The sequence below is a fragment of the Lyngbya confervoides BDU141951 genome (genome assembly GCF_000817775.3).
GTDB lineage: Bacteria > Cyanobacteriota > Cyanobacteriia > Thermosynechococcales > Thermosynechococcaceae > Lyngbya > Lyngbya confervoides.
In genome coordinates this window covers 1-56,422 of sequence record NZ_JTHE03000088.1, presented here as the reverse complement: position 1 = coordinate 56,422, position 56,422 = coordinate 1, and the positions used below count along the sequence as shown (strand labels likewise).

Genomic DNA, 56,422 nt, shown 5'->3' with positions numbered 1-56,422 from the left:
TCCGTGGAGGCGCCCAGATGCGGTGTCAGGATGAGGTTTTCCTCCACCTCAAACAAATCTGATTCCTTGAGCGGCTCGTTGGCAAATACGTCAAGGGCTGCACCGGCAATTTTGCCTGCCTTTAAGGCCTCGGCCAGTGCGGATTCATCCACAATTCCGCCCCGCGCGCAGTTGATGATCCGAGCCGTTGGCTTCATTCTTGCCAGGGTTTCGGCGTTGATTAAATTGGTGGTTTCGGGGGTTTTGGGCAGGTGCAGGGTAATGTAATCCGACTCCGAAAACAACAGGTCCAAATCCACCAGGCGACAGCCGAGCTGGTCAGCCCGCTCCTGGGATAGAAAGGGGTCGTAGGCCAGAATCTTCATGCCCATAGCCTGAGCAACGTTGGCTACATGGGATCCGATTTTTCCCAGGCCAACAATGCCTAGATTTTTTTTGTAGACCTCCACGCCGGTGAATTTTTTACGATCCCAATGCCCGGCCTTCAGAGACTGGTTAGCCTGGGGAACATGGCGAGAGAGCGACATCATCAGGGCGATCGCATGTTCTGCTGCTGCAATGGTATTGCCCTCGGGGGAGTTGACCACCACGATCCCCTTTCGGGTGGCGGTGGGGACATCGACGTTATCCACGCCAACTCCGGCTCGCCCAATAATTTTCAGATTGGTCCCGGCCTCAATGACCTCCTGGGTAACTTGAGTCCCAGAGCGAATCATGAGCGCGTCGTATTCTGGAATAATCCGCAGCAACTCCTCTGGTGATAGCTTCGGGCGCTCATCAACCTGAGCAACTTGACCCAGTAAATCAATACCTGCTTGATCAATGGGATCAGAAACAAGAACCTTTGGCATGGTAGTAGATGGTAGCGAATGAGTTGTGCGAAGAAGATTGGGGCAATCCGAATCGTCGGGATGAACTACAAACAGATTAACTGGGTTTGGGGGGGCAGATCCCCTCAGGCGTGCGGTCGAACAGGTGTCCAGCCGTTGCAACCTCTTGCCCAGATGCTGGCTTTCCTTCAGAAGAGCCTTGGAGAAATCCAGCACCAATCCATTTGACGGTCCACCATTTTATCAAACGGACGGGAATTCCTAAAAGATCAGGGGCTGAAGTCGTCGAAATTCTTGGTTTGCTTCCATTGCGCTGGGGTATCCCCGCTCCTGGCCAAGGGATTCCTCCCTATCCTCGCCTGGTAATTTCATAGCTGAGGTGATCGTAGGCCAGTTCTGCATTGGGGAAAATTGCCCGGGCTTCGCTCAGGAGATCCTCGAGATGAATTGCGTTTCCAGGTGCGTAGCGCGGACTAAAGTGGGTCAAGAATAAGGACTGTGCCGAGGCCATCAGAGCCACTTGGGCTGCCATGGTAGAGGTGGAATGGAGGCGTTCGTACGCCAGGTCTGCATCGTGATGAGAGAAGGTTGATTCGTGAACCAGCACATCGACATTCTGGGCAAGGTTGACTGCAGCCTCGCAAAAAATGGTGTCGGTACAGTAGGCAAATTTCCGACCGACGATATTGGGACCACAGAGGTCTGAGCCATTAATGGTTCTGCCATCGGGAAGCTCTACCAGTTCTCCCCGCTTGAGGCGACCATAGATCGGGCCGGAGGGAATGCCCAACTTTTTTGCCCGCTGCACATCAAAGTGGCCGGTGCGGTCCTTTTCGGCAATGCGGTAGCCAAAGGTGGTGACTCGATGATCAAGGCGATCGCAGGAAACCGTAAAATCCGTATCCTGCAGCACCAGACCTGGGGCAACGGTATAGACCTGAATCGGGTAAGAAAAGTGGGTTTGGGAATATTTGCGACAGTGGTGCAGGTAGGCCTCCAGTCCGGGGGGGCCGTAGAGGTCAATCCCTTGCGTGTTTCCCGCAAGGCCACAGCTGGCCAGCAGCCCCATCAAGCCGAAAATATGGTCGCCATGCATATGGGTGATAAAAATGCGCGTGATCTGGCTGATCTTTAAATCGCTGCGCAGGAGCTGATGCTGGGTTCCCTCGCCACAGTCAAAGAGCCAAACTTCCGCGCGCTGGGGAAGCCGGAGGGCAACGCTGGAGACATTTCGCGATCGCGTGGGAACGCCAGAACTGGTGCCCAAAAATGTAATTTGCAAACCTACCTTCTCCTCAATCTTGCGTCCCTTTCGTTACTATATCCACCCAGGGGAATGCTCCGACATCGATCCCCCCTGAATCAATCTTTCCTGAATCGAGCTTCCCTGAGCGAGGCCCCGGTTGCGGGGGGCAACTTTTCTGCTTCCCTGGCGTCAAGGTGAGCGACCCAGTGATCTTTCGTCAGCTCGCCTTACCGCGATCGCCCTCCCCTAAAGATTTATCCCGAGGCAGCAGAGAAATGCTGTAAACTCTCATCAAATTTACTTCGATAAACTTGCCTCGATAAACTTGCTTCGATTTTTTCCTGGGGGTGAATCCTAGATTTGCTCCTATTCACATCCTCAAAGCCTAGCTGTTCTGTCCTATGACCTCTCAAACTGCTTTTCGTTGGTTTAGTGCCTCGACTGGTGCCCTGCGAGCCTTGCATCCGGCACGGGGCTCGTTTCCAAAGCTGCTGTTGGGAAGCATGGCCCTGCTGTTTCTGGGGGGCTCTCCCAGTTTAGCCCGAGAGGTTAGGGTGGCGATTCAGCAAAACGCTCAGTCCTTAACGGTGGGCAGTTCCACCCCGGCCAAGGTGTTGGATGGCACTGGACAGGTTCTTGGAACAATTAAGGGCCTGGAGGCTCTTCAGGCAGAGGCGGTGACCGGTGCTGTCAACCTGGCGGGAAAACGAGCCTGGCAGCTGGTGATTGTGCCCGAGGATGAGTCGGGATTAGTGTTTATCGGCGATCGCTGGTATCGCGGTCAGGCACGGCTGATCCGCACCTCAGATGGATTTGTCGCGGTGAATCAGGTGGACCTGGAGGACTATCTTGCCAGCGTGATTGGCAAGGAAATGTACGTGTCCTGGCCCTTGGAAGCGTTGAAGGCTCAGGCCGTTGCCTCTCGCTCCTACGCCATCTTCAAGATGCAAAAGCCCAAGAGTTCGCTGTTTGATCTGCTGAGCACCACCACCTCCCAGGTTTACGCCGGGATAGAAAGCGAGGCCCCCAGCACCCTTGAGGCCACCGCCCAAACGCGGGGGCAGGTGTTGACCTACCAGGGTAAGGTGATAGAGGCGGTGTTTCATTCCGCCTCTGGTGGCCACACCGAAAACTCTGAATATGTTTGGTCTAGCGCCGTTCCTTATTTGAAAGGTGTGCCAGATTTTGATCAAGAGGCTCCCGTCTTCCGATGGACCGCCAACTTTACCGCCGCCCAAATGCGTCAGCGCCTTCCCGGTGTGGGTAACGTCCGCGCCTTGGTGCCCATCCAATCCTCACCCACCGGACGTCTCAAGCAGGTTAAAATCGTTGGCGATGCTGGCTCCCAGGTGTTAAGTGGGACCCAACTGCGCAAAGCCCTGGGACTGAAAAGCACCCTCATTGAAGTGCAGCCCCAGTTTGGCCTAGTGGCCGGACAGGCCACCACCGTCCTCCCAACGCAGTTCCAAATCTCGGGACGCGGCTATGGCCACGGAATTGGCATGAGTCAGTGGGGAGCGCACGGCATGGCTCAACAGGGCAAAACCTATCAGGACATCGTTCAGTACTACTATCGAGGCACGCAGATCGTCACCCAGCCCTAGGGTTCAGTGCCTTAAGGTTCAGTTCCTGGGGACCCATGGCATTGAGCTTGCCACTCACCCTCAACGGGGCACCCTCAGGCATGGGGTGACTTCAGAGCCTCCACCACTGAAAGCACCACCTCATCGGGCACTTGATCGATCAAGGTGACCTGGCCAATGGCCCTGGGAAGCACAAATCGGACAGCCCCATCCTTGACCTTCTTATCAGAGCGCAGTAGCGAGAGGACTCGTTGACTGTCAAAATCCTGCGGCAGCTGGGTGGGAAGGCCACATTTTTGGATAAGCCGGTGCTGGCGATCGCAGCAGTCCTGGGACCACATCTGAAGGGCGACGGCGATTCTCCCCGCCGCAATCATCCCCAATCCCACCGCCTCGCCGTGGTTAAAAAGACGATAGCGAGTCATACTCTCGATGGTATGTCCAAGGGTATGGCCATAGTTGAGAATGGCCCGCAGCCCCGCTTCTTTCTCATCCTGGGTGACTACCTTTGCCTTGGCCGCACAGGATCGCTTCAGCAGGTCTGAGAGCAGCGAAGGCGGCACGTAGCGTAGCTGATCCAGACGCGGTGAGGCTTCCAAGGCTTGAAAGAGCTGCTCATCCCAGATGACTCCATATTTAATCACCTCCGCCATGGCTGCGCGGAACTCGCGTCCAGGAAGGGTTTGCAGGGTTTCTGGATCAATTAAAACCAGCATGGGTTGATGAAAAGCGCCAATGAGATTCTTTCCCTGAGGATGGTTGACACCGGTTTTGCCCCCAATGGCGGCGTCCACCATGGCCAGGAGCGAGGTGGGAACCTGGACCACTGAAATCCCTCGCAGCCATGTGGCCGCGGCAAAACCGGTCATATCGCCGATGACACCCCCTCCCAAGGCAAGAAGCGTTGAGGATCGCTCCAGCCGATGGGCCAGAGCACAGTCATAGATTTTTTGAATTGTCTTCAGGGTTTTATAGCGCTCCCCGGCGGGCAGAATACAGGAGAGGACCTCGTAGCCAGCCGCCTCTAAGGACCCCTGGAGGCGATCGCCGTAATGCTTCCAAATCTGGGGATTCGACACCACTAGAATTTTTTGCCCCAGGGTCTTGCGCAGCAGGTGGGAATTGCGCAGGTGTTGTCCTATTTCAGCGATGCCCTGCTCCTGAATCAAAATTTTGTAGGGCTGTTGCGGAAGAGGAACCGGAATTTCAGTCGCTGGCATCGTCAATTTGTCGAAAGTAAAGGACGTACAGAAAGAGTGATCAGAATCAAGAGTCATCAGAAAGAGTGATAGAAAGCACTCCCCTCCTTCACTACGATACTGGTTGTTTTCCCTTCCCACACGTCTCATTTGGAGTCATCGGTCCATTGCGCCGCCGCCCCCCCCCCTTGGCTCCCTCTACCCCTAGCCCAATCCACAGCGATCGCAGTGGCCACAGGGAAGTCTTGCCTCAAACCCAAAGGTCTGGAGGATAAACTGCCAGCGGCACTGACGGGTTTGGATGAAGCGGCGCATACTTTGGACCTCGCCCTCATCCTTGGAGAATCCCGCAGGCCCTTTTCCCGTGGGCCTGATCCGATAGTCTAGGGGGCCAGTCCAGATCACCTGGCCCAGACTGTGGAGCAAGGAAAGGGCCATTTCCGCTTGGGGATAGATCTCGGTCAGGGCCGGGATATGTCCTGACTGAGGCAGACGCTTTGCTAAACGAAGCGCGTGGCGGTAGTGATCCTGACGTTCCTGATGGAAATATTGACGCTGCTGGCGGTCATAGGGGTCAAGCCACCCCGTGGGCTCACTCACCAACATCCAGGCCTGGGCGGGCTGGGCGTCGCGCCCGGCGCGGCCAATCTCCTGCAAATATTCGCTCAAGCTCAGGGGAGGATGAAAGTGGCAAACCCAGCGCACATCGGGCTTATTGATTCCCATTCCAAAGGCCGAGGTGCAGATCACAAATTGGGTCTGCCCTGTGAGCCACTGCTGCTCAATCCGGCGACGAGTCTGGGCACTGAGACCGGCGTGGTAAGCCAGGCAGGGACAGCCTTGCCCGGTTAGCCATTGAGTCAACTCCTCGCCTTCACGGCGACTGCGGATATAAACCAGGCCCGAGGTTTCTCCCTGTGCGCGAATGAAATTCAAGAGCCGCTGCCTGCGGCTGCGATCTGACCAGGCAATTGAGATTTTTAAGGCTAAATTCGGTCGATAGGGGCTCTCTCGCACAATTCGGGGCGATCGCAGTCCCAATACCCGCTGAATTTCTTGTGCGGTTCCTGGATCTGCAGTTGCGGTAAATGCTCCGATTCCAAAGGAGGCCTTGGGCAAGGCGGGTCTGATGCTTCCCAACCGGCGATAAATGGGACGAAAGGTTGTTCCCCATTGCAAAAGACAATGGGCTTCATCAATGATGAGCAGGCTAATCTGGTTTGCCCAAGTGGGTAGTCGCGGCCAGAAGGATTGGCTCAGCAAGGTTTCTGGGGCCAGATATAGTAGCTTTAGCTGCCGCGCTTCGATCCGACGGATACAGTCTTGCCGATCTTGCTTTGAAATCTGGCTGTGCAGCAGCGCCGCCGGAATTTGTCGCTCACGCAGCTCGGCGACCTGATTCTCCATGAGCGACACCAAGGGCGATACCACAAGGGTCAGGCCGGCATGCAGGAGCGCTGGCACCTGGAAACAAATAGACTTCCCTGCACCCGTTGGCAAGATCACGAGCATATCGCGTCCTTGGGATAGGTCAGTCACAATAGCCTCTTGGGGAGGGCGGAAGCTATCATATCCCCAGTATTGCCGCAGCACTGCGATGGCTCTATCCGACGTCGGACGGTGCGTCATGAGTGGAAACTTTCAGCGCAGGAGTACGGTCTTTAGGAATACTTATCGCTGACTTTTTGAGGACAATAGGAAAGTGCCCTGAATGTTTTTACCTTTGTGGGTCAGATCTTCCCCCTCATCAAGATTTTGTGCCGAGGTTTTCCAAACCGTTGCCCCCACCGCCCCCTATCCGTTTTAGGGGTTGATCTCATCCCTGGATAAACACCATTCCTGATCCAACACTACTGAATCTACATCACCCGCGTTATGGTTCATACAACATCATCAGTTCATCGGTCCGCCCTGCGCACGGTTCTCATCTTAGCCGGCCTCCTCGGCAGCTGGGGCATAGTGGAATCCTTAGCGCTCAAGCCCTGGAGCACCGAGCCTTCCTATGCCCAGATTCGTCCCGCGGATACAAACTTTATCGCCCAAGCCGTGGAACAAGTGGGACCTGCGGTGGTGCGCATTAACGCAGCGCGGACGGTACAGACCCAGGTGCCCTCGATTTTTCGAGACCCGTTTTTCCGCCAGTTTTTTGGTTTAAATATTCCAGACTCACGCCCGCGAGTTGAGCAGGGGACCGGTTCAGGATTTATCCTGAGTCGAGACGGCATGATCTTAACCAACGCCCATGTGGTGGATAAGGCCAACCAGGTGACCGTGGTTCTCAAAGATGGGCGGAACCTGGAAGGCCGAGTCATGGGCCAAGATCCCTTGACCGATGTGGCCGTGATTAAGGTTGATGCCTCTAATCTGCCCACGGTGCAGTTTGGGGACTCCGAGGCCCTCAGACCCGGCGAATGGGCGATCGCCATTGGAAACCCCCTGGGCCTGGACAACACCGTGACGGCGGGAATTATTAGCGCCACGGGACGAACCAGCGGCGATATTGGCGTCACAGATAAGCGCGTTGGCTTCATTCAAACCGATGCCGCCATCAATCCTGGGAATTCCGGCGGTCCCCTGCTCAATCAATATGGTCAGGTGATTGGCATGAATACGGCCATCATTGGGGGGGCTCAGGGGTTAGGGTTTGCCATTCCCATCAACACGGCCCGCCGCATCGCGACCCAGATTATTCAAACGGGCCGAGTGGAGCATCCCTACTTGGGAATTCGAATGGCCACCCTCAGTCCCGAGCTGAAGCAAAGACTCAATCAAGACCGCAGCTCCCGCCTTCGCGTCCAAGATGAGACCGGCGTTTTGGTGTTTGAAGTGCTGCCCAACTCTCCCGCTGCCCGCGCAGGTATGCAGCCGGGAGACGTGATCAAAAAGATCAATGATCAAACCATTACCAAGGCCAATCAGGTTCAGCAACAGGTTGATCAAACGCCCATCGGTAGCACCCTCCGCCTAGAAGTCCGACGGGCCAATCAAACCGGATCAATCACCGTGAGAACGGCTGCCCTTCCCACCCAGGGATAGGTTTAGTCCTAGAAAACAAGGGATGCTTCCTGAAAATAATTTTATTTGGCAAGATTATATTCTTTGAGCAAGATCAGAAGAGACATTGAGGTTCTTCAGGGCTGAAGATAGATCTAGGAAATGAAATAGCCCCATTTCCTAAGCCAGACCCCTACTTTTTCCTCAGGTCTCTTGAGAGTTTTCATCGCAGAGTCTTAAGAAGCCACGAGAAGGTAGAATCTGGTACATACACCCGATGTAGGATATAGCTGTTGTCGCTTGTTGTTAGCGCTCAACAGCTTTTTTATGCCGATGGGAGCGCTTCTGGAAATGCCATAATTGAAGTGCATTCCGCCCAGTCGGGGTTTGAGTCGCTAAGTCACCGTGATTGAGTTTAAGTGCACGCCCTACGGAGTTGGACATAGGTCCGAAGGCGTTTGTTTGCTCATGGAAGTGGGAGCCTCTCGCTTCCTGCTCGATTGCGGTTTAAAAGATGCCTTTTCCCTATTGTTAGCCCTCCAAAAAATTCGCGATGCTCACTCGACTGGCCTGCCCCTAGACTTTATTATCTGCTCCCATGCCCACTGGGATCATGTGCAAAGTTTGTATCAGTTAAATCAGGTCTATCCCAAGATTCCCATTTACCTGACGGAGGCCACCGCGCACTTGCTGACGCTTCACTGGCCGGAACAAAACCTGACCCAACTGCAAGCGGCGTTTTGCATTGTTCCCTGGAAATTAACCCTTGAGGTTACGCCCGAGTTGTCCCTGGCGTTTCTGCCTGCAGGACATTTTCCCGGCGCTGCGGCAGCCTTTCTGACCTACCGGTCTGCCCTGGCCGGGGAAAGTGCCGCAAATGCCACGGCTTCGCTGCTTTACACTGGCGATAGCTGCCTGGCCAATACGCGAATGACCGATGCGCTACCGCTGCAGATCTATCGCACCTTCACCCCCGATATTTTAATTGTGTCCGGATGCCTGGGAACCGATTCCTACCCGAATCGGCGGCGTCAAGAGGCTCAGTTGCTCCAGCATATCAATACCGCCCTAGAGGATGGGCAATCCCTGCTCATTCCAAGGGTGCAGATGGGGATGATGCCGGAGTTGATTATGCTCTTGCGAACCCATCCCCAATTCGTGGGTAAAGATATTGACATCTGGATCCATGAAGCTGTGGCCCAAGAGTGCGATCACTATTTAAAAATTTTGCACCTGCTGCCCAAGCCTGTTAGTAACTTAGCCACCACCCAGCCCCTATTTTTCGACGAACAACGGTGTCCCAGATTGCGACGCTTCAGCGAGGCTTGCCTGGAACATCTGCTTCACGCCCCCGCCATTGTGCTGACCCCAGCGAAGGTGAATTTAGCACCCATGCTTGAGCGTGCTGAGGGGCTTTGGAATTTGCTGATCCTCGATCAACCCTGGCAGGAGGACTCGCTCTTGTCAGGGGAGGACCAGGCTACCCCGGAGGTCATGCTAGATGCCCGACTCGGCCCTAGGGGGGTAGCGCAACAGCTGCGACATTGGTTGGCCTCTGACCGGCTGAGGATGACCCCCTTTGTCTTAACCCAACATTCCGACCTGTCGGGAACGCTGCAGCTGATTCACAATCTCAAACCCCAACATGTGGTGTTTATTCATGGTTCTCCCGCTAAATTAGAGGACTTAACCAACTTAGATGGGTTGATCAATCGCTATCATCTACATCTTCCCTATCCGGATAAGCCCTTTGAACTTCTGCTTGGGCAAGATAAAATTCAGCTCGATCTCCAATCGTCAGAGCGTCAGCCCGATCAAGTGCTCCCCATTCCTGTGGAAATCCAGGATCAATCCGGAGAGATTTTTCTCAAGCTTCCCCAGACCCTGCGCGGAGACCCACACTGGGACAGGTTTACTGAAACGGGCCTGATGAGGGCTACTTGGCAGGGAGAAGATCTGTTACTTCAGCCCGTCTCCCAACAGAATCTGTTGGAGTTGCGACGACAACGGGTGAAGCAGCCTGGGGACTGCTGTTCTAACTGTCAGTTCTATCAAAATCAGCATTGTGCTAGCCCAGCCTCGCCATTAAGCGGTTTGGCGGTTGACCCCACGGGCCTTTGCCCGCAATATCAACCCTCGCCTGGAAATTCCTCGGCACGATAGCACTGGATCCAGGAATTCATTCAGGGGGCCTATTCTGCATTTGTGTCCGGTGAAGGGTTGGGAAAGCGCTCTACCTCTGGACAATCCTCTGAGACGAGTGGCTCAATATTCCCCCGCGGCACAGCGGCCAGCTTCCGCTGGATGGAGCCAATGCTCTCTAAGCGAATCATTTCTTCCCAGGCACAGAGCTCATCTTCTTCATCAGATTCATAGCGAACGGTGACCAAATCGCCCTCAATGTCCGTAATTTTGGCACGCTCTATCCATCGCTGCTGGTCCCTTAAAAATAGGCACACTTCCTGACCATCGCTGTAGAGCTGATAAATCTTGCGATGTAACATTGACGGATTCTCCCATGAAGTGTAAAAACAACTGCGACTGATGCAGTTTATTTTGCCCCGCTGTGCAATCACTGGCTACTCTAATCTAACGTAATTCAAATCCCTAGACGGTTTGAGTTTTGACAGTTTACCCGAAAGCGGTCCCTATTCAAAGGTCACCACGCTGCGAATGGATTCGCCCCGATGCATCAGGTCAAAGGCCTGATTAATCTCGTTGAGGGGAAAGCTATGGGTCACCAGGGGGTCGATCTCAATTTTTCCATTCATGTACCAATCCACAAGCTTTGGAACGTCCGTGCGCCCCTTGGCTCCGCCAAAGGCCGACCCCTTCCAGACCCGTCCGGTCACCAGCTGAAAGGGGCGAGTGCGAATCTCTTGACCGGCACCTGCCACGCCAATAATGATGCTCTCCCCCCAACCCTTGTGGCAGCATTCGAGGGCCTGACGCATGACCTCAACGTTGCCAATGCATTCAAAACTATAATCGGCACCGCCTTGGGTCAGCTCTACTAAGTAGGGGACTAAGTCTCCTGCAACTTCCTGGGGATTGACAAAGTCTGTCATGCCTAACTGCTCCGCTAGGGGGCGCTTCTCTGGATTTAAATCTACGCCCACAATGCGATTGGCTCCCACCAGGCGCGCAGCTTGAATCACATTCAGGCCAATTCCCCCCAGTCCAAACACGACCACATTGGCGCCGGGCTCCACTTTAGCCGTGTTGATAACGGCCCCAATGCCGGTGGTAACCCCACAGCCAATCAAGCACACCTTTTCAAAGGGGGCATCTTTTCGGATTTTTGCCAGGGCAATTTCGGGTACAACCACGTAGTTTGCAAAGGTGGAGGTGCCCATATAGTGATGCAGCATCTCATTGCCATAGGAGAATCGGCTGGTTCCATCGGGCATGAGCCCTCGGCCCTGGGTGCCGCGGATGGCCTGACAAAGATTGGTTTTACCGCTCAAGCAGTATTCGCAGCTACGGCATTCAGGAATGTACAGGGGAATTACATGATCGCCAACGGATAAAGTCCTGACCTCAGGTCCTAGCTCAACGACGACCCCTGCTCCCTCATGGCCAAGGATGCTGGGGAACAATCCCTCAGGATCGTCTCCTGAGAGGGTGTAGGCATCGGTATGACAAACACCGGTGGCTTTAATTTCAACCAGAACTTCTCCTGCTTTGGGTCCCTCAAGCTGGACCGTTTCAATGCTCAGCGGTTTTCCAGGCTCAAAGGCAACTGCGGCTTTCACATCCATGGGGTAAGGTCAATCCAAATCAAAAACGATGGGTTTGCGATGGCGATACGGGGCTATCGAGTCCGACTTTTTGAGGGCCGTTTGGGATTAAACAGGATATTGAACAGGCTTGTAATGAGAGACAGACAGACGGATCCGACCAGGGCGGGAATGGGACCATCGATACTAAAGCCCGGGGTGACTAGAATGCTAACCCCCCAGAGGGTGAAGGCATTAATAACAAAGGAAAACAGTCCCAAGGTGATCAAGCGAATCGGAAAGGTTAAAAACGACAGGACTGGGCGAACGGTGGCGTTCGCAATGCCAAGGACAGGAGCTGCGATCGCGGCCCCTGTACCAGTTACGTCAAATCCCTCAATGACCGCTGCTGTAATCAGTAGAGCAATCGCGCCAATGAACCAGGTGACCAGGAAACGCTTCACACCATATCTTCGAAATCAAATACCAGTATTATTTCATAGCCCCCGACTCAGGAGAAGGCCGGTGTGCTGGAACTGTGCAAAAAAATTGCCGCGAGGAAACCTTCTCGACTCGCGGCAAATCAATGATTGTTGTAAAGCAGCCAGGAGTTAAAGCCGCAACGACCTTAACTGGCGAGATACTCGCGTACGTCTAGCTTTCGGCGGCGTAAATAATCCAGGGCCTGACGTTCTAGCTGGCGAACCCGCTCCCGGCTCAGGCTCAGCTGCTGCCCAACCTTGGCTAGGGACAGCTCCTTGCCGTTGTCCAATCCAAAGCGCAGGGTTAGGATCTGACGCTGCTGGTCGGTCAGACCTGCGAGTAACTCATGCACATCGGCCCGCAGGGATTCACGAGCGGTAAACTGCTCCGGGGATTGCCCCTCATCCTCCAGTAAATCGCGCAGCTCCGTATCCTGGTTGTCCCCAACCCGCAGGTCCAGGGAAATGGGCTGTCGTGCCATGGTCAGGTACTCACGAATTTGAGCGGGTTCAAGCTCAAGCTCACGAGCAATTTCACTGGGAGTCGGGCTGCGTCCAAGCTGTTGGGACAGCTCTCGCTGAGCTTTTTTGATTTTATTGAGCTTTTCAGTGATGTGAATCGGGAGCCGAATGGTCCGCGCTTGCTGGGCAATCGCCCGCGTAATCGCCTGACGGATCCACCAGTAGGCATAGGTCGAAAACTTGTAGCCCCGGGTTGGATCAAATTTTTCGACGCCACGTTCCAGGCCGAGGGTTCCTTCTTGAATTAAATCCAGCAGCTCCAGGTTGCGTTTTTGATATTTCTTGGCGACGGAAACCACCAGGCGCAGGTTTGCTTCAATCATTTTTTGCTTCGCCCGCTGCCCGCGAGACAGCACCTGACGCAGCTCAGGTTCGGAAAGACCTAGGGCCTCAGCCCATTGCTCGTCCGTGGGCTGTTCCTCTGTGGACTCTGTGATCAGCGACTCTCGAACCTCCAGTGCCTCCATCATTTTCTGGACCTGCTTACCTAAGATAATTTCCTGCTCATGGGTGAGTAGCGGGACTCGACCGATTTCATGGAGGTAGGTCCGAACCATATCGGTGGTGTTGGGGGCTGGCGTTCCTTTTTGTTTGGTTTTAGGCTTGGTCATGGGATTCGGGTGCCTCCCGGGGTGAGTCATCAATGTGAAGGTGAAAGGTGAATGGGGATTTTAAAATTTTAGGTAGGATTTGGAGAGTCAATTAATGCGAAGTCATTATGAGTTTGATCTACTCAATCATCATAGGTCAAGGGGCCTTCTCTGTCTGTAGGCCAGAAGGTTGAGATCTCCGTACTACCATGACGATTGATTATGGGTTTTATCCTATCGTTCCAATCCTTCTGACCCCGATTTTTCTTAGGAAGTTTCAAGATTTCCCTGAGAATTCCCCAAAAGAATTAAATTTGCAAGTCCAAGGGGATATCAACTGACCCAAAACCCAGGGTTCTTCCCCCGCAAATCTCTATTTACGTGATCATTCTGAGGAAATTCCGTTGACTTGTCTGCATATTGCCCTTAAGGAATGGTCTACGGCCATTGACGCCATTGAGGTCTCAAAGACGATCTTGCTATTTCGAAAGGGCGGGATTCACGAACCCCGGCCAGGATTTCAAGTTCAGTTGGGGGCTACGCTGCTGTTTCCCACCTTTTCCCATCAGTCCAGTGCCTGCCTGAAGCCAGAATGGGCCAGACTCGCTTCAAGCAGCCAGAGCGTGAGGCTAAAGCTCTGGGCCGAGGTCACAGATTGGTTCATCCTTCGAGATCCCGGCTTAATTCCAACCCTCAGTCCCTTTCATGTGTGGACTGATGCCTTTCTGGAGCAGCGGCTGGCCTGGAAGCCTGAACGTCCGCTCTATGTGGTTCTGTGTCGATTTTATCAGCTGCGTCCTGCGCTACCGCTTCCCGACCTGCCGCAGTCTGGGGGGTGTCGTTCCTGGCTCAACCTTGAGCCTCCGATTACCGTGGAGGCAACCGTGCCTTTAGTCTCTGAGGCGAACTACCGTAGGCAATGTCTTAGGATCCAGCGCCTGATGCAGTCAGGGGTGGATCAGGTGCTATCTGGGTCTGACCCTCCCTTGGAGAAATGTGATTGAGATCATTGGGGCAGGTGTGTTTCCTCACATCGAAACGATTCTCACTTTGGGAGATTAAGCCTAGATGCAAGTCACCGTAGCCCAAGGATCTTCTTCCATGCGACAGCCGCCTAAAGTGCAATGGACTGCCCTCCTTTCCTTTTTTTTGTTGACTGTCATTATTGCCGACTGTCTCCCTTGGCCAGGGTTAGGCGATGGGATTCTAGCGCAGATCGGCAATCACCTATTGCGAGGGGCTAATCAGGACTCACCGATGGACACCGTAGGCCAGGCCCAAAACGCAATCTCGCTGGGCGCCCGTGACCCGCGGCAGATTTCCCGGTAAGCCAAGCTGGTGCCAATAGGCGAGGATGGCGAAGGCGATAGACTCCTTGGCCTTCGCATCGAGGCCATAATCGGTGGTAATGCCCACTGGAGTTGGATTCAGAGCGATCGCCAGCCGTTGTCGCAGATAGGTATTCTGACTACCGCCCCCACACAGGAGGACCGCTCCGGGAGGGTGGGGAAGAAATCGCCGGTATTCCTGAGCCACCGATTGAGCGGTAAAGTCGGTAAGGGTCGCAAGCAGGTCGGCGGGGGTCAGATTGTAGGGCGCAGCCGCTTGAAAACACTGGTCTAAAAAGGCTGGGCCAAAATATTCCCGACCGGTGGACTTGGGCGGCGAAATCTCAAAGTATGGATCCTGGAGCCATTGATGGACCAGGGGGTGACAAATTTTGCCTTGGGCGGCCCATTGTCCATTGGCATCGTAGCTAAGCTGTCCCTGGGTCAACCGGGTGACAGCCAAATCCAGCAGAATATTTCCCGGCCCGGTGTCCCAACCGAGAACCCCCTCTCCCAGGCTTTGAACCCGATCAAGTGCCGGTAGGTAAGTGGTGTTCCCCATGCCGCCAAGATTTTGCACGCAGCGACTCTGGTGGCGATCGCTCAGTAAACAAACATCCACCCGGGGCACGAGGGGAGCCCCGTGGCCTTGGGCCGCAATGTCCGCCAGGCGAAAATTACAGACCGTGGGCGTTTGGGTGATCTGGGCAATGAGATCCCCGCGCCCGAGCTGTAGGCTATAGCCCAGGGTGTTGGCGGCGGCTGGACGATGGAAAACAGTTTGACCATGGGACCCAATCAAAATTGCTGGATCCTTACCGGATTGGACGGCGAGGGCGGCTTCAGCAAAAGCCCGGGCAATGTTGTCATCCAGTTGCGCCAGGTTTGCCAGGGAAATCCTCTCCCCTTGGCACAGGGCAAGAATTTGGCGACGCAGGGACGGGGCATAGGCGAAGGTCTGACTTGCGATGAGATCGACGGTGAGATCTTGATCGCTTCCCGAGAGATCTACAAGGACGGCATCAATGCCATCGACCGATGTTCCGCTCATCAGCCCCACAACCCGAGTTTTATCGGGTTGGAGAAACGGCAGGCCAGGGTCAGGCGTTGGCATCGCGTAGTTTAGTCTAGGGGGCATCCAGTCTAGGGGGCATCCAGTCTAGGGGGCATCCAGTCTAGGGGGCATCCTCAGTCCCAATCCGAGGTTGAAAGACCTGCATTTGCAAATGTTTGGCCGGGGATAAGTCCAGAGTTTGCCATTGCAATAGGGTGATTTTGACCCATCCCGACTGATTAAGATCGGTCTCGACTGGAATGGGTTGATCCGGGGGCACCAGCCAGGGCTGAACAGCGACACTCCCCGCCTCTCGAATTTGCGTCCCTGACTCATCGTAAATTTCGTAATAAATTCGCAGGGATTGCACCGGGTCAGGTCCCGTATTTTCTACCGTGAGCCGCAGCTGGGCATAGTCACGGGTGCCAATTTGTTCGGTCACGACCTCAGCAGCGGTCACCTTCACGGTGTCAGATTTTTGAACTTTCTGACGCTTAGCCAGGCTCCAGCTTTGGGGCAGAACGGCCCTGGCCGGGCGCTTAATCCCAAGGGGCAGCGCCACGCTGGCGATCCAGCAGGCCAGAACGATGGGTATGGTAAACCTTGCCATTCCTAAATTTGCTTCCTCTCGATTGCCTCTCCATCCATAGGCTGGACACGGTCTGCACCGGGTGTTTTGCAGGAGATCCTAAAATCCCAGCCAGTCTAAGAGCCCCTTGCCGGTAACCACCTCAATTAGCAGCGTGGCTACGATCCCCACCATGGCCGCTCTCCCGTTGAGGCGCTCGACGTAGTCGTGAAACCCGTATTTAGGGGGCGCTAGGTTGGGTTGCTGTTTGGGGTCTGTCATGACTTCAGAATCCTTGTAAAGAGTAGTAAATAACGCTGCACGGGGTATGCTGCTGCACGGCTTATTCTAACGAACTGCTTCTGCTCCCGGAAAGAGGCGGCCCCTTACCAGACAGTCTGCCCTGCGAAATAGTCCTGAAGCTGTTGCTGATGATCGTGGGCCAGCTGGGTCCAGGGCAGATTTTCCATGGAAAAGGCGCGGACCTCCTGCACTTCCCCCACATCAATGATTTCATAAACTCCCGCTACAAATGCTTCGACGGTAACGCAGATGGAGTGAATCCTAGGGTCGCGTTTTGGTGAGGAGTAGACGCCCACCAAGCGCCCAAACCGCTGCACCTGCAGCCCGGTTTCTTCGCGGAGTTCTCGCCCTGCTGCCGTGGGGAGGTCCTCGCCCCAGTCGACAAAGCCTCCCGGTAAGGCCCAGCGCTGGTTGTCTCGACGGTGGATCAGGACAATTTGGCCATCCGGGAGTATCGGAATGATGGCCACCCCCACGATGGGATGTCGAAATATGAGTCCCAGGATGGTCTGGGTATACTGCCAAGCTCGTCCCAACACCAGGGATAGCCGAGAATTTTCCATGGAGGCGTTTAGGATGGCTCGGTGGACTTTAACCGCTGCAGATCTTCATAAACCTCGTGCGGATGAGGTTCTGGCCTAACCTTGGGATAAATTTTGGCCAGCTTCCCGGCCGGATTAATGATGAAGGTGCGTCGGTAGATGCCTTCATATTCCTTGCCCATAAACTTTTTGGGGCCATAGCTTTCGTATTGCTTAGCAACGCTGGCATCTAAATCGCACAGGAGGGGAAAGGGAAGGTCGTACTTTGTGGCAAACTTTTGATGGGACTGGGCATTGTTCATGCTTACCCCAATCACTTCGGCATTTTCCGCCTGCAGCGCCGCGTAGTGATCTCGAAATCCACAGGCTTCCTTGGTGCATCCGGGGGTGTTGTCCTTGGGATAGAAATACAGAATCACCCATCGACCTTGAAATTGACTCAGTTGGTATTCCTGGCCGCCACCCTCTTCTAAAACAAAATCTGGTGCCGTGTCGCCGACTTGTAATGCCATCGTGCTCGGTTGAAAAATCAGGTAAAAATCTGGCGCTAGTGTATCTGAATGTGGTGTCCGTTAGCATCCGGTAGCGGGGGTGGCTTAGGGGCAACTTTCAGCGCGGCTTATTTCCCGAACTGCTCTAGGCAGGGGGCAAGGGTGCGGGGTATAACAGGTACGAAGCCCGATTAACCCATGAGGCGCCAATCCTATGTCCATTTTTCGGCAATATATCCTGCCGCTGATCATTGTTTTGATGTTTTTGTTTGCGCTGGTGGTGGTCAGTGCCCGCATTTTTCTCCCTGCAGATATGGCTGCCCCTGCTCCGGTTGGATTCCTTGGGGCTGAATGGGTGCTTCGACCGGGAGTTTAAGCACTCAGAGCGCTTGGGTGAGAGCGATCTGGGAAGAGACGGGTAATTTCCTCTGGCTTTAGGGTCAGGCCTTGCCCGAATCGTAGTAGGCTAGCCTTCGTAGACCTTCCTTCCCCTTCCCCAGCGACTATGAAAGCCCAAGTGTTTAGAGGCGTGAAGCAGCTCTCCTACGAAGAAGTTCCCATGCCAACTCTGGAGCAAGATGAGGTTCTCGTGCGGGTGAGGGTGGTGGGGCTGTGCCAGTCTGATATCAAGAAAATTCTCTATCCCCTCTATGATCCCCCTCGTATTTTTGGTCATGAAACTGCGGGGGAAATTGCTGCTGTCGGCAGTCAGGTGCGGGATTGGCAAGTGGGGCAGCGGGTGGTGGTTTTGCATCATATCCCCTGTATGCACTGCGATTACTGTCTGCACGACAATTTTTCCATGTGCGATGTGTACAAGCGCGTGACCACCACGGCGGGTTTTACCCCAAGCGGTGGCGGATTTGCGGAGTATGTCAAGGTGCCTGGTCACATTGTGCGTCAGGGGGGGCTGTTGGAGATTCCAGAGGCGATTACCTATGAGCAAGCTAGCTTTGTCGAGCCTACGAATTGCTGCTTAAAGGCGGTCCAAAAAGCGGCCATTGGCCCAGGTCAGACGGTGTTGGTGACGGGGGCCGGTCCCATTGGACTGATGTTTATCATGCTGGCTAACTATGTGGGCGCTCAGGCGATCGCCACGGACCTGCTCCCTAGCCGAATTGAGAAGGCGAAGGCTGTGGGTGCTCTGGAGGCCTTTGATGCCCGCGATCCGGACTTGGTTCAAAAGGTGCAGGCGAAGACGCGGGGACTTGGCGTGGATGTGAGTTTGCTGGCGGTGCCCAGCGACAAAGCCTTTTTCCAGGCCCTGGACTGCACAAGAAAGGGTGGAAAAATTTTGTTCTTCGCTGAGTTTCCAGATGAGGTGGAAATTCCCCTCAACCCCAATGTTTTGTATCGGCGTGAAATTGATTTAATGGGTAGCTACAGCTCCTCTTTTCGGATCCAGCAGCTTGCCGCCGATATTATTTTTAATCAGCGCATTGATGTGGAGGCCCTGGTGAGCGATCGCTACCCGCTCAAGGATCTCAGCGCCGCGGTGGAGCGGGCGATTGCCCCTGGCCCGGACACCTACAAAATTTTAATCTATCCCGACAGGGAGTTGGCCCCAAAGGCCCAGGAGGTTGTCACCGGATAGAACCTATTGGGTCTGTCGCTCTCTCCCTGAACCATCTTCCTCCTGCGTGACGCTTCTGCCTCGATGCTTCAGTTCAGCAACCTGTTCTATGAAATAGCGGCAATTCTTTCCCTGGCAATCACCGCTGGCGCGCTGGCTATCTGGCTCAGGCAGCCCATCATTATTGCCTTTATTGTTGTGGGCGTCATTGTGGGACCTTCTGGGTTAGCCCTGGTGGCCTCCAGTGACGAGGTGAGTCTATTTGCCAAGTTGGGCATTACGCTGCTGCTGTTTGTGGTTGGCCTCAAGCTAGATCCCAATGAAATTAAAGCGGTTGGCCCGGTCGCGGTGGTTCTGGGCCTGGGACAGATCTTGATTACTGCACTGTTTGGCTACGCCATTGCCTTTGCCATGGGCCTCAATGCCCTTTCGGCCTTTTACGTTGCCACCGCCCTCACCTTTTCTAGCACCATCATTATCATCAAGCTCCTCTCAGATCAGCGAGAAATTGATGCCCTCCACGGACGAATTGCAGTGGGAGTCTTGATTGTGCAAGACATTGCGGTGGTTTTGGTAATGATTGGCTTGAGCGCCTGGGGGGGACAACAGAGCAGCGGCACGCTGCCTCAGCTCTTGGCCTGGGTGACCTTGAAGGGCATTGGATTTCTCGGCTCTATTGCGTTGGTTACCCGGTTTCTGTTGCCCAGACTGCTGCACAGTCTGGCGCGATCGCCGGAAATTTTGGTGCTGACGGGTATCACCTGGGCCATTGCCCTGGCGGCCACGGCCGATGGCTTGGGCTTTAGCAAAGAAGTGGGGGCGTTTCTGGCAGGAGTCGCCATTGCCGCGACACCCTATCGAGTGCCCATTGCCTCCCGACTTGTGAGTCTTCGAGATTTCCTGCTGCTATTTTTCTTCATCGATCTGGGGAGCAATATCAATCTGGATTACCTCGGCCAACAGATCCTCCCAGCTTTAATCTTGTCGGCCTTTGTTCTATTGGGGAAACCCGTGATGGTGATGGGACTGATGGGGCTGATGGGGTACCGAAAATATACCAGCGCCCTGACCAGCCTTTCGCTTTGTCAAATTAGCGAATTTTCTCTGATCTTGGCGGCCTTAGGGATGCGCCTTGGCCACATTGATCAGTCTACCTTGGGACTCATTACCCTGGTGGGGCTGATCACCATGGGGCTATCTAGCTATTTGATCCTAAATGCCCACAGGCTTTACCCCCGTATCTCCCGCGGGCTCGATATGTTTGAGCGCAATCTTTCCCATACCTCAAAATTGACCCACAGTGAGGCCACAGAGGACTGGACACCCGTTGATTTTATTGTGTTTGGGCTAGGTCGCTACGGTGGGAGCGTGGTCAGGGACCTTTGCCAGGCTGGGTTCATGGTGTTGGGGGTGGATTTTGATCCTGAAATTGTGACGGCCTGGAATCAGGAAGGACTGCGGACTCTCTATGGGGATGCCGATGATCCAGAACTCGCAGCGTTACTCCCTTTACAAAATACGCGCTGGGTAATTAGTACGGTGCCGAAATTTGACGTGGGGCTGACCCTCCTCCACACCCTGAAACATCATCAGTTTTCGGGTAAAGTTGCTCTGACCAGCCACCACGCCTGGGAAGCAGAGCTGCTGCTCCAGGCCGGGGCAGACCAAGTGTTACTTCCCTTCCGAGATGCCGCGAAGGAAGCGGCTCGCATGCTCACTCAGTCCGGAGACCCCCGATGATTTTAACCACCACCCACAGCCTGCAAAACCATGAAATCGAGGAATATCTTGGCATCGTCACCGCCGAAGTGGTATACGGCAGCAACGCTATCCGCGATTTTTTTGCAGGGATTCGAGATATTATTGGCGGTCGCACCAAGAGCTACGAAAGGGTTTTTGAGCGAGGTCAACAGGACGTCCTGTCAGAGCTGGCCCAACGAGCCCAGAAGCTGGGGGCTACGGGCGTGATTGGGATCAAGGTGGACACAGGAACCATCAACCTAGATGAAACCGGCGTGCTTTTACTGATTACCGCCACGGGTACAGCGGTACGGGTGCGAGCCTAGGCCCTGCTCTAGCCTTGACGCTGAGCCCCTCAGCGTTGCCCAAATCCCAGCCTAGCCGCTGTGTTTAGTTGATGCTCTCCCGCCAATCGCTTCGCGGTATGGAGGTGAGATTCTTGACTCATCGACGCGTAGCTAGATTGGCATGGCTCCCAACCCCCGCTAGAGCGTCTCTGCAAGCATTCTGATTGAACGTCCTCCATGATGCGCCCCAGCGCAGACGCCTGTGCGGACATGATCTGGCCGAGCTGTCGGTCCACCCTGAAATTTGGGTACACAAAACTTAGTCCAGCGAGGTCGGGTCCCCAGGGTAGTTTAAAGGGAACTTGAACTAATCTTCCTCCGGTTGGCCCGCTGTCTAGCCATAATTATTTTTATTGCTCTCCGACGCCAATGTCCGTCCAAACTTGCCAGTATGAAGAACTATTGTGCCGATTGAGTAACGCTCCGGATGCCTTAGCACTCCTGCGCGACTATCGTCCCTACTTCGAGAAAATTCCCAGTATTCGCCGTCCTACCGATAGTATTGTGCCGATTCCCTTGCCGACCGTGCGAGTTAGACAGCCGCGGATGCGCGAAGTCTCGGGTCTGCTGGACAACCCCTACGAGCGGCTGCAGCTCTCGTGCGATATTGCCCTACTCATGTGTGACCCGGATTGGCAAATTAAAAATAGCGAAGAAATTTTCATTTTCATTCACCGACCTGGGGAGGAATTTTCCAATTTGCTCAGGCGTTGGCGAATGACCCAGGTTGCCCTGGGGAGCGAGTACCTGTGGGATATGCCCTTGGGCTATGAACATATGCTCAGTGAGGGATCTGACAAGAAATACCCACTGTTTATTCTGCTGGAGGAAAGCCATGATCGCATTTGTCGCGGACTCCAGGGGGCAAGACTCCCTTATATTTGTCAATCGGTGAGCTGTGAAGACCCAGCGCCAGCCTCCATGGTGGAGGCGGCCCCCTAGCGAAGCGGTAAGGTGCCGATCGATTATCCTCGGGACAATCGCCCTAGGTGTCTCTTGCCGTGGCGTAGAGCGCTGAGAGCTTTTCCGGGGTTAACTGAGCAATGGCGCAGTCAAAAAAGATCTGTCCCTGACGAAGACCCAGAACGCGATTGCAAAACTGCTGAGCTAGGGCAACATCGTGGAGACTGATGATCAGCGTGCGGCTGTGTGTCACTGTCAGGTCTGTGAGTAGGGTCAGGATGTCCTGACTCAGGCGTGGATCTAGGCTGGAAACGGGTTCGTCAGCCAGAATAATGCTGGGATTTTGGATCAGCAATCGGGCAATGGCCACACGCTGTTGCTGTCCTCCCGAGAGTTGTGCGGTGGGGGAGAAGAGGTGCTCTGGAATTCCCACGGTTTCGAGGACTGATTGCGCCTGGGCCAGCGATTGCGGCCAGAGGAGCGAGAGCAGCGATTTCCAGAGTGGCCAGCGAGCAAGGTGACCCGCATTCACGTTGTGAATCACCTTCAGCGCGCTAACCAGATGAAATTGCTGGTAGATGGTACCCACCTGACGTTGCAGCAGACGGATGTTTCGAGGTGCCAGGGAGGACACTGGCTGGCCTAGCAGGGTCATCTCGCCAGCACTGGGTTTTAGGGACCCATTTAAAAGCCGAAGGAGCGAGCTTTTCCCGGCACCGCTGGGGCCAAGCACGGCGACGCGCTCCCCTTGCTGAACCTGAAAGTTCAGCCCCTGTAGGATGGGCCGATTATTCAGGTGCAGGCAGACGTCCAGCAGCTGGTAGACCGGACAGGAAGAGTCCTCAGGCATTATTGAATTTTGCCCACCTCTCGGCCAATGGCTTCAATTTGTGCGTAATTTTCGTTTTTTGTGGGGATGAAGCGCTCGGCTCCGAACAGGTCCAGAATCTCTTTTTGTTCTGGAACCTGAGGATCTAGACTCAAGAGCGCCACCTGGACGCGATCCGCAAAATCTGATCCATACTCCTGGGCCACGTCCGGATGAAGGACCCAATGGTAATCAAAGTAGGGTGGGGTTTCCCAAATGACCTGCACAGCCGTTTGGTCCACCTTGCCTTCTGCAAGGCGATCGCGCCAGACTTGAGCGTTCAGGGCGCCCACTTCGTAGGTGCCGGATTCCACAAGCTTCAGGGTGGCATCATGGGAGCTTGAAAACCCCACCTCTCCTTTAAAGTCTGTCAGGTTGACCCCGTTTTGCTGCAGAAAATACTGGGGCATGAGTCGTCCTGAGGTGGAGGATTCACTGCCGAAGGTGAGCCGCCGTCCCTTCAGCTGTTGAAGCTGACTCGCTTCGGTAAAGGGCTGCACATTTGCGCTGCGATGGGCAATAAAAACGCTGGTAAACTGGGCGTCAATGTCTCGCTGGGCGATGGCCCGACTGTTGGGTACTTGGAGCTGCGCTTGAACGCCCGTCAGGCCTCCAAACCAGACTAAGTCTAAATTTCCGGTTCGAAACGCTGTGACCGCAGCCGTGTAGTCGGTGACCGGTTTGTACGTTACAGGAACCCCCAGTTCCTTTGACAGATACTGGGTTAACTTGCCGTAGAGGCGCTGGAGTTGTTCAGGATCTTGATCGGGGATGGCTCCGGTCACCAAGGGTCGCTCAGCCCCGGCCGGGGGGTTGGCGGCATCCGGCCCAGGAGAGGCACATCCTCCCGCCAGGGTTAAGGTCACAATAGAGAAGCCCAGAATCAGTTGTTTCAGCACAGCAGCAAAACTTTAAAGTTCAAGTTGTGAATTTTAAAACCGTGAAGCGCGAATCTCTCGTTCACCCTTGCTTGAGGAGTGGATACCAGTGGCCAATGGGTCCTTGTCCCTGTCCAATGCTCAAGGCCGACCCGAGGGCGCAGGTGACGTAGTCCTTAGCTCTCTGGGCTGCATCCCCAGGGGCATAGCCCAGGGCTAAATTCGCAGCGATTGCTGCGGATAGGGAACAGCCGGTGCCATGGGTATGGGGGGTGTTGACCCAATGGGTCTGCAGCTTCAGAATCCGCTCTCCATCGTACCAAAAGTCGATTCCCCGGAGTTCACCTGAAAACCCGCCGCCCTTAATCAGGACGTGGGGACAGCCCAAACGGAAGATGGCCTGAGCAGCTTGGTGAATATCGGCTTCGCTGTGAATTGAAATCCCGCTGAGAATCTCAGCTTCGTAACGGTTGGGGGTGAGAACTTGGCCCAGGGGAATGAGCTGAGTTTGCATCGCTGCGATCGCCTCGGCCTCTAGTAAGATGGCCCCGGTGCGGGACACCATCACCGGATCAACCACCACCTTAGGGTTGGGTAAGGCTGCGATCGCCTGAGATACGGTGTCTATGATTTCAGCATTAAGCAACATGCCAGTTTTGAGGCTGTCAAACCCGATATCCGTCTGTACAGCCTCAATTTGAGCCATAACAGCCTCCGGGGTTAGGGCATCGACGCGGGTTACCCCCTGAGTATTTTGAGCCGTGACGCAGGTGAGGGCGACGGTTCCATGCACGCGGTGAAAGGCAAAGGTTTTTAAATCTGCCTGAATGCCGGCTCCGCCCCCACTATCTGACCCGGCAATGGTCAAGGCTACTGGAATGTTGCCGGGCAAGATCGCACCGTCCTGATCGTTATCATGCCGCTAGTTCTCAAAGGGATCTCTAAGGCAGTGTAAGACCATTAGCACCAGCCTAAAAAAATTGACACATTTCCTTAAGGCAGGTTTGGTAGGCCTGAATGCGTTCGGCTTGGGAGGACCGTTTTGAGATTACGGAAAAATGCGCATTCAGGTTATCCCGAAAATGCCAGGTTTCATAGTTATAGCGCTGCCCCTGGTACCATTTTTGAGTGCCGCTCACGGTGTCGGTGAGCATCAGCTTCGCTCCTCGAAAATCCTCAAGGACGTCGCTGCCCCACAGGAACTCAATCAGCTTCCAGCCGTTTCCTGACGCCTCAGGATCAAACTGGATGCTGCCCTTGCAGCCTGGCGTATCGGCTTCAAAGCATTGGGGACGATATTGAATGCGTTCGGCCTGAACAAAATCATCCGGGTCTACACGCACCTCATAGCGAACCTTACCGCGACTGGTGACCAGTTGACTTTCAAAGTCAGGATCCTGGGGCCTGACCTTGTCCACTTTTTGCAGGGGGGCCAGCAGCAGGTGATCCTGTGACCATTCCACTAATGTTTGCACGGGAACATCCGGCTGGGCCATGGCTGGGGGACAGACGCCCAGCCATGGCAGGAGAAGCAGTAAGGGCTTAAACCGCGCCATTCCTCCTTCCTCCCGCCTTAGTGTTTAGCGTTCCCTCGCTGACGGTGCCGCCCCAGAATTAGCGCTGCTGATCCACCGGTCACCAGCACGGTGGCGGCAGCCTCAAAGCCGAAATCCTGACCCGAGGTCTGGATCAGGGCGGCGGCGGGGGCTGAGGCGGATCCCCATTCTGAGGACAGGGCCTGGGCTGGTTCGGAGGAGAGGCTCAGGGAAGGACGCTGCGCCACCTGAAACTGATCACTTTTGCGACTGATGTCGTTAATCTGAATTCCGCCCTGATTGACGGGAACGGTCAAAATATCAGCGTGATCGTACTCGCCAATTTCCACGGTCCAGTCCCCAGCTAGGGCAGAATCTGGTAAAAAGGTAAATTTGCCAGACGCATCGGTGGTTCCCTCCAGCCAGGGTTTCTCGGGATTGTTGGGAGCATAAACCTTCACTGGTGCTTCCTGGAGGGGCTCCCCGGTGCTAAAGGTGACGTCCAAGGAGAGTTCGGACTCGGGAGAGAGTAAATAATCGGTCTGCACGCTGTGGGCCAGGGCTTGACCGGATGCCAGCGTCAGCACCGAGAGTAGAGTAAGGGGAAGAACGGTAGCTGGTTTAATCATAGGGAACTCCATTCTGTCACTGGACTATCACGAGAATTTACGGCCTATCCTAGCAGCTCTTTTAGGGTTGCACCATGGTTTCGGATCTAGATATATCGGTCCTGGGAAATCCTTGGTAGGCATAGCTCCGCTGGCTGGAGGGAATCCCCTTAGCCTGAAGCAGAACCCCAAATCCCCCCAGACCTAGAGGATCAATTAACCCCTGAAGGGCCTGACGTCGTTGCAAAATGAACTCAAGATTCTCCAGGTCAGGTCTGGAGTTGTTCTGATGCAGGCGATCGCCCAGTCCCAAGGCCATCAACATAATGCCCTGTTGGGTGTAGTGGAGGCGCTCCAGCTGAGCCTGAGTTCCGTAATATTCCAGGGCGGTGAAGTTGACGTGGGCGGTAATGTCTTGCTGTCCTACCCGTTCGTAGGGATTTCCATGGGCTTTTTGCTGGGTATAGCACTGTAGTGTTCCCTGGGATCGGGCCGGACTGTAATATCGATGGACTGGGTAGCCGTAGTCAATGGTCAGGACAAAGCCCTGTTGGAGTGCGGCTGCGACTTGGGCAATCCAGGGCTTGAGATGCAGATTGATTTCCGTGGTGTAGCCCTCTGGATAGACCGGGTCCAGCAAGTCAATACCCATCTCGGACAGATATTCTAAAAGGGCAGGATTCTCCAGTGGCACCAGCTTTTCTTGAAGCTCAGCTGGGGAGGATGGTGCCCCAAGGCCTACCCCAATTTCGTAGAGCTGTCCTTGACTTTTCCGGAGGCGATGGACCGGGAAGGCATCCACCAGCTCATTGGAGAAAAAGCAGCCGCAGATCGAATCGGGAGCCAGATCGGTGAGGGTGTGCCACTGGAGGGGGATGAAATTTGGCGGTAAACCTTGCAGCTGGCTTTTCTGGGCTGCAATCATGGCGGGCGATCGCTCAATAATTTTCCAGTTAAGGGCCTTTGCAAAGACCTGCAGATCATCCGATTCAGTCTGGGCGAGGAAACGCAGCCCATCCATGCTCATCAGTCCTTGTCCGGCTCCCATCTCCACCACCGTAAAGGATCGGGGGCGGTCCAGCGCCTTCCAGAAATCATAGAACTGGAGAACCATCAATTCCCCGAAGTCTGGGGCAAGGTGGGTTGCGGTGACAAAATCTCCGCGACTGCCAATGGGGGGGCGAGGCTGGGCGTAATACCCAATTTCTGGGTGATAAAGCGCCAGCTCCATAAAATCAGCAAAGGAGAGATAGCCCTGGGGAGATTGACGAATGGCACAATGGATGGGGTTGGGCAATGACATGGTGGGGATGGATCAACGCTATCTCATCATCATGGATGATGATAGGCAAGGTTGACCTCTAAGGTTGGGTTGACACCCAGGGATTCCCTGGTGGCTGGTGGGAGCGTTTGCTCCCCATCTGGAGAGGGGGACCCGTAGAGGAAAGGCCCCCTGCCATGATAATGGGGACAGTGAATCTAAACTCCCTTCGAGATCCCTCCACGCCTTTGCCCTCCGCCCATGCTTAGTTCTGCCAGACTGGCCGTCATTCAGATTCTTCAAGCGATTGACCAGGGTGCTTTTGCTGACATTGCCCTGCAAGGGTATTTGGATCAGCAGCCCGAGGCCAAAGATCGCCGCCTCATGACAGAACTGGTCTATGGCATTGTGCGCCGCCAGCGAACCCTGGATCACCTGATGACTCAATTGGCTCACCGCCCTGCGAACGAGCAATCTCCTCAGCTTCGGCATTTGCTGCGCTTGGGCCTGTATCAGCTGCGCTATTTAAACCAGATTCCGCCCCACGCCGCGATTCACACAACGGTGGATCTGGCAAAACATCTCAACCTAGGTCGCCTCAGCAAGGTGGTCAACGCGGTCCTGCGCCAATATCTGCGATTAGCCAGCACCGCAGACCCGCTTCAGGTTGATAATCTGCACCCCGTGAGGCGTTTGGGAATCCTTCACAGCTTTCCCGACTGGATGGTTCAGGTATGGCAGGCCCAAATTGGTCTTGCTCAAACCGAGGCACTCTGCCGGTGGTTCAATCAACGGCCCACGATGGATCTGCGCCTTCACCCTCGCCGCAGCTCGGTTGCCCAGATGCAGCATCAGCTTGCGGCCCTGGACATTGCCTCCCAGCCTCTGCCCCAGTTGCCCCAAGCACTCAGAATTCTCAACGCGCCGGGACGCTTAACCGATTTACCGGGGTTTACGGAAGGGGCCTGGGTGGTGCAGGATGCCAGTGCCCAATTGGTGGGCTACATGCTTGATCCGCAGCCTGAATGGAGGGTGCTGGATATGTGCGCGGCTCCAGGGGGCAAGACTGTTCACCTGGCGGAACTGATGGAAAACAAGGGGCAGATTTGGGCCTGTGAAAAGGCCAAATCCAGAATCAAGCGAATTCAGGAGAACCTGGATCGACTCCAGGTGTCTGGCGTTCATCTTTGGCAGGGGGATGGGCGATCGCTTCCGGCAACGATTCCCCAGGTGGATGCCGCTCTGGTCGATGCCCCTTGCTCAGGATTAGGAACCTTGCATCGTCACGTAGATGCCCGCTGGCGGCAGACGCCTGACTCAGTCCAGCAGCTTAGAGCGCTCCAGCTTGAGCTACTCAACTCAGCCGCAGGAAAGGTCAAGGCCGGCGGCCTTCTGGTGTACTCCACCTGTACGCTCCATCCGGCGGAAAATGAGCAGGTCGTTGACCAGTTTCTGGTGGATCATCCCCACTGGTCCCTCGAAAACCCGCCCTCGCATAGCCCCGCCAGATCCTTCTTGAGCAATCCGGGCATTCTCAAAATTTGGCCCCATCGTCAGGAGATGGATGGATTTTTTGTGGCCCGATTTCGACAGCACTTTCCCTAGGCTAGGATGTTCCGCAATCCGCCCTGGGGGATTTGGGGGATTGATCTAGATCGATCAGCCTTTAGGACTCTGGCTCAATGGTGCTGGTGAGGCCGTGCATTTTCAAGGTTTCGGAATAAAATTCGGCGTGCTCTAAGGCGCAGGTGATGACCAGGGCCATCCCATGGGTATGGGCCTCCATGGTAATATCCACTGCCTGGGGCTGGGAGAGGCTGGGTACCGTTTTAAGCAGCACCTCCACCACATGCTCCATCAGGTTGAAATCATCGTTATGGAGTAAGACGCGATACTTCGGTGCCGGCTTGCGAACCGTAGCAGACTTTTGTTGTAGTTCAACAGACATGGAACGATGTATAGCTAAAAACAGCAGAGGTCAGGGTGACTGGGCCGCCAGGTCCAGCCCCAAAGGCCGGGTAAACGCATTTTAACGTAACCCGATTCAGGTAACCCCTATCATCTGGTCAAAAGACATCCCGATTGTGGCTGATCGTGCTGTTGATACTGTCTCAAGCTGGCTTCAGTGGCCTGAAGAATGTCCTGGCTTCCCCAGTTTTGGTGAAGATGGGCCGCAATGGCACAGCCGCCCGCCCCAACTCCCTCTTTGACGTATCCCGATTCATAGGCCCGCAGCTCGGGAAATCGAGACTGGTGAAAGGAGAGGTTGCTGGTCATCAAAGCCACGTGGCCAATGGATTTAGCCAATCCCACAGTATCTCCCGATGGATCATCCACGACCCAGGGGGTGGTGCCCACCACAATCTGATCCAAATTGCAATCGAGATCCATGGCCTGGTTAATGGCCAGGATCAGGGCATAAACCGCCAGCATCTGCGTTCCTCCGGCCAGTAAAACGCCGCGAGTTTGCGAAAGGGCTAGGGCTAACCCCGCCACCGCAATCTGCATGGGGTCGCCCAGGGCCGCCACCACGCGAAAGGGTTCGGGAATCTCCGGATGGGATTGATAAAGCTCAAAGGTATCCAGGCCCTGTCGCACCAAGCGCCATTTTTGCAGGTGGTTACAGTATCGATGGCTGCTGTTGACCTTGTTGGCCGCAGGATACCCCAGTCCCGCCAGAACCCCCAGGGCTGTGGTGGTGCCGCCGACCACGCATTCCGATAAGATCACATACTCCTGTGACTGCTGACCGAGTCTTGCGCCCCAGCTCAGACCCGCCTGAAATAGATGCAGGACGGTCCGCATTTCTAGGGCTACTCCGGTGCTGAGGCAGCGGGCTGGCGCTCCGCCTAGATCGATGCAGGGAAAGCTGGGACGGACGGGAAGGCCCGCATTGAGAATCCAAATCGGCCATCCCATTTGGGCGGCGATGGCGCGGCTAATAATGGCAGGCGAGGCGCCAGCTGTCAGGGGGGGGAGCCGATGCTGGGGGCGTTGGCCTGGCCCGTTGACCAGAAACTCCATATCGGCGATCGCTGTCCATTTTCGATCTTCGATGGTGCGACCCGCTGCAGAAATCCCAGGATACAGGCCTGTGTCCGTAAATCCCAGGACACAGCAAAAGGTTGGCGATGCTCCTCGATAGCGTTGAAGCCATTCAGATCCCTGGACAGGTTCGGTGCAAACTCGGATCATGCAACTTTACGTCAATTCGTTCTGGGCGATCTGGGTCTCGATCTGGGGCCAAGCCTAGGATCTCTCCTCCTTTGGGCCTTAGTCCTCCAAAATGGCCTGGAGCCAAGGGGGGGGATCGGGGATGGGATATTTTAAGCGCTCGAATAGGAGGGAGGCAACCAGGTGGACTAGCAGAAGATACAAGGTTGCATTCACAAAAATCAAGCCCACGGCAAAAAGCTGGACGACCCACAGATCCGGGTTGATCAGCAGATTCAGCTTAATAAATAGCCAGTCGAGGATGCCTGTAACCTGTTGATTGAGGTACAGCCAAACATTGGTGGCTAATAGCAAAGACAGCAGGAAAATTTGAAAGAAGAGGCCCAGCGCTGAAATTAAGACTCCCCAACCCATGGAATGGGCCCATCCTCGTTGCGATCGCCAGCACCCCCCTAGAATAACGCCCAAAATTCCGTAGGGAAGAAAGAACTGAACGCTGCGGGGAGGCCCCATTAAAACGCTCAGCAGCAGGGCTGCCACCACTGCAGTCATCCAGGCCGCTCGCTTGCCCCAGCGCAGGTAGGCGAGGGCGATGGGCAATGGGAAAAACATCCGCAGGAGTGGTCCCGTGGGAACATAGGTGTTAATCAACCAGATCAATGCGGTTGTACTGGCGAGAAACGCCGTTTCCACCGTCACCAATGCCGTAGCTGTTTTTTCCCCAATGTGAGGGGGCATGGTGGGCTCTGGTCCCCCTACCATCCAATCATCCGCTTCGGCAGTGGGATCTTCTTGAGCCTCAAACTCGAACTCTGTCATGAACTACATGAACTATAGGAGCATATCTTCTAGAGCGTCGGCATTAACGATGCAGAGCGTATCGTGGGTCCGTCGAATAATCCCTTTTTTCTCCAGTTTACCGAGGACACGGGTGACCGTTTCCCTGGCCATGCCGCTCAGACTACTCAGTTCTCGATGGGGCAGATTTGGAATAGAAATTCCGTCCTCGCCCTCCTCTCCCTGCCCTTCAGCCAGAAACAGCAGAATGTCCGCTACCCGTGAAGTGCTATCAGACTCCCGCAGTCTCAATCGGCGATTGACCTGGCGTAACCGTCTAGCCATGAGCTTAGCGAGCCGGATACCGGCCTGGGGTTCGGTCTGCATCAGTCGCACAAAATCGTGGGCAGGCATGTTGGCTACCACCGTTGGTGTTAAGGTGATGACATCCGTTGACCGAGGCACCTCATCGAGGGGAGCCATTTCCCCAAACAGCTCTCCGCGCCCCACGATATTGAGGGTAACTTCCTTCCCGTCAATGTTATAGGTCCGGATTTTGACCCAGCCGCTCAGAATAAAATAAACAGAGCTTCCCCAGTCGTTTTCCAGTAAAATCACCCGTCCTGCAGGATGCTCACGGGTGACGACCTGAGCAATGGCAGCGCGAATGACGGACTCATCCAACCCCTCAAAGAACGGCAAAGACCTTAACGGCTCATCTGTTCTTGAATCACGGAAACTACGTTTCTCTTCCATCAAACAGCAGTAGTTATGGGAGCTGAGGTCAACATAGCAGACTATTGGCCGCTCGAAAAAAGGAACGCCGATAACGTAATGAAATATTGCGATTTTTCCGGGGGTTCCGCCACCTTTTCTGGTGTTGACCCAATCGGGTTTCCGGAAAGCGTTGGCCCTCTGCAGCAGCGAAGATCTAACATCCAATCTAAAACAAGTTTGACGAGTCCGAGGTTCAACTCAGGTCTTCTCAACTTTTGTTTCGTCCCGTGTTACTGTAATGAGTGGCTCGTTATTCGAGTGGACGTGTGATTCATTCGCCGGTTCAATGTCTGCCTGATGCCCGATGGTGTTCACTCATTAATTTTAGAGTGAAATTGCTAAGGCAATGTTTTCTGACCTTTTTGCCATCATCTCATGACGGGAGTTTCACCGGGGCTACGGGAATTTAGGGTGTAGATCTTCGCTTTACTGTTTTTTAGAAGTTTGCATAGGATATTTTGAATCGCTATCCCTCGCCTTCTGCCTAGCTGTTGATCGCTAGAGGTTTCTCTGTCTTGCTTTGCTCGGGTTGGGTGGGTTTTAGGTTGTGTACCCCTGCGATAACTTCGAGCTAAATAGTGAAAAAGCTTGTTCAATCTCATTTATATCTGTTTGTTGGAGGTTCCCTCAATGTCAGTTCGTCTTTACGTTGGAAATTTACCGAAAGAGATCGAGCGTGAAGAATTAGAAGCGCTTTTTACACAGGAAGTGGGCGAGACAGAGTCTACAAAGGTTGTCACCGACCGTAAAACCGGCAAATGTCGCGGATTTGGTTTTGTAACTGTTAAAACAGAAGAACAGGCAGATCAGGTCATCGAAAAGCTCAATGGACATGTGTTTAAGGAAAATGCGCTGAAGATCGAAAAGGCGCTGCCCAAAGCAAAGGATAGTCAAGAGGCTGCGGGACCGGGCAATGGTAGTCCCCGTCGAAGCAAGAAAGGTCGACCCAGTGCCCCTTCCACCTTTGGAGATGGCTACGCCAGCGCTGCTCAACCCGATCCGCGTTGGGCCCAGGAGCTAGAAAAGCTCAAGGAAATGCTGATGGCTCAATCCAATGGCTAGGACTGGAAAAGACTTTCCCCGGCTTCTAGTTGGTTGTCAAATAAGCCGCCTTCATGCTTTCTGAACGTCTTTACTTAAAGGCTTCTAGCTCCAGCTAGGAGCCTCTTTTTATCGGCTGACCACTGCCAAAGGCTCAGGGCAAGGTGGTCGGAATCCTCAAGATGTCCTATGATGCAGTCATGGTGTATGAAGTTTTGTGAACGCCTGTGACTTTTCCTGTCGCTTCCCCTGAGCCGATTGTTCGTCCCCACTGGTACCCCCTTTCTGTTATTTGGCAAGCCGAGGCGCATCAAATTCAAAGGGGCTTCCCCCACAGTCGGCTGCAGCCCACCTGGCAGCTTTTATTGCTCAGTGATGGATCAACCACTCGTCATCTTCAGCTCCTGACGGGAGAAGCCATTGAGGTGGACGTTCGGGATATGTCTGCTGTGGACTTTGATCGGGATCAGGCTCCCAGCCTGATTGACCACATCCCCGCGCCGCGCCTGCGACGCCAGGTATGGTTGAGAACCGAATCGGGACAGCGGTTAGCCTACGCTACCTCCTGGTGGGAGGCCAGCCACGTTGATGACTATCTCCAGAACCGATCCCTACCCATCTGGGCTAGTCTGGCGGATCTGCGCACTGAACTATACCGAGATATTCGGTTGGTGATGTATGGTCAATCCTCCAGTCTGGAGGAGGAGTTTGGTCAGAAAGGCCCATTCTGGGGAAGATACTACATTTTTTGGCATAACCATCGCCCTCTCACCCTAATTTATGAGGCGTTTTCTCCAGTCTTGACTCATTATTTAGGTCCAATGCAGGGATAGAGGTCTAGCACAGGCTGGGCTGAATCCCTAGGGTTTCAAGTCCGTTGGATTCGTGGACAGAGCAAGGTATCATCAGCACAGGTTTACCATCTGCCATCAAGTCTATGATCCTCTATGTCCTTCTGTTTAACACGGGCACCAGCAATGAAGGAATCCACACCCTGAAGATTAAAGACCCGGAGCATGAACAGCTTGAGCAAGATGTGGTGCTGGCCTTCGAGGAGGAGGACGATGCCATGCGCTTTGCCTTACTCCTAGAGGCGCAAGATTTTCCGAGTCCTAGTGTGGAAGCCATTAGCGAGGCGGAAATTACGGAGTTTTGTCGTGAGTCGGGGCTGCGAATGCAGTTCATCGCCAAAGGTACCCTTGCCGTTCCCCCTGAGGCTAACCTGGAGAAAACGGATTGGCAACGGGATGAGGCGCGAACCAGTGAGTCGGAACTCGATCGCATTCGTCAGCAGCTAGAACGGCTCTTGTAACCGGAGACCTCTCCCGGAGAACTACCAAGATCCACCGCAGTGATCCCCCTATCCCGCGAAGCGGTTAGGGGGGGTGCGTATCCCTGATTTGTTTGAGGTCAAACAAGTCCGAATCGTCCGTAAGGCATCGGAGAATTTCGTCCTGCTGAGCCTTCAGTCTGAGGTTGATATTCCTAGCACAACGCCCCATGGCCACGAATTCTAGTCAACTGGCACTGAAGCAGGAAATCTTCGGAGCGATCCGGGGAATCTCTCTCTGTCCCTGAAAGGTCAGAGGGAGAGGATGTCAATTAAAGCGGTAGATTGGCCCTGGGTTTAAAGGTCTCAATGCGCTTGAGCTTTTCGTACAGCTCTCGTTCTTCGGTGCTGATCACCTTAGGCACTTCCACACGAATTTCCACCAGTTGATCGCCCCGGCTCCCATTGCTGCCAGGGTACCCCTTTCCCCCCAGGCGCAGACGCTGGCCCGATCGGACTCCGGTGGGGAGGTTCATCGTGACCCATCCGTCTAGAGTGGGCGTTTCTATGGGGCCTCCTAACACGGCCTCAATGGGGCTGATGGGTAGTTCGCAGATGACATCTAGTCCGTCCTTTCTGAAGAAGCTGTGGGGTTTGACTTCAATAATGAGGTGTAAATCACCGCCGCCTTTACCCTGGCCTGGCACGCGAATGCGCTGTCCTGAGATCATCCCTGGGGGCATGTTGACCTCAATGGACCGGCCATCTTCCAGGCGAATTCGCTCCCAGCCTCCCCGATAGGCCTTTTCTAACGGTATGACCAACCGGGCCTCAGCGTTGACCCGGCCCGGACTGTTGGGCGTATAGACCGTTTTGGTGGTGCCTGGTCGGTAGGGATCGTCTCGGACGCTACGGCGATCGCCACTTCCGCCCTTGCGACCTCCCATGAGATGATCGAGGAACTCTTGAAAGTCGGAGAAGGTACTAAAGTCATAGTCCTCCTCCCCGTCCTCAGGCGATCGCCCCCAGGATTGAGGCCGATCCACCCCATCTCCCTGGAAGCCTCGCTGGTTCCAATATTTACCAAAGCGATCGTACTGGGCACGTTTGCCTGGATCGGAGAGGACATCATAGGCTTCGTTGATGTCTTTAAAGATTTCCTCGGCTTCTTGATTCCCTGGGTTTAAGTCAGGATGATACTGGCGGGCCAACTTGCGATAGACCCGCTTAATCTCCTCATTAGATGCGTTTCTGGGGACATCCAGAATATCGTAGTAGTTCCGAAAGTTTTGCATTAACCTTCATACGTCCGGGCATTGAACGGCGGGGCAGCGGTGGCGCGGTTCGCTACCAATCCTCATCATCCCAGTCTTCCCAGCGATCATTGTCATAGCTTCGCGGTCCATAGCGTTCCCGATCAGAGGATCCGGAGGACTGACGACCGCGAGGCGGGGGTGGGGCTGAGGATTTCCCGGTTAACTTATCCACCCCTTTAGAAATGGCTCCGGTAATCTCTGACATTGAGGGCAAGTCAAATAAATCCTCTTCTTCCTCAAAGCCGTTGTAAGCATACTGCATCTCTCGCAGTAAGTCAGCGCGGGCATCTTGGAGGCGAGAGTAGTTGATGTCAATGAGGCGATCATCGTTTCGTTTCACACTCTCTTGCAGATCGCGAATCAGGGTTTCCATCTCGCGGCGCAGGGGGGCTGCAAACTGAGGGCCATAGTCTAGGGCTGCTTCTCGCAGCTTGCGATCGCACTGGGTAATGAGATCTTGGGATCGGTTGCGCTTCTCAATGCGCTCACGGCGGTTGCGATCGCTGTCGGCATAGCGCTCCGACTCGCGAATCATGCGCTGCACCTCTTCCTCCGAAAGATTTATGGACCCCTGCACATTAATGCTCTGCTCTCGTCCGGTGTACCTGTCGAGGGCGCTCACCTGTAGAATGCCGTTGGCATCAATGTCAAAGGACACCTGAATCTGGGGAATTCCCCGCGGCGCCGGTGGGATTCCGCGCAGCTGAAACCGTCCCAGGGACTTATTATCCGTTGCCAACTCCCGCTCCCCCTGGAGGATATGTACCTCAACCTGCGTTTGATTGTTCTCCGAGGTAGAGAAAATATCCGATCGGCGCACCGGAATGGTTGTGTTGCGAGGAATGAGCGTTTTCATGACCCCACCAATGGTTTCCAGGCCCACCGACAGAGGGGTCACATCCAGGAGCATGATGTCGGTGACCTCGCCCCCTAAGATGCCTGCCTGAACCGCGGCCCCCACGGCGACCACCTCATCGGGATTGACATTCTGGCTGGGCTCTTTGCCCACCAGCTCCCGCACCATTAGCTGAACAAAGGGGATGCGACTCGATCCGCCCACCAAAACCACTTCATCAATATCCTGAGGGCGCAACCGTGCATCGAGCAGGGCATCTTCCACCGGTGTGCGGAGGCGGCGAATCAGCTTTAAAGATAGATTTTCAAACTCACCGCGACTTAAATTCACATCCAGGTGTTTTGGCCCCTCTGCTGTTGCTGTAATGAAGGGCAAACTAATATTGGTATCGGGCAGCCCGGAGAGCTCAATCTTGGCCTTTTCCGCGGCCTCCGTCAGCCGCTGAAGCGATTGGCGATCGCGGCGCAAGTCAATGCCCTCCTGCTCTAAAAATCGCTCGGCCAGCCAGTCTACAATGACCTGATCAAAATCATTTCCTCCGAGCTGGGTATCGCCGCAGGTGGAGAGCACCTCAAAGATGTTGTTGCGCACCTGTAAAATGGAAACATCAAAGGTGCCGCCGCCAAGATCAAACACCAGGATGGTTTGATTTTCACGCTTTTCCAAACCATAGGCCAGGGATGCCGCCGTTGGTTCATTGATAATGCGCTTAACCTCTAGGCCAGCAATGCGCCCTGCATCCCGCGTGGCCTGGCGCTGAGCATCATTAAAGTAAGCGGGCACCGTCACGACTGCCTCGCGCACCGGCTCCCCCAGATAGCGGCTGGCTTCTTCCACCAGCTTGCGAAGGATCATGGAAGAAAGCTCCTCCGCCGTAAAGTCCTGCTCCAGGCGGGGGCATTGAATTAAAATTTGGTCTTGTCCCCCGCGACGAATGGTATAGGGCACTCGCTTCGAATCTGGGTTCAGCTCACTGTAGCTGCGCCCTAAAAATCGTTTAAAGCCGTAGAAGGTATTCTGGGGATTGAGCACCGCTTGGCGACGGGCCAACTGCCCGACCAGGCGTTCATTCTCCTTTCCCACGGCCAGCACAGAGGGGGTGGTGCGGCTTCCTTCGGCATTGGCAATTACCACCGGCTTTCCGCCCTCCATCACCGCCACTACAGAGTTGGTTGTGCCTAGGTCAATGCCGACGATCTTTCCCATGCAAGAAAATTAAAGGTTAAACAAACTTTATCCAAGGGTATTCTATCCTGCCGGAGCAAGTCCGTTTCAGGTGTGGTATACCGTACCGGTGTTGATACTTCGGGGTGATTCTTGGGATCGCTATTCTCGCAGCACGTACCCCACCCCGCGCACGGTTTGAATGAGTCGTTTCTCCTGTTCCTGCTCCAGCTTGAGCCGCAGGTAGCGAATGTAGACCTCGATGATGTTGGAATCGCCCATAAAGTCGTAACCCCAAACCTCCTCAAGAATTCGGTTGCGCGTGAGCACCTGGCGCGGATGACTCATCAGGTATTGCAGCAGATCAAATTCCTTGGCCGTTAGCTCAATGGCGCGTCCACGGCGGAAGACCTCTCGGGTACTTTTATTCAGGGTTAAATCTGCAAAGCTGAGCAGATGGGGGTCCTCTTCGTGGGTACGGCGCAGATGGGCCCGAATGCGGGCCAAGAGTTCTTCAATGCTGAAGGGCTTGACCACGTAGTCGTCAGCCCCGGCATCGAGGCCAGCGACGCGATCGCTGATTTCATCCTTGGCGGTCATAAAGATGACCGGAACTTTGTCCCCGGTGGTGCGCAGCCGTCGGCAAACCTCCAGTCCGCTCATGCCAGGCAGCATCCAATCCAGCAGCACCAGATCGGGGAGGAGTTCTCGGGCCTGGGTGAGCCCCGCCATACCGTTATGGGCAACGGTGACTTGGTAGCCTTCCTGGGCCAGCTCTAGCTGCACAAACTGGGCCAGGGTTATGTCATCTTCAATCAGCAAAATCTTGAGCATCACCATTTCATCCGTTGGAGGTTCACAGGAGAGCGCCTTCACCAGAGATTCATCAACCTGAGGCCGGTTTGGAGTCCTCATCAAGGACATTCTTAGCCTGTCCCTTGCGGGTCATGCTTCGACAGGCGCGGCAGTTGGACCGTAAAGGTTGACCCTTTCCCCACGGTTGAGGTGAGGAAGACCTGCCCCTGCATCCCCTCGACGAAGGTCTTAACAATGGATAATCCCAGGCCGGTGCCGCCGGAACGGGTGCGGGCCTCGTCAATGCGATAGAACCGCTCAAAGATTCGCCGTTGCAAATCCGGGGGAATGCCAGAGCCGCGATCGCTCACTTCAATGATGGCTTGATTCTCGCTCTGGCTCAGCTTGACAGTAACAGGTTCAGGGTCCGGAGAATACTTCAGGGCGTTATCCACAAGGTTGACTAGGACCTGTTTTAGACGAGACTCATCGGTATAGGCTGTGATTAAATCATCCGATGCTTCCAATAAAAGGGGCCGAGGCTTAACTTTTTTCACACGATTGAGAACCTGCTGCACCAGGTCGTTGAGAATGACGTAGTCCATGCGATAGGGAATATACCCGTCGTCAGCTCTGGCCAGGTCCAGCAAATCCTGAAGAACCTGAATGGTATGGTCTGCCTCTGTCGCGGCAATGCTCAAGGCCTCCCGCTGGCCTGCCGAGAGGTTATCCCCGCGTCGCAGGGTGCTTTGCAGATAGCCACGCACGACTGTCAATGGCGTGCGAAGTTCGTGGGACACATTGCTGACAAACTGACGCTGCCGGGCACTGGCCCGCTGCTCTTGCTTCCAGGACCCGGAGAGTCGGGAGATCATCAGGTTAAACATGTCTGCGAGCTGTTGAATTTCGGTGGGTGCCCGCTGGATGGGCAACTGGGACTGCTCTAGGTCCTCGGCGCAGATATTTTGGGTCATCCGACAGATATCCTGAAGGGGTTTCAGGGATCGGCTCAGGTAATAAATCATGCCGAGGGTCATCAGTAAGATGGCGCTGAGGGTGGTGGCTACCTGGGTGTGCACCACGGCCTCAAAGCGCTGCTGATCCTCCGTAATGTCCTGGGCAATGAACAAATCTCCTTTAAATTGAGTTCCCACCCGTAGAGGACTGTTGCAGGCTACAAAGTCTTGGTCTTTCAGGCTGAAAATTCGCGGGGGCAGGGCGTTTTCAAACATGGCTGCCAAGGTGTGGGGCGAGTTGAGCCTGGCCCAAACGGCATCTGAGGCGTGCGGTGCTGCGGCAATCAGGGTGCCGTTCTCCTGCTGGACCCATAGCAGCAGCTTTTGGGAGGCGCGGTTCTCCAAGGCTCGTTGCAGGCTCTCCTCAAGGGGCATCATCTCCATTTGTTCGTAAAGCTTGACATCCTCAGCAATGCGATCGCCAATGTCCACAATGGAATCTTTGTGGCTATCGATTAAAATTTGCTGCACCTTGTAGGTGGTCCAGAGGGCTGCGCCACTTAGCCCCAGGGCAATCAAGGTGGCGAGGGAGAGGGAGAGCTGAAACTGCAGCGATCGCAGATCCAGCCAGTGTGGCCGGGGAGAGGTCGGGGCTATGGAAACCTCAGGAGCCGTGCTGCGATTTCGCCGGAAAATGCCCCGCTCGAAGATTCGCCCCATTGATTTCCATGCCCCTGTCATCCCTGTGCTGCCGATTAAATTTTCTCCACTCTATCCAAGCCCAGGTGCGCTATGCTGATAAACCGCTAACGGAGTGATAAAAATTTGCTGAGAGTGTTGGAGCGACGCGGTCCAATGGAAGAAAGTCAGGGATGAGTGCGGTGAAAGCGGTTGTTTTACTATCGGGGGGCCTCGATTCGTCCACTGTGCTCTACCAGGCCAAGGCAGAGGGGATGCAGTGCTATGCCCTCTCCTTTGACTATCACCAGCGCCATCGCCAGGAACTAGAAGCCGCGCGGGCGATCGCCGATAGTGCTGGGGTGGTTGAGCATCAGTGCGTTCACTTTGATCTGCGCCAGTGGGGCGGATCGGCCCTCACCGATGACCGATTAACCCTCCCCCGCGATCGCGATCCGGAGGCCATGGCTCAGGAGATTCCCATTACCTATGTGCCGGCTCGCAACACGATCTTTTTGAGCTTTGGGCTGGCCTATGCCGAGGCCATCGCTGCGCCGCGAGTGTACATTGGCGTGAATGCCCTAGACTATTCTGGCTACCCAGATTGCCGTCCTGACTATATTGCGGCCATGGGCAAGGTTTTTGCGCTGGGCACCAAACAGGGGCGAGAAGGTCACCCCATTGAGATCCACACCCCCCTCATCCATCGATCTAAGGTGGAAATTATCCAGCTGGGCAACCAGTTGGGCGTTCCCTGGGCCAAGACCTGGTCTTGCTATAGTGAGGGAGGGGGTCAAACGCCGCCCATCGCTTGCGGTCACTGCGATTCCTGTCGACTGCGCCTTGCCGCCTTCCAGCAGCTCAATCTGCGTGATCCGCTTCCCTACGGGGCTGCCGCCCGTCCAGGAGCCAGTTAGGGTGTACACCATCCAAATTCAGCACAATATTGAAGCGGCCCATCGCTTTTCCCAAGCAACGGCTTCTCCCAAATGTCGCAGTATCCATGGCCACAGCTGGGTGATTACCCTAACCCTACGATCCCAGTCCCTGAACGCTGAAAACATGGTGCTAGAGTTTGGATTGCTGAAACGATCCTGGCGGGGATGGCTCGATGCCCACCTGGACCATGCCCTGCTTCTCCATGAGCAAGACCCCATGGTTGGGGCGGTGCGTGCGGTGGAAGCTGGCAGCAAAATTTTTACCCTGCCTCACGATCCCACCACGGAGGTGTTGGCCGCCTGTTTACATGATCGCGCCGAGCATCTGCTCCAGGATTTGGCCCCGAACGTCCCGATTCAAGTGCTGCGAGTTCACGTTCAAGAAACCCATGTTAATGCCGCTGCCTACGAAATCGAATAGTCTCGAGGCTGCTGGGCTGGACCAAACCGCCGCCCTGGTGGAGGTTTTTTCGGCACTCCAGGGAGAAGGGTTAAATGTGGGAACGCGGCAAATTTTTGTCCGCTTTGGAGGCTGTGATCTTCGCTGTTCCTACTGTGATAGCGCCCACACCTGGCATCCCACCTCCCGCTGCGACATTGAGGTTCAGGCCGGTCAGCGGCGCTACGAACAGCATCCTAATCCCGTGAGCGGGACGCAGCTGCTGGCCTGGATTGATCGACTCGATCAGCCCCGTCTCCATGACAGCATTAGCCTTACCGGGGGAGAGCCGCTTCTGCAGTCGGCCTTTTTAGCCCAGTTCTTACCCCAGCTGCGATCGCGCTGTTCCCTACCCCTGTACCTGGAAACTGGGGGCCACCGCGCCGATTTGCTGCCTCTGGTGTTGCCCTATCTCGATTGGATTGGCATGGACCTTAAGCTGCCCAGCGTCAGTCGCGAATCTCACTGGGAAGCCCATCGGCAATTTTTAGTCCAGGCGGCCAAGGTGGAGGTGTTTTGCAAACTGATCATTTCCAGCCAAACGCAATGGCTAGACTTAGAAAAGGCTGCGGCCTTGATCCGGTCTGTGTCGGAGGAAATTCCCTGCTTCTTGCAGCCCATGACCCCCCTGGGTGAGGCCGATTCTGCCTTAGCCCCCAGGCCTGAACAGGTCCTAGAATGGCACGGCTTGATGAAACAGATCCTGCGCGATGTGCGCGTCATCCCCCAGACCCACAAAATGATGCATCAAAAATAAACTTTAATAACCTTTGTCCTGATCCCCGCCTGTCAGGCTAAGGCGATCGCGCCCTCCGCAGGCCAGCAGGTCTGGTTTTTTTATGAACCTCTTTTTTATGTGAACCTCAGTCTTGATTAATCGCCGTGAGGCATCCCTGGTGCAATGGCAATCGATCGCAGCAGTAGGTCAAACGGGCCAGGTTTAAAGCTAGGGTTAAGCTGGCCATCGTATTCAAATTTGCTGAGCATGAGCTGAAATGACGCGATTGCCCCTGAATCGAGGGGCGGAGCATTGGGAACGGTTTTTGCCCGTAGGACTGGACGTAACTCAGAAAAAGGGATGTTGATGCTCATCCACTCCCCCCGCACTGTGGCGAAGGAGGCCGCGTAGCCCAGGCTATCCCAGCGGCTTGAATCTCGAAGAATCAACTTATAGCGCTGACCGTCTCCTTGCAGATGCAGTACCAGTCCTGGGGCCTCAGCCAGATTGAGGGGGGGGCTAAAATTGCGGGTGCGCACCGAGGCAAACCCCCCGGAGTTCGCCGTGGAAACCTGGCCGTGAAACCGTGCGCCTTGGGGATGGGATTCAATTTGGCTCTGGCTAACGCCCCCCATGACCACATCATCCAGCGCTCCCCAGAGTTCCGCGAGTGGGAAGTTGGGTTGGGAAAAGTCGAATACAAGATTATTTTCTGGCACCGGAGGGGGAGGAGCCGTTGATCCAAATAGCATTTTCTGAAAATCACTCACAAAGGGAATGCTTTCATAGTAGGCGAGGGTTTCCCAAAAACGGCGGAAATCCCAGGCTGGGCGAGGTGATGACATATCGCGTGAAAACCCTGCGACTTACTTTTGGTAAAAACCACTATAATTCAAAGAGGGAGTTTAACCTCTGTTTTACCTTCATTGCTGCATCGCCTGTGTTTACTCTGTCTTCTCCCCCGGCTGTTGATCTTCCCCTGGACTTGGTGGGGGCCATTCACGATCTCAAGCGGGAACTCAATGCCGTTATTTTGGCCCACTATTACCAAGAGCCGGAAATCCAAGACATTGCGGACTACATCGGCGATTCCTTGGGGTTATCTCGCCAAGCGGCCTCTACCTCGGCAGAGGTCATTGTGTTTGCCGGGGTCCATTTCATGGCGGAAACCGCTAAGATTTTGAATCCCGACAAACTGGTGTTGCTTCCGGACCAGGAGGCAGGCTGCTCCCTCGCCGATAGCTGCCCGCCCGAGGCCTTTGCTGCCTTTAAGGCCCAGCACCCGAATCATCTGGTGATTTCCTACATCAACTGCACGGCGGAAATTAAGGCCCTCAGCGATATTATCTGCACCAGCTCTAATGCGGTCAAAATTGTGGAGCAGATCGCGCCCACGCAGCCGATTATTTTTGCTCCTGATAAGAACCTGGGGCGCTACGTCATGGCCCAAACCGGTCGGGACCTGGTGCTTTGGGAGGGGAGCTGTATTGTCCACGAGACCTTTTCCGAACGACGCATTTTGGATCTCAAAATGGAGCATCCGCAGGCGCAGGTGATTGCCCACCCTGAATGTGAACCTGCGGTGCTGCGCCATGCCGACTTTGTGGGGTCCACTACGGCCCTGTTGCAGTACGCCGCCCTCAGTCCAACTCACACCTTTATTGTGGCGACTGAGCCAGGAATTTTGCATCAGATGCACAAGCAAAACGCTCAAAAAAACTACATTCCAGCGCCCTCTGGCACTTGCGCCTGTAATGAATGCCCCTTCATGCGCCTCAACACCCTGGAAAAGCTCTATCTTGCGATGCAGCACCGCACCCCCCGAATCGACATACCAGAGGCGACCCGATTGGCTGCCCTACGTCCCATTCAGCGCATGTTAGAGATGAGTTAGGCTAGCTGGCTGGGGTCAACTTTAAGCAGGGCTAAGATTTCAGACTCGTTGAGCTGGGGAATGCCATACTTTTCGGCTTTTTTGAGCTTTTTGCCGGGATGTTCGCCCACCACAATGTAGCTCGTTTTCTGACTGGGATGGGTATTAATTGTGCCTCCTGCCGCTTCAATGAGTTCCTTCACGGCTTCGAAACTCACCTGTTTAAATTTTCCTGTAATCACGAAGGTTTGATCTGCCAGGGGCTGAAGGGTTGGCTGCGGTTCATCCGGTTGCGACGCTCCGGCCGAACCCAAGGCGGGAGCTACATCCTGGGAGGGCAAATCCGGAGTCTGGCCCGCGTCGGAAGGAGGCGGGGGATTGACGGCCTCTTGGCGATTGGTTTGGACCAGGGTCTGCTCAAGCCTTTGCTTGTCCTGGGTTAAGTTCTCCACCTGATTTTGCAGCGTGGCAACCACATCCTGGGCCATTTTCATGGCCGCTTGCAGCTTCTGTTTATCCTGGCTGAGATGTTCAATTTTTTTCTCCAGAGCTGCATTTTGGGCTTCCAGGTGAACCAGATCTGGGGCGCGATCCGGTGGGTCTTGCACAGGAACGGAGGTTGCCTGATCTTCTTCCCGACTGAGCTTGGTCAGTTGCTGCTCTAATTCCCGAATCTCTGCACGAGATTGCTCCAGGGCATGGGTGATCTGGTCTCGCTCCTGGCTGAGCTGGATGACCTGCTCTTCTAAGGCCGCCAGGATGCGCTCGTCCTCTGGGCGAGTGTCCCCGAGGCGTTCAAGATCTTCCTGGAGGCGATCGCGCTCCTGTTGCAGGGCGTTTAGTTGTCGAGACAGGGCCGCTGATGTTTCCTTGGTGGCAGCCACTTGCCCCAGGGCCGCCTCTAGATCCTGCTGAAGCCCATCGCGGGACTGGGTCAACTGCGCATGGTTGACCTCCAGATCTCTAGCCCGAGCCTGCTCCCGTTCCAGAGCGGCGCGGACTTGGGCCATCTCCTCGTGGATCTGCTGCTCCACTGGGCGGAACTGGGAGATCTGTTGAGATTCCTGTTCCTTGGCCTGGGACTCTAGAGATTCCAGTTCTTCTAACATCAGAACCTGCTCAGCTTCAAGCGTCTGCTTGGCCTGGGTCAGTTGATGAACCTGCTCCTGGATCTCAGTGAAGGCGGTGGTTTGCCGCCGCACCTGATCGCTGAGATCAGCCTGCTCGACCTGCCAAGCCTGCTGCTGGGCCTGATGCTCCTGGTGGAGCGCTGCTATTTCTGCTGTGAGCTGCTCATTGGTTTGCGCGAGGGTCTCCCTTTGGCCGGTTAACTCCTGGCGCTCTTGGTCCCAGACCTTCTGGCGTTGATCCCAGGTCGCCAGCTGCTGTTCAAGCTGTGTTTGGGTCTGCTGGATCTGAGTCAGATCCTCAGCCAGGCGATCGCGCTCGGCCTGAAGGTGCGCTAATTCCTCCCCTGCGGTCTCGGATCCCTTGGCCTGGGTTGCCAGTGCTTGTTCGAGGTTTGCTTGCGTTTTGGCTTGGGCGGCGCGGTCCAACTCCAGATCCTGGATCTGCTGTCTGAGCCCCTGAGCTTCCTCTTCAGCCGCTTCCAGAGTCTGCCTGAGGGACTGATTGTTCCCGGTTAAATCCTGAACCTCCTGGGTGGCCGCCGCTAAACTCTGTTCTAATGCAGCCCTATGCTGCACCTGAGCGGTGTGGTCAGAGTCCAGGTCTGCCAGGGTCTGGGTCTGTCTGGTGATCTGCGCTTGGGCCTGATCCAGGGCTGATTCTAGGGTCTGGTTTTCAGCCCCTAGCCGGGCTAGGTCAGATTCCAGACGAGAGATCGTTTGCAAGCTCTGGGCCAGATCGAGATCCGGTTGATCCTCAGATGAACTGCTCCCCTGGGACTCCAGAATTTGCTGGAGATCGTGATTTTCTGCCTGGAGCGCGGCCACCTGGGCCTGCACCTTTTCCAACTCCAGGGACTGGTCTGCAAGGGCCTGCTTGGTCTGGGATAATTCTGCCTGCGCCTGGGTCAGGGATCGCTGCTGGTTTTGATTTTCCTCTTCCAGAGGTTCCAGAGTCTTGAGCCGATCCGTTCGGGCCTCTAGGGCCTCTAACAAGTCTAAATTTTCCTGCTCTAGATCCAGAATTTTTTGCTGTTGCTCTAAATCCTGCCGCGTTTGCTCAAGGCGATGCAGATCAATTTGCCGATCTAGCTCTGCTTCCAGTTCCGCAATCTGGAGCCCAAGGCGCTGCTCAGTCTGCTGCGATTGCTCCAGATCCGCTTCTAGCGAGCGAATAAGCTCTAAATTCTTCGTGCTGGTCTGCAGTTTTGCTTCAAACTCCTGAATTTTTAAGGTTTTATTGGCTAATTCCTGCTCTAGACCCCCGCGCTGCTGGGCAAGTTGTGCCAGTTCCTGCGCCTGGGATTCTAGCTGGGCCGCTAGTTCCTGCTTTTCCTGGGTGAATTGCTGAAGTTGGGATTTTGCCTGCGTCAGACTGCTCAGCGCTTCGCGCTGATCCCGCAGCACGGCTTGATGCTCAATTTGGAGACGATCGTGTTCCTGGGCCATGGCCTGTAAGCCCTGGTTCTCCTCCTGCAGAGCCACCTGTTCAACCAGGAGGCGATCGCGATCCTGGAGCAGATCCTGCAGCTGCTGCTGCAACTGCTGTTCCCTGCGATCTAAATCAGCACGCAGCGCCTGCACAATCGACTGCTGATGGGTTCGCAGTTCCTCCAGTTCCTGTTCCAGCTGGACTGCCCTTGCCCTTGCTTCGGCGAGATCCTGTTCTAGCTGCGCCTGGGTTTGCTGGGCCTGCTTAGACTGATCCGTAAGCTGCTGCCTTAACTGATCAAGGGCCTGTTGGTGCTGTTGATCGTGATCCTGGAGCGATCGCTCCAAGGTCTCCACCCTGCGGACAGAGTCGGCCTGGATCCGTTGATGATCCTCTTCCTGGATTTGAAACCGGTGCTGCCAGTCCTGCTGTTGAGCGGCAAGGGTTTCCGTCAGTTCCCCCAGGGCCTTCGCCTTCGCCTCTGCTTCCGCCTGGATCTCGGTCATCTGCCCCTCAGCCTGCTGTTGTCTGGTCTGAAGGGTTTCCACCACAGCCTTGGCCAGATCCAGCGCTTCGGTTAGATCCCCTTTCTCCTGGCAAGATTGACTGAGCTGCTTATGGAGCTGATCTAAGGCCGTCTCTTGGTCCCGCTGAGCCTCTTGAACCGCCCGCTGCTGTCGTTGTCGTCGGACTTCGCTAATCACCAGAGCTAGGGTTAACCCCACCAGCCCAAATCCTTCACCCAGAACGCCATAATCCATAAGAATCAGTTATCCGTTTCCCGATTGAATCTAAAAAATGTTCTATAGCCATGCTAGTCGCTTCTCTAGCCGAATAGTCGGAGATCAATAAAAAATGCCAAACCCCAGCTCTGAAGAGATTTTCAGAGATTGATGCAAAAACAATTCTCCAGGTCTACAGGGGTTGAATTTCCGTTAAGTATTGTTACCCCACCGTGATACCATTAGCAGTGGCTTGCGGTTAAGCGATAGACCAATTTTTCTCAAGATTGTGGACTCCTCGAATCTGTTGGATAGCTCTCAGCGTGATCGGTCTGCGGCAGATCCGCCGCCTGCGGTCAGTTTTAGAACAGAGGTCTCCAATCCGAGGCGTCAGCCACCCGCCGAGATTGATGCCTTGCCCGTTGAACACCGGCAAGGTGAGGATAGCCCTTCTGCACCAGCTATGCTGGCGGAAGTCTCCGACCGCTCCATGTCTGAGTTTTATCAGCTCAAGCAGGCTTTGTTGGTGTCGACATTACTCTGGACTGGGGCAATCTTTGGTGGGGTTTGGTTCTACTACGGTCTGAATATTGCTCTGAACTATTTATTAGGAGCACTTTCAGGCTTAGCTTATCTGGGGTTATTGGCTAGAAATGTTGAGCGACTGGGAACCCATAAACAGGTTGGGAAGAGTCAGCTTGCCGTGTTTGTGGGCGTGATTATTATATCTACGCAAATTGATGGCTTGCATGTGCTTCCTGTCTTTTTGGGCTTCCTGACTTACAAGGTCACCATTCTTGTCTATACGCTCAGAACTGCACTGCTGCAAAAATGAGTCCCAGCAGGCCGATGCTCAAGTTCTAGAGCGGAGCCGTTTCTAGGGCTTAAACTTTTATGTGATCAATGAGGTTGTGCACATCATGCACTACACGGGCTTTGTGCTTGACACCTTCAACACCTTTGACTTATTTCCGCTCGCCAATGTGGAAGTAGGCAACCATTTCTACTGGCATATCGGTAACCTGAAGCTGCACGGGCAAGTTTTCTTGAACTCTTGGCTCGTAATTGCTCTTTTGCTGATTGTGTCGGTTGCAGCCACTCGCAATCCCAAGCAAGTCCCGACTGGGGCTCAGAACCTGATGGAATATTGCTGGGAATACCTGCGCGATCTGGCTAGAAGCCAAATTGGTGAAAAAGAGTATCGACCCTGGTTGCCCTTTGTCGGCACCTTGTTTCTCTTTATCTTCGTTTGTAACTGGTCAGGAGCCCTAGTGCCCTGGAAAGTCCTAGAGCTCCCAGAAGGGGAATTGGCCGCACCCACCAATGACATCAATACAACAGTGGCTTTAGCACTGTTGGTGTCTTTGGCGTACTTTTACGCTGGATTTCGTAAGAAAGGTCTGGGGTATTTCAAGAAGTACATCGAGCCAACTCCCATTTTGCTGCCCATTGCAATTTTGGAGGATTTCACCAAGCCGCTTTCCCTGAGCTTCCGTCTATTTGGAAACATTTTGGCGGATGAATTGGTGGTGGCGGTTTTGGTTTTCCTTGTTCCTCTCATCGTCCCGATTCCGGTCATGCTGCTGGGTTTGTTTACCAGTGCCATTCAGGCCCTTGTTTTTGCAACTCTTGCCGCAGCCTACATACATGAGGCGTTAGAGGGACATGGAGCGGAGGAAGAGCACTGAGAAAGACTTGATTTTCCGACTCTTCTTATTCGTATCGGGCTAGATAAGCCATTTGCCTCATCGGCAAACTGTCAGGTTACATCAACTGACACCCCTTGTTTTTTAGTCAATCTATACAAAGGAAAAACATCATGGATCCAGTAGTTGCTGCTGCTTCAACACTTGCTGCCGCCCTTGCCATTGGTCTTGCTGCAATTGGACCGGGTATTGGTCAAGGTAATGCGTCCGGTTCTGCCGTTGAGGGGATTGCACGTCAGCCCGAGGCAGAAGGTAAAATTCGCGGCACCCTGCTTTTGACCCTTGCATTTATGGAATCTCTGACCATTTACGGTTTGGTGATTGCGCTGGTGCTGTTGTTCGCCAATCCCTTTGCGTAGGCTTTACCCAACCTTCATAGAAGCAGGGGCGTTTTCACGTCCCTGTGCTTAGGAGATATTAAATGTTTGATTTTGATGCCACCCTGCCATTGATGGCGATTCAGTTCGTGATCTTGACGGCAATTATGAACGCGCTGTTCTTCAAGCCAATGGCCAAAATCGTGGAGGGACGCGAGGGCTTTATTCGCTCTAGCAAAACAGAGTCTAAGGAGCGTTTAGAGAAAGCACAACAGCTCACTCAACAGTATGAGCAGGAGCTGAACGCGACCCGGCGAGAATCCCAGGCCATCATTGCAAATGCCCAGGAAGAAGCCAAGAAAATCTCAGCAGAACAAATTGCTGTCGCTCAACAGCAAGTTCAGGAAGAAGTCATGAAGGTTCTTCAGGAACTGGAGTCTCAAAAGCAGAACGCCATGGGGCAACTCTCGGCCGATGCTGACGCCCTGAGCCAGCAAATTCTAGACAAGCTCCTGGGGTCTGGATTGCCAGCATAAGGGACTGCTTTTATACCAAAGTAAGGAATTGAGAATGTTTTACTGGCTAGCAACAGAGTCTGAAGCTGCGGGCTTTGGGTTAAACCTCGACATTTTTGAGACCAACCTCATCAACTTGAGCGTTGTGATTGGGGTGCTCGTTTATTTTGTCGGCGGTGTTTTGAAGAAAATCTTGGCGGAGCGCCGTACCGCCATTGAAGCTGAAATTGTGGCGGCTGAAAAGCGCCAAGCAGACGCCCAGGCCATGTTGGCGGCTGAGGAGCAAAAATTGGCACAGTCCAAAGTGGAAGCGGAAAGAATCCTGGCTTCAGCGAAAGCCAGCGCTGAGGCTTCGAAGGCAGAGATTTTAGCGGCGGCTGAGCGTGAAATTGAGCGTCTCAAGCAAAGCGCTACTCAAGATACGACCACCAGCCAGGAGCGGGCCATTGCTGAACTGCGGCGCCAAACGGCAAAGATGGCCTTAGAAAAGGTTGAGGCAACCCTGGATCAACGGTTGTCCAACAACCAAGCGGCCCAGGAGGCTCTTTTTGAACGCAGTGTTGCTTTGTTAGGAGGCAATTGATGAAACAGACATCCGTTACGGCTGGGATGGTGGAACCCTATGCTGAGGCCCTAATGGGCATTGCCCAGGATTCTAATTTTGTCGACGAAATTGCCAGCGATGTTGGGTTTATGTTGGAGATGCTCCGTGAATCGGAAGATCTCCGCTCCTTTATCAGCAATCCCCTCATCAAGGCGGAGGCTAAGAAGGCCGTTCTCCGGCAGATCACGGAAGGGCGTGTCCAGGGCGTGTTTTTCAACATCTTGATGCTTTTGGTTGACCGCCGCCGCATCTTTTTACTGGAGGCGATTTGCAAGCATTTCCAGTCCTTGGTGCGCAAGCTTAAAAATACGGTCCTTGCTGAGGTGACCTCCACCATTGAGTTGAACGAGGCCCAGCGACAGGCGGTGATTGCTAAGGTTCAGCACATGACCCAGGCGAGCCAGGTTGAGTTGGAAACTAAAATTGACCCGGATCTCATTGGGGGTGTCATCATCCGCATTGGTTCTCAGGTTCTAGACGCTAGCATTCGCGGACAGTTGCGCCGCATCAGTAATTCTCTCACCAGTGCTTCCGCATAATTTTGGAGGCTTCTGCCGAGAGCGCCCATTTAATTGATATGTCCTAGTTCAACACAGATTCACAAGCAGACCCATGGTAAGTATCAGACCCGACGAAATTAGTTCGATTATTCGCCAGCAAATTGAACAGTACGACCAAAAAGTCCAGGTGGAAAATGTGGGCACGGTTCTCCAGGTGGGAGACGGTATTGCCCGCGTGTATGGCTTAGAGAAAGCCATGGCTGGAGAACTGCTGGAGTTTGAAGATGGCACCGTTGGTATTGCCCTCAACCTGGAGGAGGACAACGTTGGTGCGGTGCTGATGGGAGATGGCCGAGATCTTCAAGAGGGCAGCACGGTAAAAGCGACCGGTAAAATTGCTCAGATTCCGGTGGGTGAAGCCATCATCGGTCGTGTTGTGGATGCGCTGGCCCGTCCCCTTGACGGCAAGGGCGACATTGCCACCACCGATACGCGCCTGATTGAGTCTCCGGCTCCGGGCATTATTGCCCGAAAGTCAGTTTGTGAGCCTATGCAGACTGGTATTACCGCTATTGACTCCATGGTGCCCATTGGTCGGGGGCAGCGAGAACTAATTATTGGGGACCGTCAGACCGGCAAAACCTCGGTGGCGGTGGACACCATTTTGAACCAGGCGACGGAGGATGTGATCTGCGTCTACGTAGCGGTGGGTCAGAAAGCCTCTACGGTTGCCCAGGTGGTTGAAGTGTTCCGGGAGCGTGGAGCCCTGGACTATACCGTGATAGTTGCGGCTAATGCCAATGACCCGGCTACCCTGCAGTACTTGGCTCCCTACACCGGGGCGGCCATTGCGGAGTACTTCATGTACCAAGGGAAGCATACGCTGATTGTGTATGACGATCTTTCGAAGCAGGCTCAGGCCTATCGTCAAATGTCCCTACTGTTGCGTCGTCCGCCTGGACGTGAGGCTTATCCTGGGGATGTTTTCTACCTTCACTCGCGCTTACTTGAGCGGGCTGCGAAACTCAGCCCTGAGCTTGGTGAGGGCAGTATGACGGCTTTGCCCATTGTGGAAACCCAGGCTGGAGACGTTTCGGCCTACATTCCCACCAACGTGATTTCCATTACCGACGGCCAGATCTTTTTATCCTCGGACCTGTTTAACGCAGGTTTGCGCCCAGCCATTAATGCTGGGATTTCTGTATCCCGTGTGGGTTCGGCGGCCCAGATTAAGGCCATGAAGCAGGTGGCTGGAACCCTGAAGCTAGAGCTGGCTCAGTTTGCTGAATTGGAGGCCTTTGCTCAGTTTGCCTCTGACCTGGATAAGGCGACCCAAAACCAGCTTGAGCGCGGAAAGCGCCTGCGAGAGCTGCTCAAGCAGCCGCAATATTCTCCGCTGGCGGTTTCAGATCAGGTGGCCATTATCTACGCCGGAACGAAGGGGTATCTAGATGATATCGCCACGGATAAGGTGGTTCCTTTCCTGGCTGGCCTCCGGGAGTTCCTGAAAACCAGCAAGCCCAAATATGCTGAGGTTATCAGGAACGAGAAGAAGCTCAATGATGAGGCTGAGGGCGTGTTGAAAGAGGCCCTGGAGGAGTACAAAAAGACCTTCATGGCCACGGCTTAACCGCTTTAGCTCCCCGGCCTTTTCCTTTGGTTCGGGGGGCGCATCGGTTGAGTTGTTGAGGCTTCAAGTGATTGATCAGGAATAGAACATCATGGCCAATTTGAAAGAGATCCGCGATCGGATCCAGTCGGTCAAGAATACTAAAAAAATTACAGAGGCAATGCGGCTGGTTGCTGCTGCCAAGGTTCGTCGCGCCCAAGAGCAGGTCAATTCAACCCGACCTTTTGCGGACCGTTTAGCTCAGGTTCTGTATGGATTACAGGCTCGGCTGAAGTTTGAAGATGCTGACTCGCCGCTGCTGCGCCAACGGCAGGTTAAAAAGGTGGCCCTGTTGGTGGTGACGGGCGATCGCGGGTTGTGCGGGGCCTACAATAGCGCCGTAATTCGGAAGGCAGAGGATCGCTCCAAGGAGCTTGCTGCCGCTGGCATTGAATATACTTTTGTACTGGTGGGTCGCAAGGCTACTCAGTACTTTCAGCGCCGAGACCAGCCCATTGATGCGAACTATACAGGTCTTGAGCAAATTCCCACGGCCAATGAAGCCGCTAAGATTGCGGATGAGCTGTTGTCCCTGTTTGTCTCGGAAACTGTAGATCGGGTTGAGCTGATTTATACGCGCTTTGTCTCTTTGGTGAGTTCAAAGCCCGTCATTCAAACACTCCTACCCCTAGATCCCCAGGGATTAGAGGTGCAAGACGATGAAATTTTCCGGCTGACCACGCGGGGGGGGCAGTTTCAGGTGCAGCGGGAAACCGTAGAGCGTGATAGGGCGGGTACGATTCCTGCGTCCATGATCTTTGAGCAAGATCCCAATCAGATCCTGGATGCGCTTTTACCCTTGTTTTTAAATAATCAATTGTTACGGGCTTTGCAGGAGTCTGCGGCCAGTGAGCTGGCGGCTCGCATGACCGCCATGAACAATGCCAGCGAAAATGCCAGCGATTTGATGGGATCGCTGACCCTTTCCTACAACAAAGCTCGTCAGGCGGCCATTACCCAAGAGATCCTTGAGGTGGTGGGCGGTGCCGAAGCCTTGAATTAAGCTTCGTGGAATGCCAGGTTACGATCCGGATCGCCACCCCAGGGATCCCAGCGGGATCTTAATCTAGGCAAGATTGATGCTAGAGACGCCGAAACTTTCGGCGTCTTTTCTTTTGGAGTTGAGCTGTTCGGGGGTGAAGAGGGAGCGCAGGGCACTTGCGACAGGTTAAGACTTAGCTGCTGAAGTCAATACGCAGCAGTGCTTATGTTCAGCCAGTCTCCTCAGGGCCAAAGTAAAGCGGTCTTCGTTACCCGATTAGTATGGCCAAGCGGAAACCTCGGGCAACAGCGCGATTTGAGGCCCTTTGGATTGCCGATGGGTCAACCTTAGAACGCTTATTAGGCTTGAGTTACCTATGGATCACCAGTAACAGCAAAAACCAGAAGGGATGGCACTTGCCTTGGGCTTTGCGGGGGGCAGGAATCAACTTAAGTCCATCGATCAGACTGGCCATGATTCGCTCCCCTGTTACAACGTGGAGCTAGTCTAATTTTTCTCTCTATACTTTGAAACAGCCCTGTCACGCTTGGTGAGGAAGACGTGATTGTTTTCTAAAAAGTTAGAGAATTACATTGAGATAATCCAGTACTTCTTCCACCATTACAATACATTCTTACCCATTTAGGACTGCTCAACCGCCAAATTCCAGCTTTATCTAATATCCTCGGCTTCTCCTGCAGATTTACTTTGTATTTGCTGAAGCTTAGGCGCTACAATCTATCTATGCGGTCAGTTAATCAGGCCCTAACGGTAGATGGACAAGTCCCAACCCTATCGAAGAACCGCCTATGCGGTATGGGAACTTACCCTGAAGTGCAATTTGTCCTGTTGTCATTGTGGGTCGCGGGCCGGACGCCCCCGTTATCAGGAGTTATCCACTGCAGAAGCCCTGGATCTGGTGCAACAATTGGCCGACCTCGGGATTGGCGAAGTGACCTTAATTGGCGGGGAAGCCTTCCTTCGTTCCGATTGGCTCGTCATTACCCAGGCGATTGTCCAGGCAGGTATGCGCTGTAGTTTAACTACGGGGGGATATGGCCTTTCGCGTCCAATGGCCCAGGCCATGAAAGCGGCGGGGATGACCTCAGCTTCGGTTTCCTTGGATGGTTTGCAGGCGACCCATGACAGGCTGCGGGGACGTGCAGGATCCTGGCAGGCTGCCCTGGACGCCATGACCCATTTTCGCAGGGTGGGCTTACCCTTTAGCTGTAATAGCCAAATTAATCGCTTGTCTGCCCCAGAGTTGCCAATTCTCTATGACATCCTTAAACAGGCGGGAATCTTTGCCTGGCAAATTCAACTCACGGTTCCTATGGGGTATGGGGCCGATCACTGGCACTTGCTTTTGCAACCCTGGGAACTGCTCGATCTCTATCCCATGTTGGCCCACATTGCGCACCAGGCTTCCTTGGATAAGATTCGCTTGTTTCCAGGCAATAACATTGGTTACTACGGTCCCTACGAACGTCTACTACGAGGTGGCGGGGACTGGAATTTTTGGCGGGGGTGTGGTGCAGGTCTTAATACTCTGGGGATTGAAGCCGATGGCACGATTAAAGGGTGTCCTTCCCTGCCGACTCAGGCCTATGCTGGCGGAAATATTCGCGATCGCCCCTTGCGGGAGATAATCGCCCAGTCCCCAAGGCTACAGTTTAATCGCCAGGCCGATATTGCCGCTGGCACCGAGCATCTCTGGGGATTTTGCCAAACCTGTGAATTTGCCCAGTTGTGTCGAGGGGGGTGCAGTTGGACTGCCCATGTGTTTTTTGGTCGTCGGGGAAATAACCCCTACTGCCATCATCGGGCCTTGACCTTAGCACAACAGGGGCTTAGAGAACGATTTTTTCTCCAAGACTCTGCCCCTGGTCTTCCCTTTGATCATGGCCGTTTCCAGTTAGTTCAGGAGTCCCAGGATCAGCCCTGGCCAGCCGAAGACTCTTTACACTTTCAGCGTGATCGTATTAAATGGCCCTCCCACGGGCCTGGTTCATTGGGTCATCGTCTTCCCCCAACCCGGCTCTCGCACCATGAATCTTCCTGAGTCCAATGACCCGCAAGCATACTCAACCCCTGACCCAGATTCTCCCCCCCCTGGACCAGGGCACATCCCTTCAAAGACTCAAGATCAAACTTGGCAAGCTTCGCTGTTCCCTCGAAGTGCCTGGGGAAACCGGGATGCTCTATTGCAAGTCCTCTACCGAACAAAGCAGATCTTAGACAAAATTGAGGAGAACTGGCCCACATGATTTGCTCCTATTGTGCTCACCTAAATCCTGAAGGCACTGGTCGTTGCGAAGCCTGTGGCCAGGCCATGACGGTGACTTGCCCACAGTGTCAAATCTCCCTCTCTGCCCAAGCTAACTTCTGTAGCAATTGCGGCATGAACCTCCAGGAAATCCTCTATTCTGCTGACCCAGTTACGGTGTATGGCGCACCCTACTTTGAGCCAGCGCCTATTTATGGCTCACCAGCAATGATGAATACACCTGCTCAAGGGATTCCTCCCACTGACCCTGGGCAGACTCAATTGCAGGCGCCCCCAGCCCAATTGCTTCACGAGCAATCTCAAACTCTGATACCGTTGCACGCCAACGTCATCCATATCGGTCGTCCCCAAGGGACAATTCCCCCCGACATCGATGTTTCTGGGCTTGCCCATGGGGATGTGGTCTCGCGGGTCCATGCAGTGCTTGAAATGAGGGCAGGAGACTACTATATCGAGGATTCTGGAAGTAGCAACGGAACGTTCATCAATGACCTTCCATTGCCGCCTGGGCATCCATATCGTTTACGGCAGGGCGATCGCATTTCCCTGGTAACTACTCAGGCTTAAAAAAATCAGGTCATTTCTGAAGATTGCGAAAAGAGGAGATAAGCTAGTTTTGCAAGAC

General features: G+C 54.4%; 56 protein-coding genes and 1 pseudogene (1 of these 57 cut by a window edge). 28 read left to right on the top strand and 29 right to left on the bottom strand.

What is annotated here, in order from left to right:
• Both serA and QQ91_RS14980 read right to left on the bottom strand, forming a co-directional pair.
• Nucleotides 1–851 carry the 5' portion of a phosphoglycerate dehydrogenase gene (serA, locus tag QQ91_RS14985; RefSeq protein WP_166275762.1) on the bottom strand. 730 nt of this gene lie to the left of the window's left edge, so only the first 851 of its 1,581 coding nucleotides appear in the window; it begins with the start codon at nt 849–851; the stop codon falls past the left edge of the window.
• A gap of 328 nt (nt 852–1,179) precedes the next feature.
• Complete coding sequence (locus QQ91_RS14980; protein WP_166275760.1) at nt 1,180–2,112, bottom strand: ribonuclease Z; 933 nt, start codon at nt 2,110–2,112, stop codon at nt 1,180–1,182.
• Nucleotides 2,113–2,477: 365 nt separating this feature from the next.
• On the opposite strand from QQ91_RS14980, the gene QQ91_RS14975 reads away from it, so the two are divergent.
• On the top strand, nt 2,478–3,680 hold the full coding sequence (locus tag QQ91_RS14975; protein WP_166275758.1) for a SpoIID/LytB domain-containing protein: 1,203 nt from the start codon (nt 2,478–2,480) through the stop codon (nt 3,678–3,680).
• Between the two features lie 74 nt (nt 3,681–3,754).
• Here the strand turns inward: QQ91_RS14975 and aroB are convergent, their stop codons facing one another.
• Both aroB and QQ91_RS14965 read right to left on the bottom strand, forming a co-directional pair.
• On the bottom strand, nt 3,755–4,879 hold the full coding sequence (aroB, locus tag QQ91_RS14970; RefSeq protein ID WP_166275756.1) for a 3-dehydroquinate synthase: 1,125 nt from the start codon (nt 4,877–4,879) through the stop codon (nt 3,755–3,757).
• Between the two features lie 183 nt (nt 4,880–5,062).
• On the bottom strand, nt 5,063–6,487 hold the full coding sequence (locus tag QQ91_RS14965) for a RecQ family ATP-dependent DNA helicase (RefSeq protein WP_166275754.1): 1,425 nt from the start codon (nt 6,485–6,487) through the stop codon (nt 5,063–5,065).
• 246 nt (nt 6,488–6,733) lie between these two features.
• Between QQ91_RS14965 and QQ91_RS14960 the strand changes: the two genes are divergently transcribed.
• Together QQ91_RS14960 and QQ91_RS14955 are read left to right on the top strand one after the other, a co-directional pair.
• On the top strand, nt 6,734–7,894 hold the full coding sequence (locus QQ91_RS14960; RefSeq protein WP_166275752.1) for an HhoA/HhoB/HtrA family serine endopeptidase: 1,161 nt from the start codon (nt 6,734–6,736) through the stop codon (nt 7,892–7,894).
• Nucleotides 7,895–8,257: 363 nt separating this feature from the next.
• The gene (locus tag QQ91_RS14955; RefSeq protein WP_166275750.1) at nt 8,258–10,015 is read left to right on the top strand and encodes an MBL fold metallo-hydrolase; all 1,758 of its coding nucleotides are present in this window, start codon (nt 8,258–8,260) and stop codon (nt 10,013–10,015) included.
• A 29-nt stretch (nt 10,016–10,044) separates the two neighbouring features.
• Here the strand turns inward: QQ91_RS14955 and QQ91_RS14950 are convergent, their stop codons facing one another.
• The 4 genes from QQ91_RS14950 to QQ91_RS14935 form a co-directional block, all read right to left on the bottom strand.
• On the bottom strand, nt 10,045–10,356 hold the full coding sequence (locus QQ91_RS14950) for a DUF6679 family protein (protein ID WP_166275748.1): 312 nt from the start codon (nt 10,354–10,356) through the stop codon (nt 10,045–10,047).
• 144 nt (nt 10,357–10,500) lie between these two features.
• Nucleotides 10,501–11,613, bottom strand: coding sequence for an S-(hydroxymethyl)glutathione dehydrogenase/class III alcohol dehydrogenase (locus QQ91_RS14945; RefSeq protein ID WP_166275746.1), 1,113 nt, complete (start codon nt 11,611–11,613; stop codon nt 10,501–10,503).
• Between the two features lie 53 nt (nt 11,614–11,666).
• Entirely contained in the window at nt 11,667–12,035 is a 369-nt protein-coding gene (locus QQ91_RS14940) for a phage holin family protein (RefSeq protein ID WP_166275744.1), read from the bottom strand.
• A 164-nt stretch (nt 12,036–12,199) separates the two neighbouring features.
• A complete protein-coding gene (locus QQ91_RS14935; protein WP_166275742.1) occupies nt 12,200–13,186 on the bottom strand; it encodes an RNA polymerase sigma factor, RpoD/SigA family in 987 nt (328 codons plus the stop codon).
• A gap of 383 nt (nt 13,187–13,569) precedes the next feature.
• Between QQ91_RS14935 and QQ91_RS14930 the strand changes: the two genes are divergently transcribed.
• On the top strand, nt 13,570–14,169 hold the full coding sequence (locus QQ91_RS14930; RefSeq protein WP_166275740.1) for a DUF1802 family protein: 600 nt from the start codon (nt 13,570–13,572) through the stop codon (nt 14,167–14,169).
• Between the two features lie 247 nt (nt 14,170–14,416).
• Here QQ91_RS14930 and QQ91_RS14925 read toward each other — a convergent pair whose 3' ends face one another.
• From QQ91_RS14925 to bcp, 5 genes are all read right to left on the bottom strand, one after another.
• Nucleotides 14,417–15,607 (bottom strand): anhydro-N-acetylmuramic acid kinase, encoded by a 1,191-nt coding sequence (locus QQ91_RS14925; protein ID WP_201277126.1) that lies wholly within the window; start codon nt 15,605–15,607, stop codon nt 14,417–14,419.
• Between the two features lie 61 nt (nt 15,608–15,668).
• A complete protein-coding gene (locus tag QQ91_RS14920) occupies nt 15,669–16,157 on the bottom strand; it encodes an ApaG domain-containing protein (RefSeq protein WP_166275736.1) in 489 nt (162 codons plus the stop codon).
• Nucleotides 16,158–16,235: 78 nt separating this feature from the next.
• Nucleotides 16,236–16,397: a CAB/ELIP/HLIP family chlorophyll-binding protein gene (locus QQ91_RS14915; RefSeq protein WP_166275734.1), complete on the bottom strand. Its 162-nt coding sequence runs from the start codon at nt 16,395–16,397 to the stop codon at nt 16,236–16,238.
• A gap of 104 nt (nt 16,398–16,501) precedes the next feature.
• Complete coding sequence (locus QQ91_RS14910) at nt 16,502–16,981, bottom strand: NUDIX domain-containing protein (RefSeq protein ID WP_166275732.1); 480 nt, start codon at nt 16,979–16,981, stop codon at nt 16,502–16,504.
• Between the two features lie 8 nt (nt 16,982–16,989).
• The gene (bcp, locus tag QQ91_RS14905; protein WP_166275730.1) at nt 16,990–17,472 is read right to left on the bottom strand and encodes a thioredoxin-dependent thiol peroxidase; all 483 of its coding nucleotides are present in this window, start codon (nt 17,470–17,472) and stop codon (nt 16,990–16,992) included.
• A gap of 193 nt (nt 17,473–17,665) precedes the next feature.
• Between bcp and QQ91_RS14900 the strand changes: the two genes are divergently transcribed.
• The 5 genes from QQ91_RS14900 to QQ91_RS14880 all read left to right on the top strand — a co-directional run bounded on the left by QQ91_RS14900 (nt 17,666) and on the right by QQ91_RS14880 (nt 22,053).
• Entirely contained in the window at nt 17,666–17,827 is a 162-nt protein-coding gene (locus QQ91_RS14900; RefSeq protein WP_166275728.1) for a DUF8624 family small hydrophobic protein, read from the top strand.
• 129 nt (nt 17,828–17,956) lie between these two features.
• Entirely contained in the window at nt 17,957–19,045 is a 1,089-nt protein-coding gene (locus tag QQ91_RS14895) for a zinc-dependent dehydrogenase (RefSeq protein WP_166275726.1), read from the top strand.
• Nucleotides 19,046–19,108: 63 nt separating this feature from the next.
• A complete protein-coding gene (locus QQ91_RS14890) occupies nt 19,109–20,764 on the top strand; it encodes a cation:proton antiporter (protein ID WP_166275724.1) in 1,656 nt (551 codons plus the stop codon).
• Nucleotides 20,761–21,090, top strand: a complete 330-nt coding sequence (locus QQ91_RS14885) for a YbjQ family protein (protein WP_166275722.1) — start codon at nt 20,761–20,763, stop codon at nt 21,088–21,090. The genes QQ91_RS14890 and QQ91_RS14885 overlap by 4 nt, the downstream gene beginning before the upstream one ends.
• 432 nt (nt 21,091–21,522) lie before the next feature.
• On the top strand, nt 21,523–22,053 hold the full coding sequence (locus tag QQ91_RS14880) for a hypothetical protein (RefSeq protein ID WP_250833369.1): 531 nt from the start codon (nt 21,523–21,525) through the stop codon (nt 22,051–22,053).
• 43 nt (nt 22,054–22,096) lie between these two features.
• On the opposite strand, the gene QQ91_RS14875 is transcribed toward QQ91_RS14880, so the two are convergent.
• The 6 genes from QQ91_RS14875 to QQ91_RS14850 all read right to left on the bottom strand — a co-directional run bounded on the left by QQ91_RS14875 (nt 22,097) and on the right by QQ91_RS14850 (nt 27,206).
• Complete coding sequence (locus QQ91_RS14875; protein ID WP_166275718.1) at nt 22,097–22,864, bottom strand: phosphonate ABC transporter ATP-binding protein; 768 nt, start codon at nt 22,862–22,864, stop codon at nt 22,097–22,099.
• Entirely contained in the window at nt 22,864–23,781 is a 918-nt protein-coding gene (locus tag QQ91_RS14870) for a putative selenate ABC transporter substrate-binding protein (RefSeq protein ID WP_250833368.1), read from the bottom strand. The genes QQ91_RS14875 and QQ91_RS14870 overlap by 1 nt, the downstream gene beginning before the upstream one ends.
• A 61-nt stretch (nt 23,782–23,842) precedes the next feature.
• Complete coding sequence (gene thiD / locus QQ91_RS14865) at nt 23,843–24,652, bottom strand: bifunctional hydroxymethylpyrimidine kinase/phosphomethylpyrimidine kinase (RefSeq protein ID WP_201277125.1); 810 nt, start codon at nt 24,650–24,652, stop codon at nt 23,843–23,845.
• A 79-nt stretch (nt 24,653–24,731) separates the two neighbouring features.
• Nucleotides 24,732–25,316 carry a hypothetical protein gene (locus tag QQ91_RS14860; RefSeq protein ID WP_166275716.1) on the bottom strand — a complete coding sequence of 195 codons (585 nt, stop codon included), beginning with the start codon at nt 25,314–25,316 and terminating at the stop codon, nt 24,732–24,734.
• Nucleotides 25,317–25,333: 17 nt separating this feature from the next.
• Complete coding sequence (locus QQ91_RS14855; protein WP_166275714.1) at nt 25,334–25,924, bottom strand: hypothetical protein; 591 nt, start codon at nt 25,922–25,924, stop codon at nt 25,334–25,336.
• A 61-nt stretch (nt 25,925–25,985) separates the two neighbouring features.
• On the bottom strand, nt 25,986–27,206 hold the full coding sequence (locus QQ91_RS14850; RefSeq protein WP_166275712.1) for a class I SAM-dependent methyltransferase: 1,221 nt from the start codon (nt 27,204–27,206) through the stop codon (nt 25,986–25,988).
• Between the two features lie 219 nt (nt 27,207–27,425).
• Between QQ91_RS14850 and QQ91_RS14845 the strand changes: the two genes are divergently transcribed.
• Nucleotides 27,426–28,769 (top strand): 16S rRNA (cytosine(967)-C(5))-methyltransferase, encoded by a 1,344-nt coding sequence (locus QQ91_RS14845; protein WP_166275710.1) that lies wholly within the window; start codon nt 27,426–27,428, stop codon nt 28,767–28,769.
• A 61-nt stretch (nt 28,770–28,830) separates the two neighbouring features.
• Here the strand turns inward: QQ91_RS14845 and clpS are convergent, their stop codons facing one another.
• From clpS to QQ91_RS14825, 4 genes are all read right to left on the bottom strand, one after another.
• Complete coding sequence (clpS, locus tag QQ91_RS14840; RefSeq protein ID WP_166275708.1) at nt 28,831–29,112, bottom strand: ATP-dependent Clp protease adapter ClpS; 282 nt, start codon at nt 29,110–29,112, stop codon at nt 28,831–28,833.
• A gap of 110 nt (nt 29,113–29,222) precedes the next feature.
• The gene (gene cobT / locus QQ91_RS14835) at nt 29,223–30,359 is read right to left on the bottom strand and encodes a nicotinate mononucleotide-dependent phosphoribosyltransferase CobT (RefSeq protein WP_166275706.1); all 1,137 of its coding nucleotides are present in this window, start codon (nt 30,357–30,359) and stop codon (nt 29,223–29,225) included.
• A 78-nt stretch (nt 30,360–30,437) separates the two neighbouring features.
• The gene (locus QQ91_RS14830; RefSeq protein ID WP_236095902.1) at nt 30,438–31,157 is read right to left on the bottom strand and encodes a DUF2232 domain-containing protein; all 720 of its coding nucleotides are present in this window, start codon (nt 31,155–31,157) and stop codon (nt 30,438–30,440) included.
• 12 nt (nt 31,158–31,169) lie between these two features.
• Entirely contained in the window at nt 31,170–31,871 is a 702-nt protein-coding gene (locus QQ91_RS14825) for a Crp/Fnr family transcriptional regulator (protein WP_166275704.1), read from the bottom strand.
• A 651-nt stretch (nt 31,872–32,522) separates the two neighbouring features.
• Between QQ91_RS14825 and QQ91_RS14820 the strand changes: the two genes are divergently transcribed.
• From QQ91_RS14820 to QQ91_RS21915, 4 genes and pseudogenes are all read left to right on the top strand, one after another.
• A complete protein-coding gene (locus QQ91_RS14820) occupies nt 32,523–32,954 on the top strand; it encodes an RNA recognition motif domain-containing protein (protein WP_166275702.1) in 432 nt (143 codons plus the stop codon).
• Between the two features lie 206 nt (nt 32,955–33,160).
• The gene (locus QQ91_RS14815) at nt 33,161–33,766 is read left to right on the top strand and encodes a chorismate lyase (RefSeq protein WP_166275700.1); all 606 of its coding nucleotides are present in this window, start codon (nt 33,161–33,163) and stop codon (nt 33,764–33,766) included.
• A 104-nt stretch (nt 33,767–33,870) separates the two neighbouring features.
• Nucleotides 33,871–34,245 (top strand): DUF3110 domain-containing protein, encoded by a 375-nt coding sequence (locus QQ91_RS14810; protein ID WP_166275698.1) that lies wholly within the window; start codon nt 33,871–33,873, stop codon nt 34,243–34,245.
• 73 nt (nt 34,246–34,318) lie between these two features.
• A pseudogene (locus QQ91_RS21915) lies at nt 34,319–34,441 on the top strand (RNA-guided endonuclease TnpB family protein); the annotation flags it as partial.
• A 94-nt stretch (nt 34,442–34,535) separates the two neighbouring features.
• Here the strand turns inward: QQ91_RS21915 and QQ91_RS14805 are convergent.
• The 4 genes from QQ91_RS14805 to QQ91_RS14790 form a co-directional block, all read right to left on the bottom strand.
• Nucleotides 34,536–35,498 carry a DnaJ C-terminal domain-containing protein gene (locus QQ91_RS14805; protein ID WP_166275696.1) on the bottom strand — a complete coding sequence of 321 codons (963 nt, stop codon included), beginning with the start codon at nt 35,496–35,498 and terminating at the stop codon, nt 34,536–34,538.
• A 52-nt stretch (nt 35,499–35,550) separates the two neighbouring features.
• A complete protein-coding gene (gene dnaK, locus QQ91_RS14800; RefSeq protein ID WP_166275695.1) occupies nt 35,551–37,581 on the bottom strand; it encodes a molecular chaperone DnaK in 2,031 nt (676 codons plus the stop codon).
• 120 nt (nt 37,582–37,701) lie between these two features.
• On the bottom strand, nt 37,702–38,379 hold the full coding sequence (locus QQ91_RS14795) for a response regulator transcription factor (protein ID WP_375340955.1): 678 nt from the start codon (nt 38,377–38,379) through the stop codon (nt 37,702–37,704).
• Nucleotides 38,380–38,465: 86 nt separating this feature from the next.
• The gene (locus QQ91_RS14790) at nt 38,466–40,010 is read right to left on the bottom strand and encodes a sensor histidine kinase (protein ID WP_166275691.1); all 1,545 of its coding nucleotides are present in this window, start codon (nt 40,008–40,010) and stop codon (nt 38,466–38,468) included.
• A gap of 161 nt (nt 40,011–40,171) precedes the next feature.
• On the opposite strand from QQ91_RS14790, the gene queC reads away from it, so the two are divergent.
• Genes queC through QQ91_RS14775 form a run of 3 tightly spaced genes read left to right on the top strand, consistent with a single transcriptional unit; the run spans nt 40,172 to nt 42,102 of the window.
• On the top strand, nt 40,172–40,885 hold the full coding sequence (gene queC, locus QQ91_RS14785; protein WP_166275941.1) for a 7-cyano-7-deazaguanine synthase QueC: 714 nt from the start codon (nt 40,172–40,174) through the stop codon (nt 40,883–40,885).
• A 1-nt stretch (nt 40,886) separates the two neighbouring features.
• Nucleotides 40,887–41,327: a 6-pyruvoyl trahydropterin synthase family protein gene (locus tag QQ91_RS14780; RefSeq protein WP_166275689.1), complete on the top strand. Its 441-nt coding sequence runs from the start codon at nt 40,887–40,889 to the stop codon at nt 41,325–41,327.
• A complete protein-coding gene (locus QQ91_RS14775) occupies nt 41,302–42,102 on the top strand; it encodes a 7-carboxy-7-deazaguanine synthase QueE (RefSeq protein WP_166275939.1) in 801 nt (266 codons plus the stop codon). Before QQ91_RS14780 ends, QQ91_RS14775 begins: the two co-directional genes overlap by 26 nt.
• A 116-nt stretch (nt 42,103–42,218) precedes the next feature.
• Here QQ91_RS14775 and QQ91_RS14770 read toward each other — a convergent pair whose 3' ends face one another.
• Nucleotides 42,219–42,908, bottom strand: a complete 690-nt coding sequence (locus tag QQ91_RS14770) for a CIA30 family protein (protein ID WP_166275687.1) — start codon at nt 42,906–42,908, stop codon at nt 42,219–42,221.
• A gap of 95 nt (nt 42,909–43,003) precedes the next feature.
• On the opposite strand from QQ91_RS14770, the gene nadA reads away from it, so the two are divergent.
• Nucleotides 43,004–43,957, top strand: coding sequence for a quinolinate synthase NadA (nadA, locus tag QQ91_RS14765; RefSeq protein ID WP_375340954.1), 954 nt, complete (start codon nt 43,004–43,006; stop codon nt 43,955–43,957).
• On the opposite strand, the gene QQ91_RS14760 is transcribed toward nadA, so the two are convergent.
• Entirely contained in the window at nt 43,954–47,256 is a 3,303-nt protein-coding gene (locus QQ91_RS14760) for a BRCT domain-containing protein (protein WP_166275683.1), read from the bottom strand. The two genes, nadA and QQ91_RS14760, sit on opposite strands and share 4 nt — an antisense overlap.
• 376 nt (nt 47,257–47,632) lie before the next feature.
• On the opposite strand from QQ91_RS14760, the gene QQ91_RS14755 reads away from it, so the two are divergent.
• From QQ91_RS14755 to QQ91_RS14710, 10 genes are all read left to right on the top strand, one after another.
• Complete coding sequence (locus QQ91_RS14755) at nt 47,633–48,052, top strand: ATP synthase subunit I (RefSeq protein ID WP_250833367.1); 420 nt, start codon at nt 47,633–47,635, stop codon at nt 48,050–48,052.
• Nucleotides 48,053–48,137: 85 nt separating this feature from the next.
• Nucleotides 48,138–48,905, top strand: coding sequence for a F0F1 ATP synthase subunit A (atpB, locus tag QQ91_RS14750; protein ID WP_166275681.1), 768 nt, complete (start codon nt 48,138–48,140; stop codon nt 48,903–48,905).
• A 131-nt stretch (nt 48,906–49,036) separates the two neighbouring features.
• Nucleotides 49,037–49,282 (top strand): ATP synthase F0 subunit C, encoded by a 246-nt coding sequence (atpE, locus tag QQ91_RS14745; RefSeq protein WP_166275679.1) that lies wholly within the window; start codon nt 49,037–49,039, stop codon nt 49,280–49,282.
• Nucleotides 49,283–49,344: 62 nt separating this feature from the next.
• The gene (locus QQ91_RS14740) at nt 49,345–49,776 is read left to right on the top strand and encodes a F0F1 ATP synthase subunit B' (protein WP_166275677.1); all 432 of its coding nucleotides are present in this window, start codon (nt 49,345–49,347) and stop codon (nt 49,774–49,776) included.
• A 34-nt stretch (nt 49,777–49,810) separates the two neighbouring features.
• Nucleotides 49,811–50,338: a F0F1 ATP synthase subunit B gene (locus QQ91_RS14735; RefSeq protein WP_166275675.1), complete on the top strand. Its 528-nt coding sequence runs from the start codon at nt 49,811–49,813 to the stop codon at nt 50,336–50,338.
• Nucleotides 50,338–50,898 carry an ATP synthase F1 subunit delta gene (atpH, locus tag QQ91_RS14730; protein ID WP_166275673.1) on the top strand — a complete coding sequence of 187 codons (561 nt, stop codon included), beginning with the start codon at nt 50,338–50,340 and terminating at the stop codon, nt 50,896–50,898. Before QQ91_RS14735 ends, atpH begins: the two co-directional genes overlap by 1 nt.
• 73 nt (nt 50,899–50,971) lie before the next feature.
• Nucleotides 50,972–52,489 carry a F0F1 ATP synthase subunit alpha gene (gene atpA, locus QQ91_RS14725; protein WP_166275671.1) on the top strand — a complete coding sequence of 506 codons (1,518 nt, stop codon included), beginning with the start codon at nt 50,972–50,974 and terminating at the stop codon, nt 52,487–52,489.
• 91 nt (nt 52,490–52,580) lie between these two features.
• Entirely contained in the window at nt 52,581–53,531 is a 951-nt protein-coding gene (locus QQ91_RS14720; protein WP_166275669.1) for a F0F1 ATP synthase subunit gamma, read from the top strand.
• Nucleotides 53,532–54,285: 754 nt separating this feature from the next.
• Nucleotides 54,286–55,572, top strand: a complete 1,287-nt coding sequence (locus QQ91_RS14715; RefSeq protein WP_166275667.1) for a radical SAM/SPASM domain-containing protein — start codon at nt 54,286–54,288, stop codon at nt 55,570–55,572.
• Between the two features lie 201 nt (nt 55,573–55,773).
• Nucleotides 55,774–56,364, top strand: coding sequence for a double zinc ribbon and FHA domain-containing protein (locus QQ91_RS14710; RefSeq protein WP_166275665.1), 591 nt, complete (start codon nt 55,774–55,776; stop codon nt 56,362–56,364).
• Nucleotides 56,365–56,422 lie beyond the last annotated feature (58 nt).

Excerpts from the sequence above, each read along its gene's own strand:
- QQ91_RS14830 (WP_236095902.1), bottom strand. The coding sequence starts at position 31,157 with ATGACAGAGTTCGAGTTTGAGGCTCAAGAAGATCCCACTGCCGAAGCG.
- atpH (WP_166275673.1), top strand. The coding sequence starts at position 50,338 with ATGAAACAGACATCCGTTACGGCTGGGATGGTGGAACCCTATGCTGAG.
- QQ91_RS14875 (WP_166275718.1), bottom strand. The coding sequence starts at position 22,864 with ATGCCTGAGGACTCTTCCTGTCCGGTCTACCAGCTGCTGGACGTCTGC.
- QQ91_RS14790 (WP_166275691.1), bottom strand. The coding sequence starts at position 40,010 with ATGGGGCGAATCTTCGAGCGGGGCATTTTCCGGCGAAATCGCAGCACG.
- QQ91_RS14915 (WP_166275734.1), bottom strand. The coding sequence starts at position 16,397 with ATGACAGACCCCAAACAGCAACCCAACCTAGCGCCCCCTAAATACGGG.
- QQ91_RS14935 (WP_166275742.1), bottom strand. The coding sequence starts at position 13,186 with ATGACCAAGCCTAAAACCAAACAAAAAGGAACGCCAGCCCCCAACACC.
- QQ91_RS14950 (WP_166275748.1), bottom strand. The coding sequence starts at position 10,356 with ATGTTACATCGCAAGATTTATCAGCTCTACAGCGATGGTCAGGAAGTG.
- QQ91_RS14885 (WP_166275722.1), top strand. The coding sequence starts at position 20,761 with ATGATTTTAACCACCACCCACAGCCTGCAAAACCATGAAATCGAGGAA.
- QQ91_RS14920 (WP_166275736.1), bottom strand. The coding sequence starts at position 16,157 with ATGGCAAGGTTTACCATACCCATCGTTCTGGCCTGCTGGATCGCCAGC.
- QQ91_RS14855 (WP_166275714.1), bottom strand. The coding sequence starts at position 25,924 with ATGATTAAACCAGCTACCGTTCTTCCCCTTACTCTACTCTCGGTGCTG.
- QQ91_RS14900 (WP_166275728.1), top strand. The coding sequence starts at position 17,666 with ATGTCCATTTTTCGGCAATATATCCTGCCGCTGATCATTGTTTTGATG.
- QQ91_RS14735 (WP_166275675.1), top strand. The coding sequence starts at position 49,811 with ATGTTTTACTGGCTAGCAACAGAGTCTGAAGCTGCGGGCTTTGGGTTA.
- clpS (WP_166275708.1), bottom strand. The coding sequence starts at position 29,112 with ATGTCTGTTGAACTACAACAAAAGTCTGCTACGGTTCGCAAGCCGGCA.
- atpE (WP_166275679.1), top strand. The coding sequence starts at position 49,037 with ATGGATCCAGTAGTTGCTGCTGCTTCAACACTTGCTGCCGCCCTTGCC.
- QQ91_RS14810 (WP_166275698.1), top strand. The coding sequence starts at position 33,871 with ATGATCCTCTATGTCCTTCTGTTTAACACGGGCACCAGCAATGAAGGA.
- QQ91_RS14890 (WP_166275724.1), top strand. The coding sequence starts at position 19,109 with ATGCTTCAGTTCAGCAACCTGTTCTATGAAATAGCGGCAATTCTTTCC.
- QQ91_RS14770 (WP_166275687.1), bottom strand. The coding sequence starts at position 42,908 with ATGTCATCACCTCGCCCAGCCTGGGATTTCCGCCGTTTTTGGGAAACC.
- QQ91_RS14945 (WP_166275746.1), bottom strand. The coding sequence starts at position 11,613 with ATGGATGTGAAAGCCGCAGTTGCCTTTGAGCCTGGAAAACCGCTGAGC.
- QQ91_RS14805 (WP_166275696.1), bottom strand. The coding sequence starts at position 35,498 with ATGCAAAACTTTCGGAACTACTACGATATTCTGGATGTCCCCAGAAAC.
- QQ91_RS14825 (WP_166275704.1), bottom strand. The coding sequence starts at position 31,871 with ATGGAAGAGAAACGTAGTTTCCGTGATTCAAGAACAGATGAGCCGTTA.
- QQ91_RS14845 (WP_166275710.1), top strand. The coding sequence starts at position 27,426 with ATGCTTAGTTCTGCCAGACTGGCCGTCATTCAGATTCTTCAAGCGATT.
- QQ91_RS14710 (WP_166275665.1), top strand. The coding sequence starts at position 55,774 with ATGATTTGCTCCTATTGTGCTCACCTAAATCCTGAAGGCACTGGTCGT.
- QQ91_RS14720 (WP_166275669.1), top strand. The coding sequence starts at position 52,581 with ATGGCCAATTTGAAAGAGATCCGCGATCGGATCCAGTCGGTCAAGAAT.
- QQ91_RS14760 (WP_166275683.1), bottom strand. The coding sequence starts at position 47,256 with ATGGATTATGGCGTTCTGGGTGAAGGATTTGGGCTGGTGGGGTTAACC.
- QQ91_RS14795 (WP_375340955.1), bottom strand. The coding sequence starts at position 38,379 with ATGGTGATGCTCAAGATTTTGCTGATTGAAGATGACATAACCCTGGCC.
- QQ91_RS14820 (WP_166275702.1), top strand. The coding sequence starts at position 32,523 with ATGTCAGTTCGTCTTTACGTTGGAAATTTACCGAAAGAGATCGAGCGT.
- QQ91_RS14965 (WP_166275754.1), bottom strand. The coding sequence starts at position 6,487 with ATGACGCACCGTCCGACGTCGGATAGAGCCATCGCAGTGCTGCGGCAA.
- QQ91_RS14960 (WP_166275752.1), top strand. The coding sequence starts at position 6,734 with ATGGTTCATACAACATCATCAGTTCATCGGTCCGCCCTGCGCACGGTT.
- QQ91_RS14860 (WP_166275716.1), bottom strand. The coding sequence starts at position 25,316 with ATGGCGCGGTTTAAGCCCTTACTGCTTCTCCTGCCATGGCTGGGCGTC.
- bcp (WP_166275730.1), bottom strand. The coding sequence starts at position 17,472 with ATGGCATTACAAGTCGGCGACACGGCACCAGATTTTGTTTTAGAAGAG.
- QQ91_RS14715 (WP_166275667.1), top strand. The coding sequence starts at position 54,286 with ATGGACAAGTCCCAACCCTATCGAAGAACCGCCTATGCGGTATGGGAA.
- QQ91_RS14850 (WP_166275712.1), bottom strand. The coding sequence starts at position 27,206 with ATGTCATTGCCCAACCCCATCCATTGTGCCATTCGTCAATCTCCCCAG.
- QQ91_RS14910 (WP_166275732.1), bottom strand. The coding sequence starts at position 16,981 with ATGGAAAATTCTCGGCTATCCCTGGTGTTGGGACGAGCTTGGCAGTAT.
- QQ91_RS14740 (WP_166275677.1), top strand. The coding sequence starts at position 49,345 with ATGTTTGATTTTGATGCCACCCTGCCATTGATGGCGATTCAGTTCGTG.
- atpB (WP_166275681.1), top strand. The coding sequence starts at position 48,138 with ATGCACTACACGGGCTTTGTGCTTGACACCTTCAACACCTTTGACTTA.
- QQ91_RS14895 (WP_166275726.1), top strand. The coding sequence starts at position 17,957 with ATGAAAGCCCAAGTGTTTAGAGGCGTGAAGCAGCTCTCCTACGAAGAA.
- QQ91_RS14925 (WP_201277126.1), bottom strand. The coding sequence starts at position 15,607 with ATGCCAACGCCTGACCCTGGCCTGCCGTTTCTCCAACCCGATAAAACT.
- cobT (WP_166275706.1), bottom strand. The coding sequence starts at position 30,359 with ATGATCCGAGTTTGCACCGAACCTGTCCAGGGATCTGAATGGCTTCAA.
- QQ91_RS14975 (WP_166275758.1), top strand. The coding sequence starts at position 2,478 with ATGACCTCTCAAACTGCTTTTCGTTGGTTTAGTGCCTCGACTGGTGCC.
- dnaK (WP_166275695.1), bottom strand. The coding sequence starts at position 37,581 with ATGGGAAAGATCGTCGGCATTGACCTAGGCACAACCAACTCTGTAGTG.
- QQ91_RS14775 (WP_166275939.1), top strand. The coding sequence starts at position 41,302 with ATGCCGCTGCCTACGAAATCGAATAGTCTCGAGGCTGCTGGGCTGGAC.
- atpA (WP_166275671.1), top strand. The coding sequence starts at position 50,972 with ATGGTAAGTATCAGACCCGACGAAATTAGTTCGATTATTCGCCAGCAA.
- aroB (WP_166275756.1), bottom strand. The coding sequence starts at position 4,879 with ATGCCAGCGACTGAAATTCCGGTTCCTCTTCCGCAACAGCCCTACAAA.